Source organism: Serpentinicella sp. ANB-PHB4, assembly GCF_031432315.1.
Taxonomy (GTDB): Bacteria; Bacillota; Clostridia; order Peptostreptococcales; family Natronincolaceae; genus Serpentinicella.
In genome coordinates this window covers 1-57,671 of the sequence record NZ_JAVKGO010000003.1, presented here as the reverse complement: position 1 = coordinate 57,671, position 57,671 = coordinate 1, and the positions used below count along the sequence as shown (strand labels likewise).

Below are 57,671 nucleotides of genomic sequence, written 5' to 3'. Positions count from 1 at the left end.
GCTTTTTTTCTCTCTACCCACTTCGGTATGTACGCCGGTTTTTGATCATCGAACAACTGATGAAATCCGCAATATTTTTCCTTGTAAGATGCTTTGTCATTGTACTTTATCCCTTGAGACATAATCTTTTTTAAGTCATTTATGGCTGCAATATGATAAACACACCCTGTTTTAGTAAAGTCTTCAAAAAACATAGAATCTCCTTTCTAAAGTAGTAATAACTGTAATGTATTGATTAATCTATTATGATAGAAAATAGATATGTGAAGAAATTGCATAACTACTTATTAAAAGCTCTAATTTCCTCATATAACAAGAAGGAGGTGGCGAACTTTGATTATGATTAATTGTATTTATCCTTGTTTATTTGAAAACGAAGGCTATTGCACACTAACTCATGCAACCGCCGTTTCCAGTACAACAAATAAGTCTTGTGCATATTTTAAAGAAAAAAAGTCTATGAGAAAACCTCATAGACAATAGTATCATCAACTTTATATTAATTTATCCAATTTCAAATTTATTAATTTTATCTACTGAACACATTGTATTTAGTCACATTACGAGCTAAATAATGTGTTCTATTTCTTTTTTTCATCATTAAGAATGTCCTTAAAAACAAAGGAGACATTAGCTAAATATGTTACAACATAAGTGTAGCAATAATAAGCACTAGTCTTTAAACAACTCTTTGCATTTCTAATTCATTTGCTTTTCCTATCTTTTCTACTAAGCAAGTTACTCGCTTGCTTAAACAAGCATTATTTTGCTGAGCCTTTATTTCCTGATCTTTCAGCAAAGTACATCTTAGATGGTTCTTTGAACAAGAGAAAATCGTTCTTAGTTCTTTTACATTGCTTCTCATCAAAATTTTCGTTCCATTATTTACTTTAGATAATAGGCTATCTAAAATATCTTTTTGAGGTTGGGCTTGAAAAGCAACATGTATAATTGAAAAATCTCTTACTTCTAATTCTTGTCCCTTTGCACATTTTATGCTTATTTGTTTGTCTAAGTTCATTTTATTAATTAATTTTTTTGCTTTTTTTACTGCAAGGGGGTCATAATCAATTACTTCTATTTGGGCCCCAGTTTTTTTTGCAATCTCCATTGCAGTGCAAGGGAAAGGTCCTCCTCCTATGCATAACACTCTGTCTTCATCTGTAATACCACAAAGGCTTATTTCTTTTTTTACCATACCCTTATAATAAAGTCGATATAAATTGTTTAGTATAGGAAAAGGTGAAGACACCATTTCAAGTTTTTTTGTAAAAAAAGATATAAAAAGCACAATAAACCCTCCCTTTTACAGTATTAAAGCAGAAAAATTGACTGACATAATTAATTAACATTTATGCATTATGATAATAATTATCATTAATAGTATGTTAAAATAGTATCATAGAAAACCAATATTATCAAGATTAAAAGCTGTTAGTTCTGGGTAGCAAAACAAATTAACGCTTTCGCGTGTTTGAAAAATATTGCAAATAATTACTTTATTTTATATTATACTAATATAGAGGATAAAGGAGGTTTTATATCTTGAACTTAAAAGGTACGCAAACAGAGAAAAATTTATGGCTTGCTTTTTCTGGTGAAAGTCAGGCTAGAAACAAATATGCTTTTTTTGCTGATTTTGCTAGAAAAGAAGGTTACGATGAAATTGCCAAGGTTTTTGAACAAAACGCTAATCAAGAAAAAGAACATGCACGACTTATTTTTGATTTCTTACATAACCAAAAAAGTACAAAAGAGAATCTAAAAATAGCTGCACAAGGTGAAAATTATGAAGCCTTTACGATGTATAAAGAATATGAGAGAGTAGCTCGCTCTGAAGGATTTGAAGAGATTGCTAAGTTTTTTGAGGAAATAGGAAAAATTGAAGCAGAGCATGAGAAAAAATATTTGGCGCTACTTCAGTCTTTTACTGAAAAGTAAATACTTTGAGATTAAATCTTGCAAATGTATAAAAAAAGTGGCTAACGCCACTTTTTTTATACATTTATTCTTTTCAAATTTTAAATGACTTAATTTTGCTTATCATAGATATTAACCACATCACTACTAATAAAGCAAAGTAAATCAACCCAATTTTAACAGCCGTAGCATAGAAAAAAGCTTCCGGTAATATTTGTACCAATATCTCTTTGTTTGGGTTTAGGATCCAAAGGTCGTTTGTAAAAAAGATATAATGAAAATAATTAAAGTACTTTGTAAAATCAATTCGCATGGCAATGGCTAGTAGTCCAAATAGGATTATGTTTGCCAATAAGGTATACCCTAAAGTATTAGATAAACGCTTTTTCCACTTTTGATCATATTTGATAACGTAGACCAATAGTATCACGAGCAATACTACGCTTGTATTTCGCACAAATCTACCTAGATTAAAGAGGAATAAAACATCTTCCATATGTTTTATTTCTCTTTGACTAAATACAACCCGTCTTTCGTTATTTACCTTTGTCTCAATATTTAAGTCTTCATATTCATTATTCAAATAACCTAATAACCGATGGACGATATCATCTAGATTAGTTTCTTCTATATTGATGTATTGCTCTATATATTTTTGGTTTTTTTCAAATTGTTCCTCGTAATGATTATAATCAAAAGTGACATACTCTACTACACTCAGTAACAGTGCGATAGATAATGCACACCCTATTATTATATATACTACTTTTTTCATCCCACACCCCTTACCTTTGTTAAAGAAATTGCTTAAGTGCATTATAAAGGTTTTTATTGCTAGCAATGTGCTAAAGCATATTTTCAAAGGCCTCTTCACTAAGTAGTTTTAGATTTGTTTCTACACCGGAGTCTAAAATTTCTTGTGCCTTTTCCAATTTGGACCCTGCATCGGTACCGAAAATAACGTAATCCGTCTTCTTGCTAACACTACCCGAGACTTTTGCGCCTAAGCTTTCTAACTTTTCTTTTATCTCTTTTCTTGAAAAACGTTCTAACGTGCCAGTAACCACAACGGTCTTGTCTTTAAACTGGCTCTCTTTTTCAACTTCAATTTTTTCAAAGTATGGCTGTAGCCCTTGTTGTAAAAGTTTTTGGGTGCTAGCAACAATCCGCTCATCTCCAAAAAAATCTAAAATGCTTTTTGCTACAATGTCTCCTATATCAGGCAAAGCTATTAATTCATCGTAATTAGATGCCATAACATTTTCTAAAGACTTAAAGTGGTTCGCTAGGTCTAAGGCAGTTTTTCGGCCTACATTTGGAATGCCTAAAGCATAAATAAAAGCATCTAGTGGACATTTCTTGCTATTTTCAATTGCTTCTAGTAAATTTTTTGCTTTTTTATCTCCAAACCGTTCAAGATGGATTAAGTCATTATAAGTAATGTCATAAAGCTGTGCAATTTCTTTTAATCCCAATGCTTCGAAAAGTTGTTCCGCAGTCTTTTCACTAAAACCTTCTATATCCATTGCATCTCTACTAGCAAAATGTACAATAGACGACACAAGCTGAGGCTTACAGGATAGAGCATTTGGACAAAAGAGATGGGCACCTTTTTCTATTACTTCGCTTCCACAGGCAGGACAATCTGACGGCTTTTTAATTTCTTCACTTTCCTTACATTCCGTTTCTACTGCCCCAAGTATTTCCGGTATAACATCGTTGGAACGCCTTAACCAAACTTGACAACCAATTTTAACTTTCTTTCTCTGAATATCTTCCCAATTGTTTAGTGTTGCTCGTCCAACCGTAACCCCACCTATATCCACTGGCGTTAATTCAGCTGATGGTGTTAATTTCCCTGTTCTACCAACCTGCCAAATAACATTTTCTAATTGTGTTGTTACTTCTTGTGCTTCAAATTTATAGGCCATTGCCCATCTAGGAAACTTTTGGGTATATCCTAAAGCGCTTCTTAATTCCATATCATTAACTTTAATGACAAGCCCATCGGTTAAATAATCTAGTTCCTTAACTGTATCTTTTCGCTTTGTAACTTCCTCTACTACTTCTTCTATACCTTTTAACACTTTTATATATGGATTCACTGGAAAACGATTTTCTTTTAGAAACTCGATCATTTCCATGTGGGTATTAAAGTAATCATTTTCGTCATAACCAACATTGTAGCAAAAAGCGCTAAGATTTCTTTTTGCAGTAGTTTTAGGATTTAAATTTCTTAATGCGCCAGCAGCTGCATTTCTGGCATTCTTTAGTGGTTCATCATTATTACGATTATATTTTTCAAGTTCAGATAAGGGCATAATCCCCTCACCTTGCACCTCAATTTTTCCTTTGTATTTTATTTCTAATGGTATAGATTTAATGGTTTTAACCTGTTCTAATATTCCTTCTCCTATGGTCCCATTCCCTCTTGTAGCTGCTTGTATCAAATAACCATTATCGTAGGTTAAGTTTAATGTTAATCCATCAAACTTATATTCCATTACATATTCAATTGGTTCCATTTTATTTAAAGCTTTTTTGTTACGTACATCCCAGGCATATAATTCTTGTTCACTCTTTGATTTGTTCAAACTCCAAAGAGGTGCCAGATGCTTATGTTGCTTAAATTTCTTTAAAGGCTCCCCACCAACCCGCAGTGTCGGTGAATTTTTATGTACAATACCTATTTCTTTTTCTAGAGCTACAAGCTCATCATATAAGTTGTCATATTCTTGATCACTAATTTTAGGTGCATCCAAAACATAATAATAATAGTTATGATCATTAAGTACCTCTACTAACTCAAGTATCCTTTTTTTCTTATCCAATATGCCAACCTCCTTTTTAAGGAAAATAGCCTTAATATGTATTTAAAGAAATTGCATAATAATATTAACCAAAATTCATGCGTCATAGAATAAATATAAGAATTATACCTAAGGTCACGCTCATTTGTTGACTTATATCTTTGTATTTATTTACATCATAAAACAAGTCGACAAATTCGAAGCAGGAAAGGCATATTCTTTATATCCCTTTGACAAAATTTAATTATGCAATTTCCTGATTTAAAAGCATTATTAACTACTCTATTGTAGTTAATGGAATAAAGGCTGTGTCAATCTTTTTAACCCCAGCTCCATCAAAAGCGATGGTCACGATGCTACCATTGGTTGCTACAACGGTACCTATTCCAAAACTCGGATGTTTTACCTTTGAACCACTTAAAACTTTGGTTTTATCTTTTTGTACAGGTTTATCATTATGCACCATTTGTCCTTTAAACACAGGAGATAATTTCATAGCTTGTACCTGTTTTTTTCTATTATATAACTCCGGTCTATCTATAAGATCATTAGGTATCTCATTAACAAATCTAGATAAACTATTATACTGTGTTCTTCCATATAGTGTTCTCATTTTTGTATGGGTCATGTATAGTCTTTGCATTGCTCTAGTTATCCCAACATAACATAATCTACGTTCTTCTTCTTCATTATTCTCTTTTAATGACATTGGGGATGGGAAAATGTTTTCCTCCATTCCTGGTATAAAGACTACAGGGAACTCTAGACCCTTTGCACTATGTAGGGTCATAAGAACGACTGCGTTATCTTCATCATCCATTGAATCCGTAGCAGACTCTAGTGCATTTTTAGCTAGAAAGGCATCTAAGGTCTTTTCTTCTGAATTTTTATCAAACTCTAGAGTAAGAGATTTAAACTCTTCTAAGTTTTCTACTCTACTTTGGGATTCTACTGTGCCATCTTGCAATAAAGATTCTATATATCCGCTTTTTTCATAAATATAATCTGTTATTTCTGTAATCGTTAACTCGTCCTTTTGATCTTGTAATTCAAGTATCATTTGGGTAAACCCTTTAATATTTTTTCGTTGTGATGCACTTAAACCTGGTACTTCATCAGCGTTAACTAGTGCATGAAAAAAGCTTTCACCTGTCGATTCTGCATAAGCTTCTAATCGCTCTATTGCCTTCGCTCCTATTCCTCTTTTAGGAACGTTAATAACCCTTCTAACACTTAAATCATCCACAGAGTTTTCTATTACAATTAAGTATGCAATAATATCTTTTATTTCTTTTCTTTCGAAGAATCGTGTTCCCCCATACATTCTATAAGGAATACCAGATTTCATTAATCCATCCTCTAGTACTCGGGATTGGGCATTGGTCCTATATAGTATAGCGAAATCTTTATAGGATCGATTTTCTTGCCTCATAAGTTTTTCTAGTGTATAGGCAATAAATCTAGACTCATCATACTCGTTATCTGCACAATAATATCCTATAATTTCTCCTTCATCATTTCCAGTCCATAGGTTTTTGTCTTTTCTTCCTTCATTTCTAGCTACAACATGATTCGCTGCATCTAGAATCTTTTTTGTAGAACGATAATTTTCTTCTAATTTAATAACCTCTGCTTTTGGAAAATCCTTTTCAAATCCTAGGATATTAGATATATCTGCACCTCTCCACCCATAAATGGATTGATCGTCATCTCCAACAACACATAGATTTTGATGGGATTTAGACAGTAAGCTAACTAATGTGTACTGAGCCATATTGGTATCTTGAAACTCATCTACTAAAATATACTTAAATTTATTGTGGTAGTACTCTAACACTAAAGGAAATTGCTCAAACAATTGTACTGTTTTCATAATAAGATCATCAAAATCTAAAGCATTATTACTTTTTAGTTCTTTTTGATACATACCGTATATTTCTGCAATTTTTTCCGTCCAAAAATCTTCTACATAGGATTTTTTATATTCCTCTGGAGTTATTAATTGATCTTTTGCTTTACCTATTGCAGATAATACTCCTCTTGGATCGAAAGTTTTTTCATTTATATTAAGCTTTTTTAAACACGCTTTTATTACCACTTGTTGATCTGAAGCATCGTAAATTACAAAGTTTTTATTGTATCCTAATTTTTCGATCTCCATTCTAAGTATTCTTACACAGGTTGAGTGGAAGGTGCTCACCCACAGTGATCTATCCTCAAATCCCAACAATGCATCTATTCTTTCCTTCATTTCTCTAGCAGCTTTATTTGTAAAAGTAATAGCAAGTATATTATAAGGAGAGATCCCTTTTTCTTTTATTAAATAAGCAATTCTATGGGTTAAAACTCTTGTTTTTCCGGACCCTGCCCCTGCTAAAACTAACAATGGTCCCTCTGTATGAAGAACTGCTTCTTTTTGGCAACCATTTAAATGATTTAAATTCATATCGTTCGCTCCTAACCGTTTTTATTTCCTTTTGCAAATTGAGAATTATATGATTATATTCTTAAAAGTATTTTTGTCTATATTATATGTTACCCTATTTCATAGGCTGAATCAATGAAGGATGTTACAAATAAATAAAGAGATGTGACTGCTGTATCTAAAGTACTTTTAGACATTAGCTTGTCACACCTCTTTTTCAATCTGATTAATAGTTATATTTTAAATACACTAATACTTTCTTTAAGTTCTTTTGCAATTTCTTTCAACTCTAATGATTTTTGTCTTATTTCTTCTATCGTTGCGGATTGTTCTTCTACAGATGCAGACACTTGTTGCGTTGATGCTGAAGATTGCTCAGTTACCATGGCAATACTTTGTATAGAAGTTGTAACAGCATCTTTATACTTGCTTACGCTATCAATGTGATTAATAAGGTTTTCAATTTGATCTGCTATTTTTGATATTACTTCTGTATTCTCAGTAAAAGCAGCGGAAACATCCCCTGTTGCTCTGTCTGCTCGTTCCATTGCTATTTTTGAGTCTTCAATACTGTTTGTCGTTATCTGAATTTCATTTTGAATTTCTGACGTAATTTTCTCAATTTCCTGTGTTGATGAAGAAGTCTGCTCTGCAAGCTGTCTAACTTCCTCTGCTACAACAGCAAATCCTTTACCCGCATCTCCTGCTCTTGCGGCTTCAATTGCTGCGTTTAGTGCTAACAGGTTTGTCTGCTCCGCGATAGAGTGGATTACACCAACGATTTGTCCAATTGACTGTGACTTTGTTGATAAGTTGTTTATATTTTGGGCTACTCTTGCTGAAACTTCATTGTTCGTTTGGAAATTTTCTTGTAAATCTCTCATTGTTGATGTAGACTTTTCATTGACCTTTTTTGAGTCCTCTGCTAATTGATTCATTGTGTTTACATTATCAACTAACTCATTAATTTTGTTGTTTAACGCCCCAAGTTTATTTGTACTTTCATTTGCTTCCTTTGCTTGATCTGAGGCACCACTTGCCAAATCTTCTATGGCTTTTGAAATTTCTTCAATAGATGCAGCAGTTTCTTCCATGCTATTTGAAAGCATATCAGAATTTCCTTGTAAAACGCCACTTTGATCTACAATATTTTCTGCCATCCCTTTAAAAGATTTTCTTAACCCTTTTATTCCTACAGCCATTTGCCCTATTTCATTTTTATATCCTAGTAATTGTTCATCTACATAGTCTTCTCTGAAATCTAGGGTAGCTGTTTTATCAATTAAATCATTTAGTTTATGAATAGGTTTTAAAATGTAATTTGCAAAAAATGTCGATACGATAATAGCAAAAATAACACTCATTCCGAAAACTAACAATTTGTTATTGTCCGTATTAGCTTCTAAAACTAAGCTTAATCCAATTAATAAAGCATTTGAAATGATAAAAAACACAGTTATCCCTAGTCTCATGCTATTTGTAAACTTCTTCATACGTATCCCCCCAGAATTTAACATAAATGTATTTATGTAATTATATCATTGTTTTTGAGAATTTGGTATAAAAATTGTCAGATAACTTGTTCTTTATAAAAGTTCCTCTAGCATTTCTTGGCATATTTCATCAATGCTCTTACAATCAGTGTTTATTGTAATATCTGCTGATTGTCTATAATATGCCTTTCTATCGTCCAACTTTTTTTGTATTTCTTCTAAATTTGGGGATTCACTTAATAAAGGTCTATCATTATTTTTATCTACTCGGGCTTTAATCGTATCTGCTGTTGCCTCTAGTAAAATTATTCTTCCTTTTTCTTTTAATATTTCAACGTTCTCTTGGTCGATCACTACGCCACCACCGCAGGATATTACTTTGTTTTTATCTTGGCTTACATCTTTTATAACCATTTTTTCTAACCTTCTAAAATAAGCTTCTCCATGGGTATTAAAAATTTCTTTTATAGACATGTTTTCTCTTTCTTCTATTAATCTATCTGTATCTATAAAATCCAAAGATAATAACTTAGCGATATGTTGTCCAACAGAGGATTTACCTGTACCCATAAATCCAACTAGCACGATGTTATATGGAAATAATTTTTCTCCTTGCAGGGCTCTACTTTTCGTAAATATCTCATTGAAAATTGCCTGAATAAGTCCAGATAATTTTTTATCTGCTAACTGATCTGTTGCCAATTTCATTACTTCTTTTTCTCTATTTGGGTGATAAATAGGCAACTTATTTTCCTTTTTAATTTCCGCTACGCCAATTGCTAAGTGCATTCTTTTTTCTATTAAATTAACTAGCTGGGAATCTATTTGTGAAATTTCTTTTCTTATTTCATCTAACGCCTTCAATATTACACCTCATCCCATTCTATCTCTTCTTTTGAGAGTAACAATTCTTTTACTTTTCCTTTATCACAAGGTAAAATAAAGGATATTTTATCCTTTAGATTTTTTTTATCGTGGGCCATAATTTCTATCAGCTTCTCCTTACTATACTCAGATATATCCAAGTTAATATTGGTTTTATTTATAGCAGTGGTTATATCAATAAAATAGCTTTTATCAATTAAATTCATGTTTAGTGCCATCTTCGCTTCATAAAACATACCTATTAATACAGCTTCACCATGGGTATATTTTTTATAATTTGTTATGGCTTCTAGTGCATGTCCTATGGTATGTCCAAAGTTGAGTATTTTTCTTAAACCTTCTTCTCTTTCATCCTTTGATATAATATAGGCTTTGATTTCACAACATTTTTTAATAACATACCTCATGGTATCATGATCTAGCTTCATTATCTTATCGTAATTTTCTACAATATAATTAAGGAAGGGGTGATCATATATTACGCCATATTTAATGACCTCACCAATCCCACTAATTAACTCTTTTCTATCTAAAGTATTCAGTACGTTTAATTCAATGATCACACTTTTAGGCTGGCTATAGGTTCCGACAATATTTTTTGCTTGGGGCATATTTACGCCAGTTTTTCCACCCACACTACTATCTATTTGTGCTAATAGGGTAGTCGGAATTTGTACCCATTCCATACCTCGCATATATATAGATGCACAAAAGCCGGCGATATCTCCTACTACACCGCCACCTAAGGCAATTAACTTTGACTTTCTTGTCATTTTATTCTCAAGCATATAAGAAATAATTTCAGTAACTGTACTAATGGTTTTAGATGCTTCACCGGGCTTGATCACATACTTTTGTACTGTTTTTCCCTTTAGCGCATCCATCACTGATCTGCCATAAAGTTTATCCACATTTTCATCTGTTATAATGATCCATCTATCACCGTGGCCTATATTTTTAACAATTCCATCTATTAAATTGTCGGTTATATTTATCCAATAACTTTTTCTTCCTAAATTGATGTACAGTCTATCCATCTTTTCTTAATCTCCTTTATGTGATCTCCACCAAATTTTTCAAGAAACGTTTGGGCAATAACTGTCATAGCAACCATTTCTCCTACTATAGATGCTGCTGGTACAGCACAAGTGTCACTTCTTTCTATTGATGCAGTTACGGATTCTTTCGTCTCTATATCAACTGTGTTCAAAGGCTGATAAAGGGTTGGTATTGGCTTCATAGCACATCTGATAATAATGTTTTCACCATTTGACATGCCCCCTTCTATCCCTCCTGCTCTATTCGTCTCCCTATAATAGCCTCTTTCACTATTGTAGAACACCTCATCATGAACATCTGAACCTGACAAACAGGCATTTTCAAACCCATATCCTATCTCAACACCTTTTATGCCCTGTATGCTCATTAATGCATAGCTTAGTTTAGCATCTAATTTTCTATCCCAATGGACATAGCTTCCTAAACCAACAGGTACACCTGTAATATGTATTTCAAAAATTCCACCAAGGGAATTACCCTTTTCTTTTGCGAGGTTAATTTCATGAATCATTTCCTTTTCAATATCTTTATCTATGCATCTTACTTCTGATCGGTCTGCATTTTTTATTGTGTCGACATCATAAACAGGGTCATCTAAATTAGCCCTACCTAAAGCAACAACGTGACTATATACTTTAATATTAAATACTTCCATCAACTGTTTTGCAATACTTCCTACAGCCACTCTTGTTGCAGTTTCTCTAGCACTACTACGTTCTAAAACGTTCCTTACATCAGTAAAATTGTATTTTACAGATCCGCTAATGTCTGCATGACCTGGTCTACCCTGGGTTACTTTTTTAGTTATCTCATCCACGTCTACTGGATTCATAAAACTTTCCCAGTTTTCATAGTCCTTATTTTTAATTGTAAAGGCAATAGGACTTCCTAGGGTTTTTCCACCTCTAATACCAGATAGTATTTCTATTTTATCTTTTTCTATCTTCATTCGTCCGCCTCTACCATAACCTTTTTGTCTTCGGGCTAAGTCCATATTAATTTTTTCAATGTCAATTTCAAAATTTGATGGACACCCTTCTATAATCCCTGTTAAACACTTCCCGTGGGATTCACCTGCAGTTAACAGCCTTAACATATATATCACCTGCTTATCATTTTATTTTATAAATTTGGTCCAATTGGATAAGAACCGAGTATTTTAAAAGTTTTTGTTTTGTCTTGAATGCTATTAAATATAGAAGCAATTTCCGTTTCTGATGCATGTCCTAATAAATCAATATAAAATAAATATTTTCCAATCTCCATTTTTGCAGGGCGAGACTCTATTCTCGTTAAATTTATATTTTTATCTGCAAATAACTTCAGAATTTCAAATAGGCCCCCGGGACGATCATCATATAGCGAAAAAATAATGGATGTTTTATCCTGCCCTGTTGGTAATTTTTCTTCTTTTCCCAGTACAATAAAACGAGTCTGATTCAGTGCATTGTCCTGTAAATTTATTTGTATCTGATTTAATTGATAAATTTCTCCTGCAAATTGATTAGCAATAGCGCTATAATCAGCACCATTTTCTTTTGCAAGCAAACAAGCTTTTGATGTACTCTCACATGGGATCAGCTTTGCATATGGTACCTTAGTTTTTAGAAACTCTCTACACTGCTCTAGAGCTTGAGGGTGGGATAATACATATTTTATATTCTTAATATTTTCCGCTGTACTTAACAATGTGTGTTTAATAGATATGGTCATTTCACTAATAATCTTACAATCTTTCATATTAATTAAGGCATCCATTACGGGTGTAACGGCCCCTTCTGTTGAGTTTTCAATTGGTAGCACGCCTATATCTATTTTCTCTGTCTCAAGGGCTTCAAAAATTTCGTAAAAGGAAGCTAAACCTATTAATTCTGTTTTATGATCTAAATGCTTAGCTACCAGATGGCTATATGATCCCGATGGTCCTAAGTATCCTACTTTCTTCAAAATTTTCACCCTCTACTTTACAATTTCCTTTAATATTTTTTCAAAATTAGGGAAAGATACATTTATACACTCACTCCCGTTAATTGTTACAGTATCCTCTGAAAAAAGACCTGCAATTGCCATTGACATAGCTATACGATGATCTCCATAGCTTTCAACAGTGGCACCGGTAATTTTGTTGTTTCCTTTTATTTCCATTCCATCTTCTAATTCTTTAACTTCTATTCCTAATTTCTTCATCTCCGTTACCATTGTCGAAATACGATTTGATTCCTTCACTTTTAATTCCTCAGCTCCCGTAATGGTTGTAATCCCATCTGCAACTGCAGCAATTACAGCTAAGATTGGTATTTCATCAATTAATCTTGGAATAATATCTGCTGTTATAGTAGTACCATGTAGTTTACTTCCGATTATTCTTATGTTTCCAACTGTTTCCCCACCATTATCCTTAATATCTTCAATATCAATTTTAGCTCCCATATCTTTCAGCACTGCGATAATACCATCTCTAGTAGGATTTATACCTACGTTTTCAATAATAAGTTCAGAACCTGGCATTGCTGCAGCAGCAGCTATAAAAAATGCTGCGGAAGAAATATCCCCTGGAATATGTACATTCTGTCCAGTTAAATCCGAAGGTTTAACCGTTACAAATTCCGATGTTTCTTCCAGGTTTCCGCCAAAGTATTTTAGCATTCGCTCCGTATGATCTCTTGATTTTATACTTTCGTAAACAGTCGTTTCTCCTTGGGCGTAAAGTCCTGCCAGTAGTACAGCTGATTTTACCTGTGCACTCGATACTGGAGATATATATTTAATACCATTTAGGTCCACTCCTTTAATGATTAAGGGAGCTAACCTACCTCCTTGACGCCCTTCTATTTGTGCACCCATTTTTCTTAAAGGGATTGCAATACGGTCCATGGGCCTTTTTCTCAGTGATGCGTCACCGGTTATAACTGATGTAAAAGACTGACCAGATAATATACCACTCATTAGTCTCATTGTCGTTCCAGAATTTCCTGCATCTAATATATCCTCTGGTTCTTTTAAACCGTAGTGTCCTCTACCATTGACTTCTACAATGTTTTCTTTTATATCAATGGTTATACCCATTTTTCTAAAACAATTAATCGTACTTAAACAGTCATCACCCATTAAGAAATTTTGAATTTTACTTTTCCCTTTACTTATACTACCAATCATAATTGCTCTATGAGATATTGATTTATCACCGGGAACAGATATCTTTCCATTGACCTTATCTACTTTTGTTGTTCTAAGCATTTTCATTATCCTCTCTCATATAAGTTAATTTGTAGTTGGATTCCTTTAACACCCTATGGGCCTTTTGCAGTTGATGTAATCCTTCAAAGCTTACTTTTATGGCTCCTTGTGTATCTGCTCTTGCATGAACAATCTCAATATCCTTTATATTTATATTATGTTGGCCAAGTAATTTAGTAAGTTCTCCAAGAACACCGGGCTTGTCTTCTACGCCTATGTGCATCTCATATAATGGAGGTATGTAATCTTTTCTATATTTAGGGATACAATCCCGAATAAACTTTGCCCGTTCTAATAGATCACTAATTTTTTCTTCTTCCCCATCTAACAACAACTGTTTCACTTCAGTTAATTGATTCATACAGTCATCTATCCCTTTCATTAATTCTTGCTTGTTTCCCATAAAAATTGCTTTCCACATTTCTGGATTCCCTGCAGCAATTCTTGTCGTATCTCTAAATCCTCCTCCAACAAAGGGTAAACATGACATCCCTTTATCCATATCTATAAGATTAGATAAAATAACAGCAAGTAAATGGGGTGTATGGCTAATGCGGGCAACAATTTTATCGTGTTTTTCTGCATCAGTAATTACTGGATACGCACCCAGCTTTGAAATGAGTTCTTTCATAGTAGAAAGTGTTTTTTCTGATATATCATCTGCTGGCGTTAAAAAGTAATAAGCATTTTCAAAAAGAAATGGATTTCCTGCATTGAACCCGGATCTTTCTGATCCTGCCATTGGATGGCCACCTATAAATTGTGTACTTTTAGGTAAAAATGTTTGGGCTAATTGCTGTACATAGCCTTTTACGCTGCCTACATCAGTAATAATTATATGCTTATCCTTTTCAATAAGTGGACCTAGTTCAAGAAATAAAGGCTTATAATGATTAATTGGTGTTGCAATAAATAATAAGTCTGATTTATCAACTAAATCTTGCATGCTGGTTACTGCCTCATCTATTATTTCCATCTCTTTTGCAGTCTTTATATAATCATTATTTACATCCATTCCTATTATGTCGCCACAAAAATCTGAATTTTTTAATGCCATAGCTATGGATCCACCTATTAAACCCATACCTACTATACCGATCGCTTTTATATTTTTCATAAATAGTTCTCCTTACTTGCCATTGTATTTCCGCTTTTTTACATACTTTAACCGATGCATTTTTATATGTCAAGCATATATACTTTATTTTATTTGAATTTACTAAAATTTCTGAAAATATCATTGACATACACACTCTTTTAATATATACTTTATAAAAATCTTATCTTACAAAAAGGTGATCTACATGTTAAAGAATCTTGGAAAAAACATTCAAATAAATAGCTATTATTTTAACTTTTACTGGGGCTTTTTTAGCGCTGGTTACTTTACATTGAAAAATAATAGTTCTTTCTTTCTAAGAAACTTAACGCCTATACTTCATTCCTATTAACTTAATTTATATTTTAGGATAAAAGAGGACTCTTAGAAAAAAGAGTCCTCTTTTTTTATTTTAAATTATTTAAGGAAATTATCACTTTCCTTATTTATAAATTTTCAAAAATTATATAAAATACTTTAAGGAGGTAATATTATGGTAATTGTAATGAAAGCAAATGCACCAAATGAAGTAATCGAGAGGATAGAGAAAAAAATGACTGATTTAGGGTGTCAAGTACATAGGTCAGAGGGGGCTAATTACTGTCTTTTAGGCTTGGTCGGTGATACTAGCCGTTTTACTGAAAGTCAAATATTAGCAAACGAATTTGTTGATCGTGTTATTCGGGTACAACAGCCCTTTAAATTAGCGGGAAGAATGTTCCATCCAGAGGATACAATAATAAAGATAGGAAATGTAGAAGTCGGCCAGAACACACCTTGTGTTATAGCAGGACCTTGTTCCGTTGAAAATGAAGAACAACTATTGACGATTGCAAAGGCTGTAAAATCTAGTGGTGCAACCATGTTAAGGGGAGGCGCATTTAAACCTAGAACTTCTCCATATAGTTTCCAAGGTCTAGGTGAGGAAGGCTTAAAATTATTACAAAAAGCAAAGGAGGAAACTGGATTACCAATTGTCACTGAGGTGATGGATACAGATACTTTTGATCTAGTAGAATCTTATGCTGATGTGCTACAAATAGGCGCTAGAAATATGCAAAATTTCCCATTGTTAAAGCGGGCTGGACGAAGTAAAAAGCCAATTATACTTAAAAGAGGATTAAGTGCAACAATCGAAGAGTTTTTAATGTCTGCGGAGTATATTATGTCTGAAGGGAATAGTCAAGTTATTTTATGCGAAAGGGGTATTCGAACCTTTGAAACCCATACTCGTAATACATTAGATTTAAGTGCAGTGCCTGCCATTAAAGAGTTAAGTCATTTGCCTATTATCGTTGACCCAAGTCATGCTTGTGGTAAATGGGCACTGGTAGAACCCCTTGCAAAGGCAGCTATAGCTGTTGGGGCACACGGTCTTATGATTGAAGTTCATCATGAACCTGAGCAAGCATTATCCGATGGATCTCAATCTTTAAAACCTAAACGTTTTGACCACATGATGAAAGCAATAAATGAAATTTCAAAGGTAGTAAACTAATATTAGTAGGGCGATCATATTCGCCCTACTAGTAAAATGCATTATTCATTTTTATCTTCTATTCCATAACTTTTTAATTTTCTATATAATGTCATCCTCGGTATCCCGAGTTTGTTGGCTGTTTTTGCTTTATTATATTTACAAGATTTAAGTGTATCTAAAATAATGTTTTTTTCAACATTATACAACGTCTCCTTCAAACTCCCAACTTCGTCTTGGGCGTAATCTTTCTTATTATTTAAGTTAGATACGCTTTTATGCGCCATAACATACTTAGGGACATCGGATCTACTTACTTCATTATTTTCCGCGTTTACAGTCATTCTCTCGACGATATTTTTTAGTTCACGTACATTACCCGGCCATTCATAAGCTTGCAGCAATTCTACAACTTTTTTAGGGAATTTTTTGTACAATCCAAACTCTTGAAACATAAGGGTAGTAAAGTGGTTAATTAGTAAGGGAATATCTTCAGGTGTTTCTCTTAATCCTGGTATCTCTAAATTTAAGACATTCAGACGATAATATAAGTCTGATCTGAATTTTCCTTCTGTAATCGCATTTTCTAATTTGGCATTTGTGGCAGCAATAACTCTAATATCTAAAGGTATGTTTTTGCTATCACCAATTCTTCTAACTTCCTTTTCTTGTAAAACTCTTAATATTTTCGCTTGGGTATTTAAAGGCATTTCACCAATCTCATCTAGAAATATAGTTCCTCCATTTGCAAGTTCAAATTTACCTTGTTGCCCAGTTTTTTTTGCCCCTGTAAATGCCCCTTGGGAATAGCCAAAAAGTTCTGACTCCAATAAAGATTCTGGGATCGCAGCACAGTTAACAGTAATAAAAGGTCCTTGGTTTCGTTTGCTTTCTTGATGAATAGAATGAGCAAATAATTCTTTTCCGACACCACTTTCTCCAGTGATTAGTACTGTCATATCTGTAGCACTATAATTTTTTGCACGACGTTTACACTGCTTTTTTAATTCTGAAGCAGTTAAAATGTGATCAAAATTATATTTAGCTTTATAAATATCTTTCGCTCTACTAATTTTGATTGTTTCTAACTCTTTAAGTTTGTCTGTTTCAATTGCTTGTTTATAAAAATAACTTAGATCATCAATTAATATAATCCCAACGCCACCAATTATTTTATCTTCATAAAATATTGGTATTCTATGAACAATCACTTCTCTGCCATCTTTAAACTTATGCCGTTGTCCCAGTTCTGCTTTTCCTGTTTTTATAACAACTGGAAGGCGAACAGTCGGGTCAATATCAGCAATACGTTTTTGATGTATATCTTCTAAATCTATATTAAGAAACTCAAGAAAAGCTTTATTTATAGCGATAACTCGTCCGTCTGCGTCAACAAAGTTGATTGGAACAGGTAGCTGATCAAATAGAAGTCTTGTCATTGACGCAAATATTGAAGATATATTTTCTTCATTGAGTTGTGTTTTATCAAGAACCATTTGGAAGACCTCCTTTCACAATATAGAATTACATTATCATAGTATTGTATTCAAGTAAACTTTAATATATTTTAAAACACCTACTGCACATTCCTTATAAAAGGCTACTTTTTCTTCTACAGCAATGTCCTTTCGTTTTATATGCAGTAAAAAAACTTTCTTACTATATAAAAAACACCTAATAACAATGTTATTAGGTGCCTTTATAAAATACGCTAATTATTTATTGGCTTGAGATTTTTTAAGTTTACGCATCGCTTGTAATTTATACACTCCACCCATAATACCGGATGGCATAAACATTACGATTGCTACGTAAATTGATCCAATAAAAATCATTGGGAATCTTAAAAGTCTGAAATCTGAGTACTCTCTTGCTAAGTTTAGTAATAGGTTTTGTAAATATGTTACAAGCCCACTACCAATTATAGCACCGTATAATGTTCCTGTTCCTCCAACTAATGTCATTAGTAGGGCATCTAAGGTAGTTTGAATACTTAGATAGTCAGTTCCTGCAAAACGTACTACAATTGAGAAGAATACACCTGCAAGTCCTGATGCTACTGCTGATACTAAGAATGCAATTGTTTTATAATGGTCTGTGTTATAACCTAAGAACTTTGCTCTTTGATCATTTTCACGAATTGCCATTAAAACTCTTCCAGTTGGTGACATAACGAATTGTCTTAACACTAGTGTCATCACAATTAAGAATACAAAGGTAAATAGGTATAGCCCTATTAATTTATCTCTTCCACCAAGTCTTATTGACGCGGAGGTAAAGTTTATTGCTAAGCTTGATGCTCTTAAACTAAGTCCATCTTGTCCACCAGTAACAGTATACCATCTTTCAGCTAAGTTTCTTACAATCTCAGCTAAAGCAAGGGTAATCATGGCACCTGGTACAACGCCACCGGTAAGCAATACAATCTTACTGTATAAGAATCCGACTAAAAGACAAAATACAGTTGCGCCAAGTAGTGCTACAATAAAGTGTAGCATATCCGCTTCTCTTCTTAAAGCAAGTACACCAATGTATACTCCTGACCCGAAGAAAGAAGCCTGGCCTAAGTTAATAATCCCTGTATAACCCCTTAGGATATCATAACTCATACCGTATACACCAAGAATAAATATACGACAAACTAATACTATCGTTGTGTTTCCTATAAAGAATGGAAGTGCAACAAAAGTTGCAATTAAAGCTAATAATGCTCCTATTTGAACAGGCGACATTTTTTTACTTCCGATCATATCTGCTGCGTTTACTTTAACTTTTGCTTTCCCCATTAGTTATTCACCGCCATTCCGAATAAACCATTAGGTTTAAATACTAATACTAATGCCATAACTAAAACGTTTGCAACAACCGATAGTGCAGGCACAAATAATGAAATAACTACTGTCATTAGTCCAATAAACACACTACCAAAAGCTGAACCTAAGAAGCTTCCCAGTCCGCCTACAACGATAACGATAAAGGCAAGAATCTGATTGTTCATTCCAGCAGTTGAAGTAACAGCACCAACGAATGGCATGTATAATGCTCCACCTAGTGCAGCAAGTCCTGCTCCAACAGCAAAGATATACGTAAAGTATCTTCTTATGTTAATACCGATAGCCTTAACATGTTCTGGACTTTGAAGACCAGCACGGATAACCATACCAATTCTTGATTTTGTAATAATTCTATGAATTATTAAAGCGACAGCTAATCCAACAAGTATTACAAAAATGTTGTAATGCACAATGGTTCCACCCCATAGTCTTGTTGTTCCGTTTAAGAAGTTAGGAGGTACAATTTGAATCCCCTCTGTACCAAAGAAAAATCTTGCAACATCTGTGAAAATAACTTGTAGCCCTAATGTAACAAGAATTTGTGCAGGAGCATTATTATAAACTTTGTTTATAAATAATTTCTCAAAAATCATACCTATAAAAAATACAATTGCTACAGCAATGATAAGCGCTGCTAAAAATATTAATAAATCTAAGTGAAATGGTAGAGCTTGACCGCTCGGAAGAGCTATTCTATCAACCCTTACAACAGATCCGCCCCATTGTCCTATTGCATATGCATCTGGAAATCTGGCTTGTGCAACCCTGTTCCATATTACATAGTAGGCCCATACATAGGAGTATCCACCCCAAAGGAACAGTGTTCCATGGGCAAAGTTAATAACTCCCATCATACCAAGGATAATGGATAGTCCAGAGGCCATTAGGAAAATAAGCGCCCCTTGTGCAAGTCCATTAATTAATAATGTTAATATAGCACCCATAAAATCCTCCTTTATATCTATCTAGAGATTCTATATTTAAAAACTAAACGAATTTAATAAATTAAATTCCAAGATGTGCTGCTTGTAATTCTTTGTCTTTTACTAAATCTTCTACTTGTCCATTTGCAACGGTTTGTCCTTCACTTACAATATAGTATCGCTCCCCCACCGCACTTGCTAATGCAAAGTTCTGCTCTACTAATACAACCGTTGTATGCTTTTTGATTTCTTGTAAAGCTAGTGCAACTCTTTCGATAACTACAGGTGCAAGTCCCTTACTCGGCTCATCTATAAGAATAGCTTTGTTTTCGTTAACTAAAGATCTTCCAATTGATAACATCTGACGTTGTCCACCACTTAGGGTCTTAGACAATCTTTTGTATGCTATCTTTAAGTCAGGAAATAGGTCTAATACATAATCTAGTCTATCTTTACTTTCACCGTCTTCTTTAAGCATGGCTAATCGTAAGTTCTCTTCTACTGTTAGCATGTTAAATGTACCATAATCCTCTGGTACTAAGGCAATACCTTCTTTTATAATATCATAGGTTGGCATACCTACGATTGACTTGCCATCAAAAGTAATTGATCCGCTACGGGTATTTACTAGTCCTACAATCGTTTTTAATAGTGTTGTTTTACCAGCACCGTTTCTCCCTAATATAACAACTGCTTCACCTTGCTTAATATCAACTGATGCACCGTGTAGAATGGTGTATGGTCCGATATATGATACTACGTCCTCAACCTTTAGAAGCGAATGTGGCTTCTGCATCGATTACGCCTCCTCCCAAGTAAGCTGCTAGAACCTCTGGATTTTTAGAAACTGTGTCTGGGTCTCCATCAGCAATTAGCGCGCCATTAACTAATATTGATAACCTATCTGATAGCATTTTAACCATGTCCATCTTATGCTCAATTAGAACAATAGTTGTCCCAGCTGTATGGGTTTTCTTTAAAATGTCTATCATTGCTGGTACTTCCTCGATAGCCATACCTGCAGTAGGCTCATCTAATAGTAGTACTTCAGGATCTAGTGCTAATACCATACCTAACTCAAGTTTTCTTTGCTCACCATGAGTAAGGTTTGATGCTAACTCATCTTTTTTATTGTGTAAAAGCACACGTTCTAGAATTTCTTCCGTTTTCTCGTTTACTTTAGAGAATTTATTGTGGTTTGTAAATATTTTAAAACCAACTTTTTCGTATGACTGCGCTGCTAGTCTAACATTTTCATAAGCTGTTAGTGTTGGAAATACATTTGTAAGTTGGAAGGATCTACCCATACCTAAGGATACTCTTTCAATAGGGGACAGACTTGTTACGTCTGTCCCCTTGAAAAAGATCTTTCCTGTAGTTGGGGTAAGGAGTCCACTTACTAAATTAAAGAATGTTGTTTTCCCAGCACCGTTAGGCCCAAGTATCGTTGTAAACTTGCCTTTTTCGATTCCAATAGTAACATCGTTTACTGCTTTATGGGCACCAAAAGCGATGCCTAGGTTTTCAGTCCTTAAAATTATCTCTGACATTTCTTACATCCTCTCCCCTAGAGTTTGTGTTAACCCTTAGTCATGAGTTACTCTTACTGGTGGCTCTAATTCTTCAGCTGGAATAACTCTTCTTAGTGTTGGAACGATATGATCGTATCCTTCACGTTGCTCTAAATCAACCTCAAATAATGGTTGCATTGCTTGATGATCTTCTGCTCTGAAGTATCTCATTCCTGTTGGAGAATCAAATTCCATTCCTCTCATTTCTTGGATTAAGTCTTCAGCATCCACAGAACCATTCGTGTTTTCAATAGCAGTTACGATAGCCATTGCTGCTGCCATACCACCTGAAGTAAAGATATCTGGCACTGATCCATGTTCTTCTTTATGTCTTTCAACTAACCATTCATTTACTGGATTTTCTGCAACTTCGTTGTAGTATACTGTAAATCCTTGCATTCCATCTAAATCTAACATGTTTCTTAAAGCGTCAAGTTGTGGCGCTCCTGTAACAAGTTGTGTATGCTCATTTAACCCTTGTTGTGTAAATTGTCTCCAAGGATCATTTTCTCCAGCCCAGATAACGAATGTGTAATCTGCACCTGAGTTTCTGATTCTTGTAATAAACGGTGTAAAGTCTGTTGCATCTGCTGGTGCATATTCTTCAGCAACCATTTCAGCTCCTGTTTCTGAAGCTTCAATTGCTTCTATAAAAGGCTCAACCCCTTGTCTACCAAACTGAGTATCTGGTGCAAATGTTGCAATTTTTCCGTCTGGCGCATTGTGAAGAACCACTGCTGCCATTGCTAAAGCATCTTGAGTAGAGTTTCTACCAGTTCTAAATACGAATCTGTTTGAGTCTGGTCCAGTAATATCATCTGCAACCGCTGGCTCAACAACTAATACTCTTTCATACTCTTCTGCTAATTGCATAATTGCTAAACCACTACCTGAAGCAGTTGGTCCAACTAAAATATCAACATCGTCATCTTCTAAAAGTTTTCTTGCTCTATCTGTAGCAACCTCTGGGTTTGTTTGTGTATCTTCCCAGATTACTTGAATTTCTCTTCCTGCTACTTCGTTAGTTCCATCAGTCATGTACTCTAATCCTAATTCAAAACCTCTTTGCATTTGCTCACCGTAATCTTGTAACACTCCACTTAGAGCTGTTAATCCACCAATTTTAATTGGCTCTGTACTTACCTCTCCATTGTCTGGTGCTGGTGCATCAGTTGTATCTCCTCCACAACCAACAAGGAATAAGCTAGCTACTAGTACTAATACTAGTGCTAATGAAAATACTTTTCTTTTCAAAATAAAAACCTCCCCATTTTTTTGTTTTTTTATATTTTATAACCCTTTGGGTTATAATACATTGTAAGTCGGTCTACTCAATAATTGATTATGTGCAAAATTTTACACTGTGTCAATTTTCCGTACGTTTTTATTACGTATGTGAGACACAGTAAAAAATCTTTTATTATAATCAATAATTTTATAACCCGCTTACAAAAGAAATAAGTATATTGCTTAATCTTATTTCTTTTGTAATCATTGTAATCTATATCAAACAAAATTTCAACTATATTTTTTAGACATGTTCTATTTTGTTGTAAAGTTGGTCACTTATTCGACATTCAAATTGTTGGAATTTTCTAATTTGGCGTTATTTAACAAAAGTGCTTTGTCGAAAAAAATCTAACACTTTTTGATTTTTAATGGAAATAATTCCTTTTTAAACTTCTATTCCATACTTTTCAATTTTATCATACAAGCTAGAACGGGATATATTTAATAGTTTAGATGTTTTTAGTTTATTTCCTTTTGTATACTCTAGACACCTTAGAATTGCATCTTTTTCAGCATCTGCTACAATGTCATTTAATTCACGAATTGGCTCTTCAATGGTCTTAGGTGCTTTTTTTGTAATGTTATATGGCAGATGATCTACAGTAATTGTATCTCCGTCAGTTAAGTTAATTGCCCTCTCTAGGGTATTTTCTAATTCACGTACATTTCCAGGCCAATTATATCGCTTAAGTATTGACATAGCTTCGTGGGAAATTTTAATCACATACTTTCCAAGTCTTTGTGATATCTTTTCTAATAGATTTTTCGATAACGCTTCTATATCATCAAGACGATCCCTTAATGCAGGTACTTCAATAACCATTACATTAATTCTATAGTATAGATCTTCTCTAAATTCTCCTTTTTTAACTAATTCCTCCAGGTTTTTGTTAGTGGCAGCGATTACTCTAACGTCCACATTAATTTGTTTATTCCCACCAACTCTTTCAATTTCTTTATCTTGTAGTACCCTTAGTAGCTTTGCTTGCATATTTAATGGCATGTCCCCAATTTCATCTAAGAAAATGGTCCCTTTATTAGCCAATTCAAATTTACCAACTTTACCACCTTTTTTAGCACCTGTAAAAGCGCCTTCATCGTATCCAAAAAGTTCTGACTCTAATAAATCCGTGGGGATTGCAGCACAGTTTAATTTAACAAAAGGATAGGGGCTTCTTTTACTATCATTATGAATTGAATGAGCAAACAGTTCTTTCCCTGTACCACTTTCTCCCATTAAAAGTACGGTTGATTCCGTTTGAGATGCTTTTCTTCCAATATATTTTACTTGGTTTAAGTTTTTGCTCTCTCCAACTATATTTTCCCATTTATAGTTGGCTCCTTGTATTTTGATCAACTGTTTTTTATAGTGATGTAATTCCGACTCTAATATCTTATTTTTTTCTACCATACTTCTTACTTCTTCCATATCTTGGAATAGTATCATTCCAAATGCATACAGTACGTTTCCATCATTATTTAATACAGGTATTCTATGTACAATTGCAGTTTGGCCACCTTGAAAGGTATGTTTCCAGGCAATCTCTTCTTTTTTGTTTTGTAACACATAAGGGAATCTCGATGCTTTATCTACTTCAATAACATCTTTTCCAATGGCATCTTCTTTTTCAACTTTTAAATACGCCAAAAAAGCTTTATTTATTAATAAGATTTTTGTATCTTTATCTAACATGATAATCGGTACAGGAATAGGGTCAAATATTTTTTCAAGTACTGTTATAACTTGTTGATCCATAACTAATTCCTGTTTGCTGTCATTGTTTATTTTTTTATCATTTTTCATCAGACCACACCTCTCTTCTAAATTTATAAAGTTATAAATTTTCTAATAGTATTAGTATATCATATATTGTCCACAAATAACACAATTCAAAAAATAAAAATGGGGCATATAAATTGCCCCATTCAACTTGAATTTATATGGTCCAAAGTCGCTTTCCACCAAATAAAAGTATTAGTAACAAGAAGAAGAATAATAAACTATCTCCTGAATCAGCAAATAGACCACAGTTGCAGAAAATTATAACTAAAATTAAGAAAAAGAATAGTAAACTACTATCGTATCCATGAAAAATACTTTTTAATGCGTCAGTCATAATTTCTCTCCTTTCTTGATCTTTGTTAGCTTTTTCAACTTATTTAATTAAATCCATAACCCTCTTCCACTAAATAGTACCACTAATAACAACAAGAAGAATAACAAGCTGTCACCAGAGCCTCTGAATATGCCACAGTTACAGAAAATTATAACTAACAACAAGAAAAAGAATAATAAACTGCTTTTTCCACCAAACAATCCACCCAAAGTATCTTTTTTCACTAAATCACTCATAAAATTTACCCTCCTTAAATTAATTTCTATCTTTTCTCACTATATACTATGATAATTGCAATTAAATGGTGAATTTAGTTAAGCTATCACTATTTTAATTTTAAATCATATGCTAATATACACAGACTATTATTTAAATGGTGGTGGTATTATGAGTATTATTGTGCAAAAGTTTGGAGGTACATCAGTTTCTACTACTGAAAAAAGACAGCTGGCTATAGATAAAGTATTAGCGTGTTATAACAAGGGCAACCAAGTTGTAGTTGTTGTATCTGCAATGGGAAGGAAAGGTGCGCCTTATGCAACGGATACACTTAGAAGTTTGATTCTTGATCATTATCCAAACTGTAGTCTGGAACTATTAGATTTTTTAATGTCTTGTGGGGAAATGATCTCCGCCGTCACTTTTGCAGCGGAATTAGAGTCTAAGGGTTATAACGCTGTACCGCTTATGGGATTTCAAGCAGGAATTAAGACTGACAATAATTATAGCAATGCAGATATTCTTTCAATTGATACAGAATACATTAATGAGTATCTTGAAAAAAACTATATAGTTGTGGTTACAGGCTTTCAAGGAATATGTACGGATAAAAAAATCACCACCTTAGGAAGAGGAGGTAGTGATACTACTGCTACAGCCCTAGGCATGGCACTAAAAGCTAATGTAGTTGAAATTTATACGGATGTAGATGGTATTATGACAGCTGATCCTAATGTTGTCTCCAAGGCAAAAACAATTAGTACTATTAATTATGACGAGATTTTTCAAATGGCTGACAAAGGTGCAAAAGTAATTCATCCCCGGGCTGTAGAGTTTGCACAAAAAGGCAATATTCCACTCAAAATAAAAAATGCCCAGACAAACCATCCTGGCACTTTGATCCATTCAAAAGAAAAGGAAATTTATCTAAAACAGGATAGGTTGCTTACTGCTATTACTCAAAAGGATGATATATCACAAATAACTGTTTTATGTAATGATACACTTTCTGAAGATGTCGCTTTATTCTCGGCTATTAGCAATAATCATATTAGTATCGATATGATTAATTTATTACAAGATAAAAAAATATTTACGATAGATTGTAAACAAGAATTTTCTTTAATTGAAATTTTAGATAACCTTCAATTAAACTATAAAATTTCTAAAGCGTTTAGTAAAGTCACCATTATTGGTAATCGAATGATGGGTATACCTGGCGTTATGGCAAAAGTAGTATCTGCACTAGGTAAAAATAATATTAAAATATACCAGACTTCCGATTCTCATTTAACAATCTCTTGTCTGGTTAAAACAGAACACGCTCAAAAAGCTGTTAATATCCTTCATGATGCATTTGATCTATGTAAGTAAAGTGATTGTAGATAGATATAAAAAGAAGGTGCTAAAGACAGCCCTTATTTGTCCTTAGTACCTTCTTTTTTTTCTTCTAAACGTTCTAAGATTAAATTGTATCCATCTGCACCATAGTGTAAGCAACGACTGACCCGGCTAATTGTAGCCGCACTCGCCCCTGTATCTTCTTCAATCTCTGTGTAGGTTTTTCCTAGCTTTAGCAGCTTTGCAACCTCAAGCCGTTGAGAAATAGATTGTATTTCTTTAATCGTACATACATCATCAAAAAAACGATAACATTCTTCTATTGTGCTAAGTTGTAAAATTGCTTCAAATAAAGATTCAGTAAATTTATCTTTAATTTTTGATTCGTAAGCCATGCATTTCACCTCTAAATTTCTTGTTCATTTTAATCAAAAACTACCTAATAATTACTTATTCGTCATCGCTTTTACTTTTCCTCTTTCATACTTTAATTAGTTAAATTGTTTGTATTATTTCCTAATTTATTTTTCTTATTTATTGCTAATACTATACTATATATTAAATATGTTTAAGGAGGTTTTATTTTGAGTAAAACATCTAGAAATGGTCAAGATATTATTGATGAAAGTTATAATGCAAGGGACTATAACATCGTTGAAAAAAATATGATGAATGCATATCTTATGCCTTTAGATATGATTAGAGATAAAGACGCTTTAGATTCAAGTCATTTTAACAGTGAAGAACTTAAGTCGCTATTTAGTAATCTTTCTTCAAAAAACATTTTTAAAAGTGACTAATGCCACTTTTGCTTTATATAGTAGAAAAGGGTGATCTATAGATCACCCTTTTCATTTCAATTTTATACGGTTGCAATGTCTTTTCTATATTGTTTTCCATCAAAAGAAATTTTTTCTACATTATAATAGGCTTTTTCTTTAGCTGAATTTATGGAATCTGCAATAGCAGTGACACCCATTACACGACCACCATTTGTCGTCAAATCACCATCTATTGTTTTTGTCCCTGAATGGAATGCAATAATGTCTTGATCCATTTGTTCCATACCTGCAATTTTTTTACCCTTTTCATAACTTCCAGGATACCCTCCAGAAGCTAGTACAACACAAACTGCAGCCTTGTCGTTCCATTTAATATCGATATTTGAAAGCTCATTTTTTATCATTGCTTGAAAAATCTCTACAAGATCCGTTTCTAGTCTTGGAAGTACTACTTGTGTCTCAGGATCACCAAATCTAACATTGTACTCTAATACCTTTGGTCCTTCCTTCGTAATCATAAGACCAATGAATAAGATTCCAACATAATCCATAGCTTCATCTTGTATTCCTTTTAGTGTAGGTTGTAAGATCGTTTCATCTACTTTTCTTGCAATAGCATCAGTATAGACATAGTTTGGCGAGTAGGTGCCCATCCCTCCGGTGTTTGGCCCCTTATCTCCATCAAAAATTCTTTTGTGATCTTGACTACTTACCATTGGTACGATTTTACCTTTGTCCACAAAACAAAGTATTGATGTTTCAATTCCTTCTAAAAATTCTTCGATTACCACTTTGTTTCCAGCATCTCCAAAAACTTTATCCAGTAAGATATCTTTTAAACCGGCTTCCGCTTCTTTTCTGTTTTCACAAATAAGCACACCTTTTCCTGCTGCTAGTCCATCTGCTTTAATTACAACTGGATAGCTATATTGATCCAATGCGAGGCATGCCTCTTCATAAGTTACTACTTCATCGTAACGCGCAGAAGGGATATTATATTTTTCCATAAAGTTTTTCGAAAAAGCTTTACTTCCTTCTAACTGCGCAGCCTTTTTTGAAGGTCCTATAATAGATAATCCTTCTTTTTTGAATGCATCGACAATTCCAGCCACTAAAGGTACTTCTGGTCCAACAATCGTCAAATCTATGTTTATTTCCCGGGAAAATTCTACAAGCTTTTCTATATTTCCCACATCTATTTCTACACATTTTGCTATCTCTTCAATTCCAGGATTTCCTGGCGCACAAAAAATTTCTGTTACTAGAGGACTTTTACTAACCTTCCATGCAATGGCGTGTTCTCTTCCCCCACTACCGACAATTAATACTTTCAATACTTACACCCCCAAAAATGTATTTTATAACGTGAAGGTATTATTTTAGTGTTTGAAGTGTCTCATACCTGTAAAGACCATTGACACTCCCGCCTCATTACAAGCATTAATTGATTCTTCATCCCTTACAGATCCACCAGGTTGAATAATTGCCTTTACCCCAGCTTTGATTGCTTCATCAACTGCATCTCTAAATGGAAAAAATGCATCGGAAGCAAGGACACTTCCCTCTAGATCATGCTCCGAGTTTTTAATTGCATTTTGTAGTGCCCAAACTCTACTTGTTTGTCCTGGCCCTACAGCTAAAGTTTGTTTATTTCTAACTATTACAATAGCATTTGATTTAACATGCTTAACAATTTTGTATGCAAATAGTAAATCTTCCATTTCTTTTTCACTCGGTGCTTTTTCTGTAGCTACATTTGTTTCATTCATTAGTTGATCATTAGACTTTTGGATTAATAGTCCCCCAGCAACTTTTTTCAGATCCATTGTTTGCGCACTTTTAGCTTTTATATCCTCTAATTTAATTAACCTTAAATTAGGCTTTGAACTTAACACTTCTAGCGCTTCTTTTGTAAAATCTGGCGCTATAATTACTTCTAAGAAAATTTGTTTCATTGCCTCAGCTGCTCTTCCATCCACAACATCATTAGCTGCAACGATGCCACCAAAAATTGAAAGTGGATCTGCAACATAAGCTTTTTGATATGCATCATAGATATTTAATCCTGAAGCAACTCCACAAGGATTTGTGTGCTTAACAGCTACTACTGTAGGTTCGTCGAATTCCTTAAGTAATTCTAAAGCCCCATTTGTATCATTAATATTATTAAAGGATAATTCTTTTCCTTGTAACTGCACACCGTCTACTAAAGTACCTTTTTGATTTCCAACTTCTTTATAAAATACCGCATCTTGATGTGGATTTTCACCGTATCTTAAATCTTGTGCTTTTTCATAAGTTAATGAAAGCATATCAGGAAATACTTCTTTATCTTTACCTAAATAATTTGCAATCAATGTATCGTACTGACTTGTATGTTGAAATACTTTTAATGCTAGGTCGTATCGAGTACTATACAAGGTATCCCCATTATCTTTTATTTCATCTATAACCGTCGTGTAATCTTTAGGATCAGTGACTACAGTGACAAATTTATAATTTTTAGCTGAGGACCTTAGCATCGTTGGTCCACCTATATCAATGTTTTCTATGGCTTCTTCTAGCATAACATTTGGTTTTAAAACCGTTTCTTTAAAAGGATATAAATTAATAACCACTAAGTCAATTGTATCTATATTTAAGTCCTTTAATGTTTTCATATGGGCTTCATTATCCCTAATTGCCAATATTCCACCATGTACTACCGGGTGTAATGTCTTGACTCTACCGTCTAAGCACTCAGGAAACCCTGTTACATCAGAAACATCTATAGCATCTATCCCCGAATCTCTTAATAATTTTGCAGTTCCACCGGTCGATAAAATCTCCACACCTAAATCCGATAATTTTTTTGCAAAATCTACAATACCTGTTTTATCTGAAACACTAATTAGTGCTCTTTTAATCATTTTTTCACCTCATTTTAAAATTTATCGAATATCTTCATTTGTTTCTACCTTAACCTTATTGCCTATTACCCGTATCTTATCTTGTATAAATAGCTTTACTACATATGGCAGTAGCCTGTGTTCTATTTCTAATACTTTTTTTTGTAATGTCTCTGGTGTATCATCAAAATCTACAGCAACGGTCTCTTGCAAGATGATTGGGCCTCCATCGGTTTCTTCATTTACAAAATGTACTGTAGCACCAGTAATTTTAACCCCTCGCTCAATCGCCCCTTTATGTACATTTAATCCATAGTAGCCCATGCCACTAAAACTAGGGATCAGAGAAGGATGAATGTTTATAATTTTATTTCTATACTTTTCAATAACCTGATCAGGTACCATGGCCAAATAACCAGCTAGAACGATTAAATCAATTTTTTCATTCTCTAATACGTTAATTAACTGTTGTGTTCGATCCTTTGCATCAGGAAAAAGCGCTTTATTAATAATAGCTGTTTTTATCTCATGGCCTTTTGCCCGCACTAAACCATAAGCATCTTCTTTATTCGAAACAACAAGTTTAACCTCACCATTAACCTTTTCTATTCGTAAATAATCCATAAGGGACTGAAGATTTGATCCACTTCCGGAAATTAATACAGCAATATTTACGCCTGACATAATTTCACCTGTCTTTTTCCTTCAATAATTTCTCCTATAATATACCCTTGTTCACCTTCTGATTTTAAAATCTCTAAGGTACCATCAACATCATCAGCATCAACAATTAACATCATGCCAATACCCATATTAAAGGTTTTGTACATTTCTTCTAATTCAACATTCCCCTTGTTTTGTATCAAATTAAATATAGGAGGCATATCCCATGTGCCTAAATCAATTTTTGCGTCTACATTATCTGGTAACACCCTAGGTATATTTTCAAAAAAACCACCACCAGTAATATGAACAATACCATCTATATTAATTGATTTTAGTGCTTCTAACACTGGTTTTACGTATATTTTTGTTGGTTCTATTAATGCTTCACCAAGGGTTTTTCCCAATTCATCAACCCAGTCTTCTAAGCCCATATTTGCTACGTCAAAAAATAACTTTCTTACTAAAGAATATCCATTACTATGGATCCCACTTGAACTTAGTCCAATTATTTTATTTCCAGGCTTAATATTTTGTCCAGTAATTACTTTCGATTTATCTACTATACCAACAGTAAATCCTGCCATATCATATTCTCCATCAGCATAGAAACTTGGCATTTCTGCAGTTTCCCCTCCGATTAAGGCACAGCCAGACTTTCTACAGCCTAAGGCTACACCCTTTACAATATCCGCAACCTTTTCTGCTTTCAGTTGACCTGTAGCTACATAGTCTAAGAAGAATAAAGGCTTTGCACCTTGGCACAATATATCATTTACACACATTGCGACACAATCCTGACCAATTGTATCGTGTTTATCCATCATAAATGCAAGTTTAAGTTTTGTCCCCACTCCGTCAGTTCCGGAAACTAGGACAGGTTCTTTTATTCCTTCTAAATCTAAAGAAAATAACCCACCAAACCCACCAATGTCATCTAAAACGTTTTTGTTAAATGTACTTTTTACATGATGTTTCATTAATTGAACGGCTTTTTGCCCTTCTTCTACGTCTACACCTGCACTTTTATATGTGATATTTTCTCCCACTGAATATCCCCTCCTATGTCACAACTTATTTTGAATCTTTTCCTGGTACCTCCATCGGATAGTTACCATCAAAGCAGCCTAAACAAAATGCATCATTAGGTAAGCCTGTAGACTCCACTAACCCTTTTGTACTTATATAAGCCAAACTATCCGCATCAATAAAACGCCTTATTTGCTCAACTGTTTTAGTTGCACCTAATAGCTGTTTACGGTCAGGGGTATCTATTCCAAAATGACAGCTGTAAGCAACAGGAGGTGAACTGATCCTTACGTGAACTTCTTTTGCTCCGGCTTCTTTTAAGCTTTTCACAGTTCTTTTACTTGTTGTTCCTCTGACAATAGAATCGTCTATTAAAATTAGACGCTTCCCCTGTATATTTTCTTTAAGGGGCGATAACTTAAGTCTAACAGCCAACTCCCTTAATTCTTGGGTAGGTTGAATAAAAGTTCTGCCTATATAACGATTTTTTATCAAACCTTCACCAAAAGGGATTCCTGAAGCTTCTGCATATCCGATTGCAGCTGGTATTGAAGAATCTGGTGCTGCTATAACCATATCTGCTTCCGTCGGATGTTCCCCTGCTAATACCTTTCCTGCATTTTTTCTAGCATTGTAAATACTCATGTTCTCCATTATACTATCCGGTCTAGCAAAATAAATATATTCAAATATGCAAACGCTTTTCTGTTTATTTTTACTAAAGAAGCTAGACTGAACACCATCTTTATCGATCTTGATTATTTCTCCAGGTTCAATGTCTCGTACTAAAGTTGCGCCAATTATTTCAAGGGCACAGCTCTCTGATGCAAGTACATACCCATCATCTAATTTTCCTAAACAAAGCGGCCTTACCCCATATGGATCCCTTATACCGTATAAACATTTTTCTGTCATCATCACCATTGCATAGGCACCTTTAACCATATCCAGGGTTCTTACTATTGCCTCATCTATGCCGTCTGTACTGTAGCGAGCAACTAAGTTTGCTACGACCTCTATATCATTTGATGTTTGAAAAACAACCCCATCATCTACAAGTCTCTCTTTTAAACCTGGTGCATTTACCAAACTACCGTTATGGGCAAGTGAAATGCTTCCACCACGGTAGCGTACTACCAATGGCTGAGCATTCTCTATATAATTTTCTTCTGATGACCCATAACGCACATGACCAATACCTATATTTCCATCAAGTTTTTCTATATTATCATCATTAAAAACTTCAGGAACTAAACCCATCCCTTTATGATAAAAATTCTTTGATCCATCACTTGTTGATATTCCAGCACTTTGTTGTCCTCTATGTTGTAGGCTATATAAACCGTAATATAATTGTCTTGAAACCTTTTTCGTATTAGATTGAAATATCCCTAGCACACCGCATTCTTCTCTTAATTTATCCGAATTTATGCCATTATGCATTGGATTGCTCCTCTCCAAGCGTCCTCCATCTCGACTATTGGTAGACAAGTATTTTTGTCTCCGTTTACATTTATCTCTAAAGTATCTCCACCTACTTCACCTAAAATAGTATAAGGACTTTCTGATTGGCTTATTTTTTCTTTTATTTTCGTTAAGTTTTCTTTTTTTACTGTAATCAAGAATCTAGATTGACTTTCTGCGTATAATGCAATATCCGCTCTAAGTTCTGTTTCTAAACTTACTTTTGCTCCAACATTGCCGCTTATTGCACTTTCAGCTAATGCAATTGCCAGTCCACCCTCACTCAAGTCGTGGGCCGACTGAACTAAACCTTCTTCTATCGTCTCTAAAACTAATTTTTGTAGACGTTTTTCTAATGCCATATTAAGAAAAGGTACTTGTCCTGTTTCTAACCCATGTATTCTCGATAAATACTCACTACCACCTAATTCATCCTTTGTCTCACCAACAAGAAGAATTACGTCACCCTCATCTTTAAAATCGGAAGTACAAGCTTTTTCTACATCATCTAGTACCCCAACCATTCCTATAATCGGTGTTGGATAGATTGCTTTCGTTTCTGTTTCGTTGTAAAAACTAACATTACCACTAATAACAGGGGTGTCTAACTCTCTACAAGCTTCACTAATACCAATTACACTCTCTCTAAATTGCCAAAAACGATCTGGCTTTTCTGGACTTCCAAAGTTTAGTCCATCCGTTATAGCTAAAGGTTTTGCACCACTACATACTAAGTTTCTTGCTGCTTCTACAACAGCAATCTTACTTCCTTCTCTAGGATCTAAGTAACACAGTCTACTGTTACAATCCGTAGTTAATGCAATTCCTTTTTGTGTTCCTTTTACCCTTAATACCGCAGCATCTGACCCAGGTTTTACAACCGTATTTGTTCTTACCATGTGATCATACTGCTTATAAACCCATTCTCGACTACATATATTTGGGGCTTTAAGCATTTCTAATAATGTTTCCTGATAATTATCTGGTTCTTGTACATCCTGTGATTTAAATTGCTTTGCTTCGTTATAGTAAGCTGGTACTTCATAATCTTTATAGTACTTTGGCGCTCCAGAAGAATCTAGACTTTCTGCCGGCATTTCACCAACAACCTGATCTCCTTCCATAACCCTGAGCATATTATCATTAGTAACTTTTCCAATGATTACTGAATAAAGTCCCCATTTTTTAACAATCTTGTTTACTTCTTCTTCTCTTCCTTTTTCAACAATTAGAAGCATTCTCTCTTGAGATTCTGAGATCATCACCTCAACAGGTATCATCCCTTCTTCCCGTCGTGGTACTTTTAATACATCAATTTCCATACCACCTTCACCTCTTGTTGCAGTCTCACAACATGCAGAGGTTAATCCCGCAGCACCTAAATCCTGTATTCCTACAACACATCCGGTTTCAAGTAGTTCTAAACATGCTTCTAATAGCAATTTTTCCATAAATGGATCTCCAACTTGAACCGCTGAGCGTTTTTCTTCTGATTCTTCCGTTAACTCTACAGAAGCAAAACTTGCTCCCCCTATACCATCTCGTCCTGTAGCAGCACCTACATACATAATTGAGTTGCCAAGGCCTTTTGCAGTTCCTCTATGGATCTTATCATGTTCTATAATCCCGACACACATGGCATTTACTAGTGGATTTCCTTGGTATGATTGGTTAAAGTGTATTTCTCCACCAACTGTTGGGATCCCCATGCAGTTTCCGTAACCCGCTATCCCTTCTACAACTCCTTCAAATAACTGCTTTACTCTTTGGTCTTCATCTATTTCACCAAATCTTAAAGAATTTAGTAATGCAACTGGTCTTGCCCCCATTGCAAAAATATCTCTGATAATCCCACCAACACCAGTAGCTGCTCCTTGATATGGTTCAACTGCTGAAGGATGGTTGTGACTTTCAATTTTCATTGCTACAGCAAGGTTGTCTCCTATGTCAACAATTCCTGCATTTTCTCCTGGTCCTTGCAATACTTTTTCATTTGATGTTGGGAAATGTTTAAATAAGGACCTAGAATGTTTATAACTACAGTGCTCTGACCACATAACGCCGTACATATTTAATTCTAATTCATTCGGTTCTCTACCTAGAACGTCTAATATTTTTTTATACTCTACTTCTTTCAGGCCAACTAATTCATATGGTTTAGTCATTTTTTTGTCCTCCTTCGAAAAAAGCTATGATGGATTTAAATATTCCAATTCCATCACCATTACCTAAAATAGCCTCGCTGGCTCTTTCAGGATGAGGCATCATACCTAAAACATTTTTACTTTCATTACATACACCTGCAATATTATATATAGATCCGTTAGGATTTTCTTGATAGGTAAATAAAATTTGTCCATTTTCTTTCATTTTTTCTAAGGTTTCTTCATCAACAACATAATTGCCTTCACCATGGGCAATTGGTATGTTTATAACCTCTCCATCTTTTAATTGATTTGTAAAAGGTGTCGCGTTATTTTCAGCTTTTACCTCTACAGTGTCACAAATAAACTTTAGATTTTTGTTTCTCACTAAAGCTCCAGGTAATAATCCTGATTCAGTTAGTATTTGAAAACCATTACAAATACCTATTAGTAATTTTCCTTCTTCAGCATGTTTTTTCACTTTATCCATCGCTTTTGAAAATTGGGCTACAGCGCCACATCTTAAATAATCACCATAAGAAAAACCACCAGGAAGGACAATGCAATCATAATCCTCTATATCTTCACTATCGTGCCATATATAATTTACTTCCTGATTAAGTACATCTTTTAAAACATGGTAACAATCTATATCACAGTTTGAACCAGGAAAAACAACAATTCCGAATTTCATCCTATACACTCCCTTTAAAAGATCAGTAATTTTATTCCCTGTATTTACTACTCTACAAGTTCAAAGCGGTATTTTTCGATTACCGTATTTGCTAATAATTTTTCACACATTACATTAAGTTGCTTTTCTGCTTCTTCTTTTGTAACATTACCTAACTCAACCTCTATTAATTTTCCGATTCTTACATCTTCCACACTCTCGTACCCCATTTTATTTAGGGCCCCTTTAATCGCAAATCCTTGTGGGTCTGCAATACTGTTTTTTAAAGTAACATATACATTCGCTTTCATTTTTTCATCCTCCTAGTTTGTTTTTATTTGATGTTTTTAATAAATTCATGATCGTAAATCTTACTTTTTCAAGTATGCTTCATAGCCAAGTGATTCTAGGTTAGTTGCCTTTTCTTCAACCATTGATTTTAAATCTTTTTTGTATTTTTTTAATGCTAGCTTCACTTTTTCATTTTCTAGTCCAACAATTTGTGCTGCTAAAATCCCCGCATTCTTAGCTCCATTAATCGCAACTGTTGCTACAGGAATCCCAGGTGGCATCTGAACAATTGAGTATAAGGAATCTACCCCATTTAATGTTTTGCTTTTTACCGGTACACCGATTACTGGAAGATCCGTTAAGGATGCTACCATGCCTGGTAAGTGTGCCGCACCTCCTGCTCCCGCAATAATCACTTTAATCCCTCTGCCTTCGGCTTCTTTAGCATGACTGTACATTTTATCTGGTGTTCTATGGGCTGACACCACAGTACACTCAAAAGGAACCCCCAGTTCCTCTAGAATACTTGCTGCATCTTTCATAACAGGCAAGTCGGAATCGCTACCCATAATAATACTAACAAGTTTTTTTGTCATTTACTCACCTCATTCATTTATTACTTTTAATACCTTGCTTATGACTTCACTTTGTTTTATTGCTTTGTTTATATCTATATCAACAACTGTTACATGACCCATTTTACGTTTTGGCTGCACCTCTTGTTTCCCGTATAAATGTACATATGTGTTATCCATCTCAAGTACAGTATGTAGCCCTTTTACTTTTGCTTTTCCAGTACAACCATCTTCTCCTAAAATATTTAGCATTACTGCCGGATTAATTAGATCTGTATTTCCAAGCGGTTGTTCTAATATAGCACGTAAATGTTGCATAAATTGTGAAGTTCTACATGCTTCTATTGTGTAATGTCCCGAGTTATGGGTTCGTGGGGCAATTTCATTAACGAGTACTTCGCCAGCCTTTGTTACAAACATTTCTACACAAAATATTCCTATGCCTTCAAAGTTTTCAATTGTTTTTTTAGCTAACAGCTCTGCTTTTTTTTCCGTTTCTTTGTCGACTCTAGCCGGAACAATCGTTGTAATTAATATATTATCATTATGAATATTCTCTGATAGAGGGTATATAGCAACTTGACCATTACTCCCCCTTGCTACAATAGCTGATATTTCTTTATCAAAAGGTACAAAAGCCTCTACCATCAGCTCTGCTGATGAACCGCCAAGTATATCATAAGCTTGTTCAATATCTTGAAGGGTTTTTATACAGGCATTGCCTTTACCGTCGTATCCGCCTTTTCTACTTTTAAGTAAAACCGGTAGTCCATACTCCTCGACAGCTAGGTTTATATCCCCTAAACTATCTACTTTTCTAAATGGTGCTGATTGAATATTTCGTCTTTTCAGAAAAGACTTCTGCTCATATTTATCCTGAATTACCTTCAATACACTAGGAGAAGGATAAATTTTTTTGCCAGCCTGTTCAAGTCGAATTAAGTAGTCTGCATTTATATGTTCGAACTCATAGGTCAATACATCTACTTTTTCTGCTAATTGTTTAATTTTTTCTTCATTATAAAAGTCCTCTACTATGTGTTCATCCGCAATAGATGATGCCGGACAATCTTTTGATGGGTCTAATATTACAAATTGTATCCCCATCTTTTTTCCTTCAAGGATCATCATTTTTCCTAATTGTCCCCCACCAATTATGCCTACTTTTTTCTCCATTCTACACCTCCTAAAACTAATTATTTAGAAAAAAAGCAGCTAAGAAAACTTAGCTGCTCTATAATTAACTAGGTAAGAATGCTAGTTTTGCAATGAAAATTACTGCTAACAAATAAACTAATGGATGAACATCCTTTGCTTTGCCAGCTGCTACTTTTGTAATTGGGTAGAAAATCAATCCAGCTCCAATACCGTTTGCAATACTAAATGAGAATGGCATCACTGCTAATGTAAAGAATGCAGGAACTGCCTCTTCGAAATCTTCGAAGTTAATATTTTTAATTGTAGTCATCATCAGAACCCCTACAATAATTAGTGCTGGAGCTGTTGCCTGCTGAGGCACCATTAAAGCAAAAGGTGCTAATAAAATAGCTAGGATAAACATAACCCCTGTTGTCACTGCTGTTAAACCAGTCTTTCCACCTTCAGCAACTCCTGCAGTTGACTCAACATAAGTTGTTACCGTTGAAGTTCCAAGTAAGGCACCTGCTGATGTTGCTACAGCATCCGCCATTAATGCTTTATTCATATTAGGTAATTTACCTTTTTCATCAAGCATGTTAGCCTTAGCTCCAGTTCCGATTAGTGTTCCAATCGTATCGAATAAGTCTACTAATGTAAAAGATATAACTACTGTAAATATACTTGAAGCTACTGCAACAAAACCACCACCTACACTTAGCAAGTCGCTTATCCCTGGGTTAAAAGCCCTTCCTAAAGTAGGCATTATATTAAATGAAAACTCAGCCATTGTAGTATCGGTTATTCCTAATGGAATACCAATTAAAGTTGTACCAACAATACCGATTAGTAATCCGCCTCTTACTTTTCTAGCCATTAATACAGTTGTAAGCACAAGCCCAATAACCGCTAAAAACACTGCTGGGTTAGTAAAGTCACCAAAAGAAACTAAAGTTGCCTCATATGGAACTACAATTCCTGCATTTTTAAAACCTAGTAATGCAATAAATAAACCGATACCTGCACCAATTGCATGCTTTAAAGAATTAGGTATTGCTTCAACAATCATTTCTCTAACACCAGTAATTGTTAAAATAATGAAGAATATACCTGAAATAAATACGGCCATTAACGCTGCTTCCCATGAATATCCTAGAAAGCCTACAACATAGAATGCGAAAAAGGCATTCAATCCCATACCCGGTGCTTGGGCAAAGGGTAAATTAGCATATAGCCCCATAATTAGCGTACCAATAGCAGCTGATATACACGTTGCCATGAAAACCGCATTGTAATCCATGCCTGCTGCCTCTAGAATATCTGGATTTACGAATAAGATATACGCCATTGTTACAAAAGTTGTGATCCCTGCAATAATCTCTGTTTTTACCGTGGTGTTCTTTTCTTTTAGTTTAAAAAACTTCTCCATTTTGTAGCCTCCTAATCCTGTCATTTTTCTTCCTTTTAAATTAATAGTAAGTATAATTCCATCATTTCTAGAAAATATAACCCAAAGGAAGTTATAGAAGCATATATTTTCCAGTAAATAAAAATAAAGCCCGGATGGATAGGTTATTTATAAGTGAAACCTATCCGTCCGGGCTTTTATCCCATCGGTGTGACATCTACTGATGCCTGTATCGCTTGGACCAGCTTCTTATAAAGAACGGAACCCTAGATACACTTTCACTCATAGAAGAATGATTTACGGTCATTCTGTAGAGACTGTCGATCCATATTATCGACAATATATGAGTTGAATATACAATTTTTAATTACACATTTATAATAACAAAGGAATTTGAAAAGGTCAATTGTTTTATTATTTTATTTTTCAAAAGAATTAAGTAAATTATTATAACTTCTCGAAATCATGTATTTCTTTCACTATGCTATAGATATAGTATTTTATAATACTGTCTATAAATCCTTAGATCGCTAACTCCCCAAAGTTTTTAGAATTAAAGAAGGACTGGCTCAACCAGTCCTTCTTTATTACTCCCACTCTACTGTTGCAGGTGGTTTTGATGTAATGTCGTATACAATACGGTTAACATCTTTTACTTCGTTAACGATCCTGGTTGATATTCTTTCTAAGACTTCATGGGGAATTCGCGCCCAATCTGCGGTCATAGCATCGGTACTTGTGATTGCACGAATTGCAATTGTATGGGCATAGGTCCTTTCATCACCCATCACTCCAACACTTTTTATACCAGGTAATACTGCAAAGTATTGCCATATATCACGATCTAGCCCTGCTTTTTTTATTTCGTCACGAACTACTGCATCGGCTTCTCGTACAATTTCTAACTTTTCTTCTGTAATTTCACCAAGCACTCTTACAGCTAGTCCTGGACCTGGGAACGGTTGTCTCCATACAACCTCGTCAGGAATACCTAACTCTGTTCCCACTGCTCTTACTTCATCTTTAAACAAACATCTAAATGGCTCAATTAGTTCAAATTGCATATCTTCAGGCAATCCACCAACATTGTGATGACTTTTTATAACCGAAGCTGTGTCCGTACCACTTTCAATTACATCTGAGTAAAGGGTTCCTTGCACTAGAAAATCATGTTGCCCTAGTTTATTTGCTTCTTCTTCAAATAGTCTAATAAATTCTTCGCCAATTATTTTACGTTTTAACTCTGGCTCTTCAACCTTTGAGAGTTTCCCTAAAAAACGTTCCTCGGCATTCACTCGAATAAAATTCATCTTAAATTTGTTTTTAAATAAGTCTTCAACTTGGTCCCCTTCATCTTTACGTAGCATACCATGATCTACAAAAACACAGGTTAAGTTATCACCAATTGCTTTATGCACTAACACCGCAGCCACAGAAGAATCTACACCACCGGAGAGTGCACATAATACTTTTTTGTTACCAACTTTTTTTCGTATCGTATCTATTTCTTCATTTATGTAATTTTCTGTTGTCCAAGTACCTTCACATCCACATACTTCATAAACGAAGTTCCTAATAATTTCACGGCCATATTGTGTATGTTCCACTTCTGGATGGAATTGTACAGCGTAAAGCTTACGTTCTTCATCTTCCATTGCTGCAACAGGACAATCATCTGTAAAAGCTGTTATCTCAAACCCTTCAGGTGATTTTTCAATAAAATCCGTATGACTCATCCAACAAATTAGTTCCTCTGGTAAATCTTTAAATATTGGTGAATTTTGCTTCATTTTCAGTGCTGTTTTACCATACTCTTTCTTATGAGCAGCATTGACTTTACCACCTAAAACTTCTGCCATAAGCTGTCCGCCGTAACATATACCTAATATAGGTATTTCTAATTCAAAAAGTCCTAACTCGCACTTTGGAGACTTTTCTCCATATACACTAGCAGGTCCTCCACTTAAAATAATTCCCTTTGGTTTTTTATTCACAATTTCTTGAAGTGGCGTTCTAAAGGAAACAACCTCACAGTAAACATTTTTTTCTCTTACTCTTCTAGCAATCAACTGGCTATATTGTCCACCAAAATCAACTATTAATATCATTTCACTTTCCAAATTGATCTTCCTTCCATTGATTTTTTGTTAGATAAAAGCCAAGTTAATACTTGGCTTTTATCTTGTATTCACTACAAATTTATAAATTTTGATTACTCATTTACGCTATAATTTGGAGATTCCTTTGTAATAGCAATATCATGAGGGTGACTTTCTTTTAAACTTGCATTTGTTATTTTGATAAATTTACCTTTTTCTTGTAAATCTACTATTGTTTCTGTTCCACAGTACCCCATTCCAGACTTTATGCCACCTAGTAACTGGAATACAGTATCTTTTAAGTATCCTTTGTATGGCACCTTGCCTTCTACCCCTTCAGGTACAAGTTTTTTATCATCTTCTTGGAAATAGCGGTCCTTACTCCCTTGCTGCATTGCTGCTATAGATCCCATTCCTCTATATGTTTTAAAGCTTCTTCCTTTGTATATAATTGTTTCTCCTGGACTTTCATCAGTTCCAGCAAATAGGGATCCAACCATCGCCACATTAGCGCCAGCAGCCAAAGCTTTTACGATATCACCAGAGTATTTAATACCACCATCAGCAATAACTGGTACATTATACGCTTTCGCAGCCTTTGCACAATCATATACAGCAGTAATTTGTGGTACCCCTATACCCGCAATTACTCTAGTTGTACAAATAGATCCCGGTCCTATACCAACTTTCACTGCATCTGCTCCAGCTTCAATAAGTTCCACTGTAGCTTCTCCTGTAGCAACATTACCTGCAACGATTTCTAGATCCGGATATGTTCCTTTTACTTTTCTTACAGCATCAATAACTCCTTTTGAATGTCCATGAGCTGTATCTAATACGATTACATCTACCCTAGCTTTATAAAGAGCTTCTATTCTCTCCATCATATCCTTTGTTATTCCAACCGCAGCTCCTGCTAGCAAACGGCCTTTACTATCTTTTGCAGAATTCGGGTATTTTATTGCTTTCTCAATATCTTTTATTGTAATTAGGCCTTTCAAAATTCCATTTTTATCTACAATCGGCAACTTTTCAATCTTGTTTTCCATTAAAATCTGTAGTGCTTCGTCCATATCTAAACCTTCTTGGGCAGTTATTAACTTTTCTCTTGTCATTACTTCAGATATAGGTCTATCATAGTTTTTTTCAAACCGGATATCTCGATTCGTAATAATACCTACTAATTTATCTCCCTTTGTAATTGGTACGCCAGATATTCTATATCTCTCCATTAGCTCTAATGCATCAGCCACCGCATTTTCAGGAGAAAGAAAAAATGGATCAACGATCACACCATGCTCACTTCTTTTTACCTTGTCAACTTCTAAGGCCTGTTCTTCTATAGACATATTTTTGTGTATTATTCCGATTCCACCTTCTCTTGCCATAGAAATTGCCATTTTTCCTTCAGTAACGGTATCCATTCCAGCACTCATAAGAGGAATATTTAATTTGATTTTCTTAGTCAAGTTAGTAGAAAGTTGAACTTGGCTAGGAAGTATTTCCGACTTTGCCGGAATCAATAATACATCATCAAAAGTTAATCCTTCTTTTACAATCTTATCTTCCATAATAAACCTCCTTAGTTTTAAATTATCACTTATTATACTGCTCAATTTTTTGTTTTGCAAGCTAAAATTTAAATCAAAATTAATCAAGAATATTCTGATTATTTTGAGTATAAATAAAACGTATAATCATACTACTTTGATAAAAGTAATATAATTATACGTTCTGACGGGATACATTATTGGGCTATACAGTAGCAAAACAGCACAGGACCATTCACTGCACCACTCCGCCAGGCCAAAAATATATCATTATAATTGCACACTACAAATGATGGATTCGATTGTCCATCATTTGTAGTAAATTAACATTAAATATAATTTATCAGATTGTTAAATATTCGTCAACATTTTTTTGTTTTTTTGTCGTAAAAAGTTGTTTATGGCTTTTTAACTTTTAGCTTTATTTTCTGTTTTTTCCATGAACTTCTCTAAATTTATTATAAATCTTCCGTGTAACCCTTCACCGATCTTGTCTTTTTCATCATAGGCAATAACTTTAAATAGTAGTTTTTTACCTTCTATTTTTACAAGTTCAGCTTCAGCATAAGCATTCATTCCCATTGGTGTCGCAGTAAAGTGTTTAATGTCTACATCCGTCCCAACCGTTGTATACCCCTCCGGTAAATAATCCTCAACGGCTTGTAATGCAGCATTTTCCATTATACCAACCATTCTTGGAGTTGCTAAAACCTTAACACCACCACTTCCAAAAGCAACTGCTGTATCTTCTGCTCCAACTGTAATTTCCACTCTTGCTTTCATTCCCATTTTCAAATCAAAGGCCATAACCATCACCTCTCTTAAGTATTTGAGGAAAGTGCATAATTAAATCATAACTAGCTTTTATAGAATAAATATAAAATTCAACCTGTTTCGAATTTGTCGACTTGTTTGTTTTTAGAATACAATGATACATCGCAACAAATGAGGAGCGACCTCTTTTATATTTATTCGTGTAAATTAATTATGCAATTTTCTCATTTAAACAAAATGCTGTATTACTATATTAATAGTTATTACTTTATCGTTATGTGAAAAAAAATTAAAAATTCATTTCACTTATTTCTTGTAGCCGTTTCACTATAGGGATTTTTTGCGTACATAAAATTTCACATTTACCACAGGAGATACAATCTTTCGCTCCAACACTTTCACTTTTTAAAGCCCCCTCTGTTTTAAGAAATGTTAAATGTTTTTTCATTTCATCTGCATCTTTAAGGAGGGTCATATTATAAGCTTCAAGGTAGCGATTTATTTTTATTTTTTTAGGGCACTTTAAACAATAGCCACATGTTGTACATAGTGTGTCCATTTTCTTTGTAATCTTACTTTGAATTTCTATTTTTTTCTCATCACTAACGGTTACAGGATAATCAAGGGTTTTAACATTCTCATACAACTCTTCTAATGTTGAAATTCCAGCTAAAGTTACAGTTACACCAGGCTGAGCAATATTAAATCTCAAAGCCGCTTGACTAACTGTTTCGTCATCCCTTTCTTTAAGAAAATCAAAATATTCATGACTATTTGGTATTAACCCACCACCTAAGGGATTCATTGTTACAACAGCCATATCCTGCTCGATAGCTGCATTTATTCCCTCTTGCCTAAAGGGATGATTAATAACATTATAGCCTAATAACACACCTTCGAAAACTTTATCTTCTATAATCTTGCGTATATCTTCCCCTTTACAATGGGTTGAGAAAACTAAATGATCAATTAATCCTTCATTCTTTGCTTTCAATGCGCCTTCATAAGGTCCATTAGGTGCCATTACATTATCATATTGGGCTAAATCCATAATACACCACATATGATAAAAGTCAATTTTATCTATGCCTAATCTTTTTAATGATTTATCAATACGCCTTCTAACATCGTCAGCTGTCGGTTCATTGAAAATACCGCTTTTGGTTGCTGTATAAAAATTGTCTTTTATTTGTTCAAATGCTTTTCCGTATATATATTCACTTCTATCTCCACAATAATAAGGCGCAGTATCAAAGTAATTGATTCCCAATTCATGAGCTTTTTTTATAATCTCTACAGCATAGTCCTCATCTTCGCCAAATCGCATTCCACCAAGACCAATTACGGACACATTTTTTCCAGTTTGTCCATATTGTCTATAAATCACAAAATCCCTCCTTTTTATACTTTTTCTTCATTATACAACATAAAATGCATTATTTCTATTTTGAATTTGTATAATTATTTTACCCTTTCTGTTTCATAATAATAGTGCGACTTGTAATTTTAAAAAACAAGGAGGGTAATTATGGCTGATGAGAATGGTCGTCGAAAGAAACAAGCTGATAATAACAACTTACAGTCTGTTTCCTTAGTAAATGCTTTAAATTCTGCTACTAGATCTGAGTATCCACTGAGCAATTTAATCAATGAGCATATGGTCTACGATCATGCTTCCAATGGTTTTGAAAACAATAATATGGCCAATCCAGCTGAGGAGAACCAAAATATTGAAGATGAAGCGATAATTGACGAAGATGATAATTTTCCAATGGGTTAAGTCTAAATTAATTTAAAGGAGGTAATATGTTATGTTTAGTGTAAACGACAATAAAAACAATCAGAATATGAATGTCCAATCTGCACAAAAAATTGATGCTAATAACCTAAAGGTTGTAGAAGATCAACTAAACTATGAAGCGCTGATGAATAAAAAGTTTTCTAATTATGCAGATTATTGCACAGATGCAGAACTTAAAAATTTATGTCAACAGTCAGCACAAAAACACAAGCAACATTACGACAACTTATTAAACTATTTAAATTCACATCAATAGTAGCTTTTAAAAATAATTTACAGGAGGTTTTTTTATGAATAACAATCATCCTAATTTTTCAGAAAAAGAGTTGATGAATGATTTACTTGCTTCTGAAAAGCAAGTAACCTCTGCATACAACACAGGTATTACTGAGTCCTCTTGCACTAACTTAAGACAACAATTAACCCAGTGTTTAAACGAGACACAGGAGATTCAATACCAATTATTCAATGCCATGCAACAAAGAGGTTGGTATGCAACTAAGCAAGCCCAATCCCAGGATGTACAAAGTGCAAAAACAAAATATCAACAAATGAAGAACGAATTAAAATAAGCACTCTACTGTTATAATCGAGTGGGATTAAATATAATCTCCCCCCAACTATTCACAAAGAGCCATAAAAAAAAACGGGTATTCATTTTGAATACCCGTTTATATAAGCTTTTTTGCTTACATCATTGGCATGCCGCCCATGCCACCCATTCCTGCCATTCCGCCACCCATTGGTGCAGCAGGTTCTTCTTCTTTAACATCAACAACTGCTGACTCTGTTGTTAATAGCATAGCTGATATAGAAGCTGCGTTTTGTAATGCTGATCTTGTAACTTTTGTAGGATCAACAATACCTGAATCTATCATATTTACATAATTTTCGTTGTATGCATCAAATCCAATGCCAGTTTCAGAATTAAGTACTTTTTCTACGACAACTGAACCTTCTAATCCTGCGTTCTCAACAATTTGTCTTAGTGGTTCTTCAAGAGCTCTTCTAATAATTTTAACCCCTGTTTTTTCGTCACCTTCAACAGTATCAATAATTGATTCTACTGCTGAAACTGTGTTGATCAGTGCTGTACCACCACCGGATACAATTCCTTCCTCAACAGCTGCTCTTGTAGCGTTAAGTGCATCTTCGATTCTTAGTTTTCTTTCTTTAAGCTCTGTTTCAGTAGCAGCTCCTACTTGTATAACAGCTACGCCTCCTGAAAGCTTCGCTAATCTTTCTTGTAACTTTTCTTTATCAAATTCAGAAGTTGTCTCAACAATTTGTGCTTTTAACTGATTTACACGATCAGTAATCGCTTTTTGATCTCCATTTCCTTCAATGATTGTTGTATTTTCTTTATCCACTTTAATGCTTCTCGCTGTTCCAAGCATATCAACTGTTGTTGATTTTAAATCATAACCTAATTCTTCAGAAATAACAGTTCCACCAGTTAAAATTGCAATATCTTCTAACATTGCTTTTCTTCTATCTCCAAATCCTGGTGCTTTAACTGCAACACATTCAAATGTTCCTCTTAGTTTATTTACAACTAATGTTGCTAAAGCTTCTCCTTCAACATCTTCCGCTACGATTAATAGCTTTTTACCTTGCTGAACAATTTGCTCAAGTAATGGTAATATATCTTGTATGTTAGTAACTTTTTTATCCGTAATTAAAATATATGCATCATTGTATACAGCTTCCATTTTTTCAGAATCTGTAACCATATATGGTGATAAGTATCCTCTATCAAATTGCATACCTTCAACAACGTCTAATGTTGTTCCCATTGATTTAGACTCTTCTACAGTAATAACACCATCTTTACCTACTTTTTCCATGGCATCTGCAATTAGTTTTCCTATTTCTTCGTCAGCAGCTGAAATAGCCCCAACTTGTGCAATTGCTTCTTTGCTGTCTATTGATTTTGATATGCTTTGTAATTCTTTAACAGCTGCATCTACTGCTTTTTGAATTCCTTTTTTCATAATCATTGGATTTGCACCAGCAGCAACATTTTTAATTCCTTCTCTTATAATTGCTTGAGCTAATAAAGTTGCAGTAGTTGTTCCATCACCAGCTACATCGTTTGTTTTTGTCGCAACTTCTTTAACAAGTTGTGCACCCATATTTTCATATGCATCACTTAATTCAATTTCTTTTGCAATCGTTACACCATCATTAGTTATTAGAGGTGATCCAAATTTTTTATCAATTACTACATTTCTTCCTTTAGGTCCTAAAGTAACCTTTACAGTATCAGCTAATTTATTTACACCAGCTTCTAGGGCTTTACGTGCTTCTTCACTAAATTTTAGTTCCTTTGCCATATCTATAAACCTCCTAATTTTTAATCTATACTATGTATTTATACTTATGTTATTCTACAATTGCTAAAACATCGTTTTGCTTTAATATTGTGTACTCAGTTCCTTCGAACTTTACTTCTGTTCCTGCGTATTTAGAAAATATTACTTTATCTCCAACTTTAAGTTCCATCGTTACTTCTTTACCTTCTACAACCCCACCTGGGCCTACAGCAATAACTTCAGCCATTTGTGGTTGTTCTTTAGCCGTTGTTGGGATAAAGATACCACTTTGGGTTTTTTCTTCAGCTTCTAGTTTTTTAATTACAACTCTGTCACCTAATGGTTTAATACTCATAAAGTAACCTCCTTATATTTTAAATATTATTTTTTATTTTTTTATTAGCACTCACTAGAAGTGAGTGCTAATTACATTTATCATGTTATATAATTTTTTTTTGCGTAGCAAATTTCATTTAGTGCTATTATTGACCGTTTTTATAGGTTATTAAACGTTTTTCTTTTGTTTTTGAACTTTTTTTTAGATTTTCACTATTTTACGCATATTAGGTAAAATTTACATGTATTTTAGTTAATGAGCTACATTTAAAATACAGACTATATCCTAGAAAATTCGATTAACTAAATTAGAAAAGTACGGTTCTAGTATAAAAAATAGAATAGGCATAAATACAGCTGGTAACATATTTGCCACATTAACTTTTTTTATACCAAGTATACTAAGACCAATTCCTAATATTAAAAGTCCTCCTATAGCAGACATTAGTTCTATAACATACTCTGTTAACAAGGGTTCTACAACCGAAGCGGATATAACTATAAACCCTTGATAAATAAATACCGCTCCAGCAGATAAAACAACGCCGATCCCTAAGGTGGATGAAAATATAATGGACGAGATCCCGTCTAGTACTGATTTAGCGTAGAGTGTGCTGTGATCTCCCTTTAAACCACTATCTAATGCTCCAACAATCGCCATTGCTCCCACACAATAAATTAAACTAGCAGTTACAAAACCTTTTGCTACTCCACCTTCGCTTTTACCAAATAGTTTTTCTATACTATTACCAAACTGATTTAACCTTTTTTCAATTTTCAAGGCTTCTCCAATTATACTACCTATAACAATACTAAAGATCACAATTAATATATTATCCGCTTTCAAAGCCCCCATTAGTCCGATCATAACCACACACAATCCCAACCCCTGCATAATCGTTTCCTTATAATTATTTGGAATGCCCTTCCTAAGTAAAACCCCTAGTAACCCCCCTATAATGATCGCTACTGTATTTACCAATGTTCCTTGCATGCATGCTCCCCCTTGTTTATTTCCCTATATTCATTTCTCTACCATAATAAAATAGGTATTGTTGTGCGTAACCTGCCCATAATCCAAATTTATTATCTGCAAATTCCTGTATCTTTTTAGTAGATGTTGGCGTATTAAAGTATAAATGCTCCATAATACGCTTAATCCAAACGTCTACTGGAAAAGCTTCTCTCTTTTCTAAACTAAATACATTAATACAATGAGCAACTTTTGGTCCAACTCCTGGCAATGCTATAAGTTTTTTTTGACTTTCTTCTGCACTTACATGATTTAATTTTTGGGTTAATCTTCCATTATCAAAATAACTTGCTGCACCAATTATATAAGAAGCTCTGTATCCCACATTGCATGCTTTTAAGTCTGCTTCACTTAACTGTTTTATAATATGTGGATCCGGAAACCCATACCGTTTTTTCCCATTGTATGTGCCAATATAATCACCATATCGTTCACAGATCATTTCGATACTTTTTTTAATTCTTGGTATATTGTTATTTGCAGATATAATAAAAGATACTATTGTCTCCCATAGTTCTTGATTTAGTATTCTTATTCCTTCTCCAAAATCAATTGCCTGGCACATAACTTTATCATTTTTCCTTAAATCATCCTGTATTTCTTGATAATCTCTGCGTAGGTCAAAATAATTAAACCATATTGTATCAAAATCATTTTTATCTACATTCTCAAATATAGTATTCTCTTCACTTTTTATAACACTTATCACTTTTTTATGGGCGATACCAGTATATATACCATTGTCCTCTTTATTCCAACGAAAACATTGTCCACATTCAAAAATGTGTACAGGATTAAATTGTTTTAACCCTTTAACAGTAATCTTCTCTGGTTTATATATTATGTTATATTTCACTTTTTTCTCCTTTCATAACATACAGAAAACCCCAGTGGATTCAATCCATTCTGGGGCAATACTTTTTCAGAATTACAACTCTAGTTCTTCGTAAATATAAAACAATTCATGAACAAGACGACCTGTTTTTACATCAAAATATAGATTTAGATTTTGTTCATTTTCAGTTACTCGGAAACTATAAGTTAAAGTCGGTTTATACCTTGTTTCAAAAGTTCTTATTGCTGCTAGTCCTCTATACTCTGGACTGTTTAAGTTTCTACTTATTTTATTAAGAGATGCTAAGGATGAGAAATCTTCTGGCACGTTCACTCTGGTATTACTAAAATTATTGCTATATCTCAACACACGTCCCGATATGGCACAAACATTTATTAAATGGGCATCACTAACCATTTCAACGTCACCATCTACGGGTGTAAAACGAAATGCATAAATCGATTGAGCTTCATCGTTGATAAGAAAAACTTCATCTATTATTTCTTCATCAAAAAATCTACGTAAAAATGTTTTTGCAATACCTATGGCATCACTCTTTTCAAGCATACCTTCCCCACTAAGTGCTTGCCTGTTCTCATAATTTCTTATTTGACCATTTTCAGCATCTACCCATATGACATATGCAATGCTTTCGGAATCAAGAAACTCTAATTCGTAGTAATGCGTCCCTTCCCTTATTTTAACAACTTCTTCTCCACTTAACCTGAAATTCTCAAGATCAGAAAATTGTTCTTTCGCCTTCCTTACAGCAGTGTTGTAACCTATATAAGTTGGATGTTCGTTTGGAATCCTACTATGCCTGTAAAGGCGACTTATTTCTTCTAAATTGTTTGCAGTTTCTACTAACCCACTATCATCAGAAAAAGGATTACTCATATCCCCCACTCGTTCTTCTATATTGTGGTAAACTGATAGCAAACGCTCCATATTTTCTTTAACCTTTTCTAGCATTTCTACTTCAAATTCTGTTAATTTGTTATTGTTTAATTTAAACTGTCTATCTAATTGATGGAGTATCATATTCCTGGTTCCTTCAATACCACTTAAACCTTTTTGCATTTGTACGTTTGGTCTTGTCTCCGTTTGATTAATAGATAGCCACTGCTCAAAGGAAAGGGCTAAATCATCTATTGTTCTTTGTAAAAGGAGTAAATTTTCCTCTGACTCATTTTCAATTAGTTCGTTTGTTGACCTTATACTTTGACGCAGGTTTCTTTCTACATTCAATCCGATTGTCCTATTTATTTCCAAGACTTTATTATCGACAAATTGCAATCTAGAGTTCAATGCAAAATTAAAACCAATGCTTATTAATAACACACCTATTAATATAGATATAATATATTTTTTCATATGCGCCTCCTAATTTAGGATACCCCTTCTCTATATTAACATAAAAATAAAAAGAGTCCAATAGACTCTTTTTATGGCAAACTTGAACAATATATTTTATTTTAGTATGCTATAATTAATAAGATTAAAAAATTTTAATTTAGGAGACTTTTATGCCTAAACCACAAGTTAATTGTTTAAAATGCAAACACTTCTTTATTACTTGGGATCAAAATGCCCCTAGAGGATGTACTTTTTTTAATTTTAAAACAAAAAAAATGCCCTCCGTTGTTGTTTTACAAGCTTCCGGAAAATCATGTCTTAATTTTACGCCTAAACCAAATCAACCCTAGTAAGTCATATGCCAAATTTCATCGGTATTCAAATGAATTTCAATGGTATTATCTTCATCTTTTATCATTATATTATCTATATTTTTATACTTTAGTGGAAGGATATCAAATTCATTTGTTCCTTTCAGATGCAATTCTAAACTAAATTCAAAATAAAAAATGACTAATGCCTCTGTTATATATATCTTTTTATCGATCGTTTTATTATATATATCTATCTTGCAATACCCATTTTCAAAATGAGCAAAAAAAGATTCAAAAGTCCGTTTATTCTTTTTCTTTAGAACCTTACGAGATAATGCTAATAATTTTTTTTGATTTACCTTTTTTTCTGCACCCACATTGATCACCCCACATAAATATATGCTTTAACTTTTATATATATATTATGCTTTTAAATTTGGATACATTAAGTCTTGGTATTATAGAATCTACTTATAAGTAATTCGGACTCCACTGCTGATAAAAAAATTTTAAAACCTCTACTTAACAGGCACATCGTAATTCATCTGTAAAGTTAGAGGTTTATTAATGATTTATCCCTTATTCTTTTATATTAATTATTTTTCCAATCTGAAGCTAATTCTTCTAATGCTTTGGAATTGATGGTAATATCTTCTACCGCACTAGAAAGCTGCTCAAGACTAGATGCTTGATCAGCAAAAGCCATATTATTATCTTCCACCTTAGATTCTATACTCTCTATGGATTTTTTAATGTCTTCTAATATATCTCTGATTTTATCAGTAGACTCCTTACTTGATAAAGAAAGTTTTCTTATTTCTGTTGCAACCACACTAAAACCACGTCCTGCTTCCCCTGCTTTTGCAGCTTCTATAGATGCATTTAAACCCAATAGATTCGTATTTCCAGCAATACTATTTATAAACTGTAAAATATCATCCGTGTTCGCTGCTAAATTAACCGTTTCTTTTAATGCACCTACAATGTCATCATTTACTTTTACTGCTTCTCTTGTACCTGAAGCGATACTTGTAACTACTTGCGAGGCTTCCTGCAGGCTACTAGAAAGATTGTTGGTTAACTCTTCTATATCGCTACTATTTTTAACATCCACACGTACGCCAAAGGACCCAATTACATTGTCGTCTTCCAATATGGGAATACCAATTGCCTTGTATGTTAAATTGTGTTCTTCTAGATTTACTATCTTTTTTACTGTCTCTTTGTTATGTATACACTCGTAAGCGGCAGACTTCTTATCTAGGGGGAAGTCTGACATATCATGAAATTTTTTCCCGTCATAAAATTCTAAAGCCTGCTCTAAATCGTTAATTCCTATCATAGCTCCACTCATCATTTCGGAAAAAAATGGTACTAATAACTTAAATGATTCTCTGTATTCGTTAATTTTATTCACTTCCGAAGCCCCCTTATCACTAGGTTAATTCACAATAGATTTTAGTACACATTATATCAGAGATTTCATATTAATATCAAATGGTAAATATGTGTATTATAAAAGCCATAGATAACCTATTAAGTGATGCCTATGACTTTTTAATTAAATTATTTAAGAATCAGTCGGTCTACAACACCAACTAAATCTGCAATTTCAGGTTTTGTTATTTGTGCATTTGCCCCTAAGCTTTCTCCCTTTAACTTCATTGCTTCGTTTATTAAGGATGAAAAGATAATCACTGGCAGTTTTGAAAGTTCTTCATCTTCTTTTATTTTCTTTGTAAGATGGTGTCCATCCATTTGAGGCATTTCGATATCCGTAATTACACATGCAACTTGATCCTTTAAAGGTACAGATTTATTATTCTTATATTTTTGTAATAGGTCCCAAGCTTCTCTTCCATTAGCTGTCACAACAATATTTTCGTATCCAGCTTCCACTAAAGACTCCTTTACCATTTTCATCAATAGCTCTGAATCTTCAGCAATTAGGATAGGTCTATCGCTTCTATCCCTTGGTCCTAAATTTTTAATTGCATCCTTCTGTATTCCTGTTCTTGGACTAATATCCGTCAAGATTTTTTCAAAATCTAATATTAAAATTAAGCGATCATCATACTTAACAATTCCTGTTGCAATACCTTCATGTCCACCGTAAATAGTTGCATCTGGTTTTTCAATATGCTCCCAGGATATTCTATGTATACCAACAACTTGATGCACTTCAAATCCTACAGACATTTTGTTAAAATGAGCAATAATAAAGAAGCTATCTTTCTCATGATTTGTATTAATGTTTAAATAGCTAGGTAGGTTTACTGCAGTAATGACTGAGTCTCTTATTTTAAAAATTCCTTTTACACATGGATGTGCATTAGGGATTTGAGTAACTGGAGTGTAAGGAATAATTTCTCTTACTTTTGCAACATTTATACCAAAATAATTATCACCAATCTTAAATTCCACAATTTCCAATTCATTTGTTCCACTTTCTAATAGAATTCCTTGGTTATTTGTCATAACAACTCCCCCTTATTTTAAATATTCCGCTTACTTAAATTAAAGTATGTAATATTTAAATTATACCATAAATTTAACTTATTCAATCTTTTATTTTCTTTAGAGAATTACATATGACAAACAAAGTTTAAAACTAAACCTTTATCCTACGAATTTGTTGATTTTTTTGTTGCAAATGTTATTGTTTTTTTAGATTTTTATTTGTTTTCTTACTTACCCCCTCTTGTTTAAACAATATTAAAAATATACAGGAAGTAAACGTACAAAACCCGAGTCTTTAGACTCGGGTTCATTTAGTTTAATACCACCCTCTTAGCTTCATGCCGTCTGCTATTCTCTTGATTGACATCATATATGCAGCGGTTCTCATATCTACGTTATGTTGATTCATAAGTTGCCATATTTCTTCAAAAGCACTCACCATAAGCTTTTCTTGTTTTTCCTGAACTTCATCAAAAGACCAGCTGTATCGCATTAGATTTTGTACCCATTCAAAGTATGATACAGTTACACCACCGGCATTGGCAAGAATATCAGGAACAACCACAACACCTTTTTGCTTTAATATTTCATCGGCTTCAGGAGTCGTTGGTCCATTAGCTCCTTCACTTATAATCTTTGCTTTTATATCATTTGCATTTTTAGACGTAATCTGATTTTCTAAAGCACAAGGCATTAGTATATCAACTTCCATCGTCATTAATGCACTTCTATCATGTTCTTCGTCAGCACCATCATACCCTTTTAATTCTCCGTTATTATTCTGAACATAGTCAATTAAACTTTGTACATGGAAACCATTTTTATTAACGATACAAGTTGAAGAATCGGAAACAGCAACCACTTTTGATCCCATTTTACTCATGTAAAGTGCGGCATAGCTTCCAACATTCCCAAAACCTTGGACTGCTATTGTAGCACCTTCCACAGGTAGATTCATTTTCTTTGCCGCATCTCTTGCCATAATTGCAACACCGTAACCAGTGGCTTCGGTTCTACCTAAAGAACCATAGAAATTAACAGGCTTTCCTGTAAATACGCCAGGTTCAAAACGCCCAGTAGCTTTTTCGTACTCATCTACCATCCAAGCCATGACCTGTCCATTTGTATTTACATCCGGTGCAGGAATGTCTTTCTTTTCTCCTATAATTGGTGAAATTGCTCTGGCATAACCTCTGGCTAATCTTTCTAACTCAGCTTCAGAAAGGGTTTTAACATCGACAATAACGCCACCTTTACCCCCACCATATGGTACGCCAACAACACCACATTTAAAAGTCATCCATGTTGATAATGCCTTTACTTCATCCATATTAACATCCGGGTGAAAACGAACGCCACCCTTAAAAGGCCCTATGGCATCATTATGTTGAGACCTATACCCTATAAAAGTTTTAATGCTTCCATCGTCCATCTTTACAGGTATAGATACCTCCACTACTCTAACTGGATTTTTTAAAATTTCATATACGTTTGGATCTGTTCCTAACTTATCACAAGCTGATTTAACCTGTTGTTGCGCAATCTTAAAAGGATTTAGCGTTTTCTCTGACATAAACATAAGCCTCCTTTAAATTATGTATACGATTATTGTTTGCAAAGTCATCCTCTTTATTCTTTCGTAACCTTCTTACTGACACTTTAACTATATAACAATATTTATATATCTGTAAACACCTTAACTATTATACAGAATTAATAGAAAAAGCATACTATTGTAACTTTAGAGGCATATTAAACTTTTTACAAAAACATTTACAGCTATTACATTTAAGGATGTCATTTCCTCTATTTCAATTCGAAGTCGCTCTTGTACCAGCTCTACTATCGGTCTTATTGGGTTGCCATATACAATTTGTAAATCCATTTCTACAATAATTCCTATTTCAGAGCTTTTTAATTGAATATTATCAATTTTGTAAATGCCAATTATTTTATTTGATGTATAATAAATTAATTCTCTAATCACCCGATCAGATATGGTATAACGGCCAAGATAACTGAATGTTGGTCGAACTACTGATCGCTGTGCAACCTCTTGTACCTGATCCTTATTTCTTCTAAAGATTTCTAACGGGTTTAAAAAATACCCAGAAAAATGTTTTTTAATTTCAAATGTCGGTACTGGGATAACATGCTTTCCTTCTTTTTTTCTTACCCTGTTCGCTAACTGCATGTCCTCCTTTGTTACAATATCATGTATATAAACTTTTTTACTTATTTCTCCAAGTTTTAAATTATTTACAATTATATTAACCATTTTATCCGACGTCCCGATAATTAAAATCCCCACTGGGTTTTCACGTCTGATAATACTTCTAATTTCCCTACAATGTTTTTCTGAAGAAAATAGCGCCCTTCTAACAGCAGCTAATTTGGTTTTTTCTTTTTTTGCTGAAATTCCACCAAGCACTTTATTACCTCTAATTAGCAACCCATCATCTATAATGTATGCTATTCCCTCTTTACTTGCGACATGCATAGCTTGATAACTTTTTCCCGTGCCACTTGGGCCCACAAGTACAATAACTTTCACAAACCCTCACCCCTTTTCTTCATTATTCTTCTCTTAATTCTTTAAATATTATCTTTATTTTATCATAATTTACTTATTTATTTTTTTAGTAAAAAAATTGTCTATATTATTGCTTATAATCTTTCTTTATTGTTATAATACTATTAATGTAGTTTTTACATAATTTTATAAAAGGAGGAAATATTATGGCTTATAAAATACTTGATACTTGTATTAACTGTGGTGCCTGTGAACCTGAGTGTCCAGTTGATGTAATCTCAGCAGGGGATGACATTTATGTAATCGAAGAAGAAGGATGTATCGATTGTGGTGCCTGTGCTAACGTTTGTCCAGTAGATGCACCAGTTCCTGCAGAATAAGTTTACATGATTGAAATAATAAAAAAGAAAGGCTTTTAAAATCCTTATAGGATATGGTTCTATAATAAATGTTGGGGTGGTTAACACTCCAGCATTTTTTATTCAAAAAATAATGCACTTATTGAAAATAC

56 protein-coding genes and 1 riboswitch (1 of these 57 running past the window's edge) are annotated in these 57,671 nt (G+C 33.9%); of the genes, 9 read left to right on the top strand and 47 right to left on the bottom strand.

Annotated features, from left to right (window positions below):
* Positions 1-194: the start of a hypothetical protein gene (locus tag RH915_RS03880; protein ID WP_310478020.1), read on the bottom strand. It extends 388 nt beyond the left edge of the window; 194 of the gene's 582 nt are visible here — the first part of the coding sequence; the start codon lies at positions 192-194; the stop codon falls past the left edge of the window.
* Positions 195-333: 139 nt separating this feature from the next.
* On the opposite strand from RH915_RS03880, the gene RH915_RS03875 reads away from it, so the two are divergent.
* Entirely contained in the window at positions 334-483 is a 150-nt protein-coding gene (locus RH915_RS03875; RefSeq protein WP_310478018.1) for a hypothetical protein, read from the top strand.
* Between the two features lie 196 nt (positions 484-679).
* On the opposite strand, the gene RH915_RS03870 is transcribed toward RH915_RS03875, so the two are convergent.
* A complete protein-coding gene (locus tag RH915_RS03870; RefSeq protein WP_310478015.1) occupies positions 680-1,291 on the bottom strand; it encodes a nicotianamine synthase family protein in 612 nt (203 codons plus the stop codon).
* Positions 1,292-1,545: 254 nt separating this feature from the next.
* Between RH915_RS03870 and RH915_RS03865 the strand changes: the two genes are divergently transcribed.
* Positions 1,546-1,941, top strand: a complete 396-nt coding sequence (locus RH915_RS03865) for a rubrerythrin family protein (RefSeq protein WP_310478013.1) — start codon at positions 1,546-1,548, stop codon at positions 1,939-1,941.
* A gap of 73 nt (positions 1,942-2,014) precedes the next feature.
* Here RH915_RS03865 and RH915_RS03860 read toward each other — a convergent pair whose 3' ends face one another.
* The 10 genes from RH915_RS03860 to RH915_RS03815 all read right to left on the bottom strand — a co-directional run bounded on the left by RH915_RS03860 (position 2,015) and on the right by RH915_RS03815 (position 14,946).
* Entirely contained in the window at positions 2,015-2,695 is a 681-nt protein-coding gene (locus RH915_RS03860; RefSeq protein WP_310478012.1) for a TIGR01906 family membrane protein, read from the bottom strand.
* A 70-nt stretch (positions 2,696-2,765) separates the two neighbouring features.
* Entirely contained in the window at positions 2,766-4,751 is a 1,986-nt protein-coding gene (ligA, locus tag RH915_RS03855; RefSeq protein WP_331618292.1) for an NAD-dependent DNA ligase LigA, read from the bottom strand.
* A 256-nt stretch (positions 4,752-5,007) separates the two neighbouring features.
* Positions 5,008-7,176: a DNA helicase PcrA gene (gene pcrA / locus RH915_RS03850; RefSeq protein WP_310478010.1), complete on the bottom strand. Its 2,169-nt coding sequence runs from the start codon at positions 7,174-7,176 to the stop codon at positions 5,008-5,010.
* Between the two features lie 212 nt (positions 7,177-7,388).
* Complete coding sequence (locus tag RH915_RS03845; protein ID WP_310478008.1) at positions 7,389-8,648, bottom strand: methyl-accepting chemotaxis protein; 1,260 nt, start codon at positions 8,646-8,648, stop codon at positions 7,389-7,391.
* 93 nt (positions 8,649-8,741) lie between these two features.
* Positions 8,742-9,512 (bottom strand): chorismate mutase, encoded by a 771-nt coding sequence (locus tag RH915_RS03840; protein WP_310478005.1) that lies wholly within the window; start codon positions 9,510-9,512, stop codon positions 8,742-8,744.
* 2 nt (positions 9,513-9,514) lie between these two features.
* Complete coding sequence (gene aroB, locus RH915_RS03835; RefSeq protein WP_310478003.1) at positions 9,515-10,570, bottom strand: 3-dehydroquinate synthase; 1,056 nt, start codon at positions 10,568-10,570, stop codon at positions 9,515-9,517.
* On the bottom strand, positions 10,546-11,688 hold the full coding sequence (aroC, locus tag RH915_RS03830; RefSeq protein ID WP_310478000.1) for a chorismate synthase: 1,143 nt from the start codon (positions 11,686-11,688) through the stop codon (positions 10,546-10,548). Before aroC ends, aroB begins: the two co-directional genes overlap by 25 nt.
* Positions 11,689-11,714: 26 nt before the next feature.
* Positions 11,715-12,539, bottom strand: a complete 825-nt coding sequence (gene pheA, locus RH915_RS03825) for a prephenate dehydratase (RefSeq protein ID WP_310477999.1) — start codon at positions 12,537-12,539, stop codon at positions 11,715-11,717.
* Positions 12,540-12,551: 12 nt separating this feature from the next.
* A complete protein-coding gene (aroA, locus tag RH915_RS03820) occupies positions 12,552-13,829 on the bottom strand; it encodes a 3-phosphoshikimate 1-carboxyvinyltransferase (protein ID WP_310477998.1) in 1,278 nt (425 codons plus the stop codon).
* The gene (locus tag RH915_RS03815; protein ID WP_310477997.1) at positions 13,822-14,946 is read right to left on the bottom strand and encodes a prephenate dehydrogenase; all 1,125 of its coding nucleotides are present in this window, start codon (positions 14,944-14,946) and stop codon (positions 13,822-13,824) included. Before RH915_RS03815 ends, aroA begins: the two co-directional genes overlap by 8 nt.
* Positions 14,947-15,421: 475 nt before the next feature.
* Here RH915_RS03815 and aroF point away from each other — a divergent pair, with 475 nt between their 5' ends.
* On the top strand, positions 15,422-16,426 hold the full coding sequence (gene aroF, locus RH915_RS03810) for a 3-deoxy-7-phosphoheptulonate synthase (protein ID WP_310477996.1): 1,005 nt from the start codon (positions 15,422-15,424) through the stop codon (positions 16,424-16,426).
* Positions 16,427-16,467: 41 nt separating this feature from the next.
* On the opposite strand, the gene RH915_RS03805 is transcribed toward aroF, so the two are convergent.
* The 9 genes from RH915_RS03805 to RH915_RS03765 all read right to left on the bottom strand — a co-directional run bounded on the left by RH915_RS03805 (position 16,468) and on the right by RH915_RS03765 (position 25,376).
* Positions 16,468-17,901: a sigma-54 interaction domain-containing protein gene (locus tag RH915_RS03805; RefSeq protein WP_310477993.1), complete on the bottom strand. Its 1,434-nt coding sequence runs from the start codon at positions 17,899-17,901 to the stop codon at positions 16,468-16,470.
* Between the two features lie 219 nt (positions 17,902-18,120).
* The gene (locus tag RH915_RS03800; protein WP_310477991.1) at positions 18,121-19,191 is read right to left on the bottom strand and encodes a branched-chain amino acid ABC transporter permease; all 1,071 of its coding nucleotides are present in this window, start codon (positions 19,189-19,191) and stop codon (positions 18,121-18,123) included.
* On the bottom strand, positions 19,191-20,183 hold the full coding sequence (locus RH915_RS03795; protein WP_310477989.1) for a branched-chain amino acid ABC transporter permease: 993 nt from the start codon (positions 20,181-20,183) through the stop codon (positions 19,191-19,193). Before RH915_RS03795 ends, RH915_RS03800 begins: the two co-directional genes overlap by 1 nt.
* Before the next feature lie 61 nt (positions 20,184-20,244).
* A complete protein-coding gene (locus RH915_RS03790) occupies positions 20,245-20,958 on the bottom strand; it encodes an ABC transporter ATP-binding protein (protein WP_310477988.1) in 714 nt (237 codons plus the stop codon).
* Positions 20,927-21,712 (bottom strand): ABC transporter ATP-binding protein, encoded by a 786-nt coding sequence (locus RH915_RS03785; protein WP_310477987.1) that lies wholly within the window; start codon positions 21,710-21,712, stop codon positions 20,927-20,929. Before RH915_RS03785 ends, RH915_RS03790 begins: the two co-directional genes overlap by 32 nt.
* A gap of 36 nt (positions 21,713-21,748) precedes the next feature.
* Positions 21,749-22,987, bottom strand: a complete 1,239-nt coding sequence (locus RH915_RS03780) for a substrate-binding domain-containing protein (protein WP_310477986.1) — start codon at positions 22,985-22,987, stop codon at positions 21,749-21,751.
* A gap of 421 nt (positions 22,988-23,408) precedes the next feature.
* Entirely contained in the window at positions 23,409-24,827 is a 1,419-nt protein-coding gene (locus RH915_RS03775) for a sigma-54 interaction domain-containing protein (protein ID WP_310477985.1), read from the bottom strand.
* A 133-nt stretch (positions 24,828-24,960) separates the two neighbouring features.
* Entirely contained in the window at positions 24,961-25,140 is a 180-nt protein-coding gene (locus tag RH915_RS03770; RefSeq protein ID WP_310477984.1) for a hypothetical protein, read from the bottom strand.
* A gap of 47 nt (positions 25,141-25,187) precedes the next feature.
* Positions 25,188-25,376, bottom strand: coding sequence for a hypothetical protein (locus RH915_RS03765; protein WP_310477983.1), 189 nt, complete (start codon positions 25,374-25,376; stop codon positions 25,188-25,190).
* 151 nt (positions 25,377-25,527) lie between these two features.
* Between RH915_RS03765 and dapG the strand changes: the two genes are divergently transcribed.
* Positions 25,528-26,733 carry an aspartate kinase gene (dapG, locus tag RH915_RS03760; RefSeq protein WP_310477982.1) on the top strand — a complete coding sequence of 402 codons (1,206 nt, stop codon included), beginning with the start codon at positions 25,528-25,530 and terminating at the stop codon, positions 26,731-26,733.
* A 44-nt stretch (positions 26,734-26,777) separates the two neighbouring features.
* On the opposite strand, the gene RH915_RS03755 is transcribed toward dapG, so the two are convergent.
* Positions 26,778-27,095 carry a YerC/YecD family TrpR-related protein gene (locus tag RH915_RS03755; protein ID WP_310477981.1) on the bottom strand — a complete coding sequence of 106 codons (318 nt, stop codon included), beginning with the start codon at positions 27,093-27,095 and terminating at the stop codon, positions 26,778-26,780.
* A 189-nt stretch (positions 27,096-27,284) separates the two neighbouring features.
* Here RH915_RS03755 and RH915_RS03750 point away from each other — a divergent pair, with 189 nt between their 5' ends.
* Entirely contained in the window at positions 27,285-27,500 is a 216-nt protein-coding gene (locus tag RH915_RS03750) for a hypothetical protein (protein WP_310477980.1), read from the top strand.
* A gap of 62 nt (positions 27,501-27,562) precedes the next feature.
* Here RH915_RS03750 and purD read toward each other — a convergent pair whose 3' ends face one another.
* The 15 genes from purD to RH915_RS03675 form a co-directional block, all read right to left on the bottom strand.
* Complete coding sequence (gene purD, locus RH915_RS03745; RefSeq protein WP_310477979.1) at positions 27,563-28,816, bottom strand: phosphoribosylamine--glycine ligase; 1,254 nt, start codon at positions 28,814-28,816, stop codon at positions 27,563-27,565.
* Between the two features lie 45 nt (positions 28,817-28,861).
* The gene (gene purH / locus RH915_RS03740) at positions 28,862-30,391 is read right to left on the bottom strand and encodes a bifunctional phosphoribosylaminoimidazolecarboxamide formyltransferase/IMP cyclohydrolase (protein ID WP_310477978.1); all 1,530 of its coding nucleotides are present in this window, start codon (positions 30,389-30,391) and stop codon (positions 28,862-28,864) included.
* 21 nt (positions 30,392-30,412) lie between these two features.
* A complete protein-coding gene (gene purN, locus RH915_RS03735; RefSeq protein ID WP_310477977.1) occupies positions 30,413-31,054 on the bottom strand; it encodes a phosphoribosylglycinamide formyltransferase in 642 nt (213 codons plus the stop codon).
* Complete coding sequence (gene purM, locus RH915_RS03730) at positions 31,042-32,082, bottom strand: phosphoribosylformylglycinamidine cyclo-ligase (protein ID WP_310477976.1); 1,041 nt, start codon at positions 32,080-32,082, stop codon at positions 31,042-31,044. The genes purN and purM overlap by 13 nt, the downstream gene beginning before the upstream one ends.
* Before the next feature lie 25 nt (positions 32,083-32,107).
* Complete coding sequence (purF, locus tag RH915_RS03725; protein WP_310477975.1) at positions 32,108-33,505, bottom strand: amidophosphoribosyltransferase; 1,398 nt, start codon at positions 33,503-33,505, stop codon at positions 32,108-32,110.
* Complete coding sequence (gene purL / locus RH915_RS03720; RefSeq protein ID WP_310477974.1) at positions 33,490-35,691, bottom strand: phosphoribosylformylglycinamidine synthase subunit PurL; 2,202 nt, start codon at positions 35,689-35,691, stop codon at positions 33,490-33,492. Before purL ends, purF begins: the two co-directional genes overlap by 16 nt.
* A complete protein-coding gene (purQ, locus tag RH915_RS03715) occupies positions 35,684-36,364 on the bottom strand; it encodes a phosphoribosylformylglycinamidine synthase subunit PurQ (protein ID WP_310477973.1) in 681 nt (226 codons plus the stop codon). The genes purL and purQ overlap by 8 nt, the downstream gene beginning before the upstream one ends.
* A 47-nt stretch (positions 36,365-36,411) precedes the next feature.
* The gene (gene purS, locus RH915_RS03710; protein WP_310477972.1) at positions 36,412-36,654 is read right to left on the bottom strand and encodes a phosphoribosylformylglycinamidine synthase subunit PurS; all 243 of its coding nucleotides are present in this window, start codon (positions 36,652-36,654) and stop codon (positions 36,412-36,414) included.
* 60 nt (positions 36,655-36,714) lie between these two features.
* Positions 36,715-37,230, bottom strand: coding sequence for a 5-(carboxyamino)imidazole ribonucleotide mutase (gene purE / locus RH915_RS03705; RefSeq protein ID WP_310477971.1), 516 nt, complete (start codon positions 37,228-37,230; stop codon positions 36,715-36,717).
* 9 nt (positions 37,231-37,239) lie between these two features.
* Positions 37,240-38,385 carry a 5-(carboxyamino)imidazole ribonucleotide synthase gene (locus RH915_RS03700; RefSeq protein WP_310477970.1) on the bottom strand — a complete coding sequence of 382 codons (1,146 nt, stop codon included), beginning with the start codon at positions 38,383-38,385 and terminating at the stop codon, positions 37,240-37,242.
* Positions 38,386-38,449: 64 nt separating this feature from the next.
* Positions 38,450-39,775, bottom strand: coding sequence for an NCS2 family permease (locus RH915_RS03695; RefSeq protein WP_310477969.1), 1,326 nt, complete (start codon positions 39,773-39,775; stop codon positions 38,450-38,452).
* Between the two features lie 244 nt (positions 39,776-40,019).
* A riboswitch (purine riboswitch) is annotated at positions 40,020-40,121 on the bottom strand.
* Between the two features lie 220 nt (positions 40,122-40,341).
* Positions 40,342-41,874 (bottom strand): glutamine-hydrolyzing GMP synthase, encoded by a 1,533-nt coding sequence (guaA, locus tag RH915_RS03690; RefSeq protein WP_310477968.1) that lies wholly within the window; start codon positions 41,872-41,874, stop codon positions 40,342-40,344.
* Between the two features lie 92 nt (positions 41,875-41,966).
* Positions 41,967-43,424: an IMP dehydrogenase gene (gene guaB / locus RH915_RS03685; protein ID WP_310477967.1), complete on the bottom strand. Its 1,458-nt coding sequence runs from the start codon at positions 43,422-43,424 to the stop codon at positions 41,967-41,969.
* A 387-nt stretch (positions 43,425-43,811) separates the two neighbouring features.
* Positions 43,812-44,210 (bottom strand): thioesterase family protein, encoded by a 399-nt coding sequence (locus RH915_RS03680; protein ID WP_310477966.1) that lies wholly within the window; start codon positions 44,208-44,210, stop codon positions 43,812-43,814.
* A 256-nt stretch (positions 44,211-44,466) separates the two neighbouring features.
* Complete coding sequence (locus RH915_RS03675; protein WP_310477965.1) at positions 44,467-45,564, bottom strand: aldo/keto reductase; 1,098 nt, start codon at positions 45,562-45,564, stop codon at positions 44,467-44,469.
* 141 nt (positions 45,565-45,705) lie between these two features.
* On the opposite strand from RH915_RS03675, the gene RH915_RS03670 reads away from it, so the two are divergent.
* From RH915_RS03670 to RH915_RS03660, 3 genes are read left to right on the top strand one after another with little or no spacing between them, the layout of a single operon-like run.
* Entirely contained in the window at positions 45,706-45,957 is a 252-nt protein-coding gene (locus RH915_RS03670) for a hypothetical protein (RefSeq protein ID WP_310477964.1), read from the top strand.
* Positions 45,958-45,988: 31 nt separating this feature from the next.
* Entirely contained in the window at positions 45,989-46,234 is a 246-nt protein-coding gene (locus tag RH915_RS03665) for a hypothetical protein (RefSeq protein ID WP_310477963.1), read from the top strand.
* Positions 46,235-46,268: 34 nt separating this feature from the next.
* Positions 46,269-46,550, top strand: a complete 282-nt coding sequence (locus tag RH915_RS03660; RefSeq protein WP_310477962.1) for a spore coat protein — start codon at positions 46,269-46,271, stop codon at positions 46,548-46,550.
* Between the two features lie 117 nt (positions 46,551-46,667).
* Here the strand turns inward: RH915_RS03660 and groL are convergent, their stop codons facing one another.
* The 10 genes from groL to RH915_RS03610 all read right to left on the bottom strand — a co-directional run bounded on the left by groL (position 46,668) and on the right by RH915_RS03610 (position 57,181).
* Complete coding sequence (gene groL / locus RH915_RS03655; protein WP_310477961.1) at positions 46,668-48,314, bottom strand: chaperonin GroEL; 1,647 nt, start codon at positions 48,312-48,314, stop codon at positions 46,668-46,670.
* Between the two features lie 49 nt (positions 48,315-48,363).
* Positions 48,364-48,648 carry a co-chaperone GroES gene (groES, locus tag RH915_RS03650; protein WP_310477960.1) on the bottom strand — a complete coding sequence of 95 codons (285 nt, stop codon included), beginning with the start codon at positions 48,646-48,648 and terminating at the stop codon, positions 48,364-48,366.
* Positions 48,649-48,915: 267 nt separating this feature from the next.
* Positions 48,916-49,623, bottom strand: a complete 708-nt coding sequence (locus RH915_RS03645) for a DUF554 domain-containing protein (protein WP_310477959.1) — start codon at positions 49,621-49,623, stop codon at positions 48,916-48,918.
* 16 nt (positions 49,624-49,639) lie between these two features.
* Positions 49,640-50,518 carry a DNA-3-methyladenine glycosylase family protein gene (locus RH915_RS03640; protein WP_310477958.1) on the bottom strand — a complete coding sequence of 293 codons (879 nt, stop codon included), beginning with the start codon at positions 50,516-50,518 and terminating at the stop codon, positions 49,640-49,642.
* Between the two features lie 72 nt (positions 50,519-50,590).
* Positions 50,591-51,871 (bottom strand): PepSY domain-containing protein, encoded by a 1,281-nt coding sequence (locus tag RH915_RS03635; RefSeq protein WP_310477957.1) that lies wholly within the window; start codon positions 51,869-51,871, stop codon positions 50,591-50,593.
* Positions 51,872-52,199: 328 nt separating this feature from the next.
* Entirely contained in the window at positions 52,200-52,544 is a 345-nt protein-coding gene (locus RH915_RS03630; protein ID WP_310477956.1) for a hypothetical protein, read from the bottom strand.
* A 215-nt stretch (positions 52,545-52,759) separates the two neighbouring features.
* A complete protein-coding gene (locus RH915_RS03625) occupies positions 52,760-53,584 on the bottom strand; it encodes a methyl-accepting chemotaxis protein (RefSeq protein WP_310477955.1) in 825 nt (274 codons plus the stop codon).
* Positions 53,585-53,733: 149 nt separating this feature from the next.
* Complete coding sequence (locus RH915_RS03620) at positions 53,734-54,645, bottom strand: chemotaxis protein (RefSeq protein ID WP_310477954.1); 912 nt, start codon at positions 54,643-54,645, stop codon at positions 53,734-53,736.
* Positions 54,646-54,943: 298 nt separating this feature from the next.
* Positions 54,944-56,200: a Glu/Leu/Phe/Val family dehydrogenase gene (locus RH915_RS03615; RefSeq protein ID WP_310477953.1), complete on the bottom strand. Its 1,257-nt coding sequence runs from the start codon at positions 56,198-56,200 to the stop codon at positions 54,944-54,946.
* 168 nt (positions 56,201-56,368) lie between these two features.
* Positions 56,369-57,181, bottom strand: coding sequence for an Asp23/Gls24 family envelope stress response protein (locus RH915_RS03610; RefSeq protein ID WP_310477952.1), 813 nt, complete (start codon positions 57,179-57,181; stop codon positions 56,369-56,371).
* Positions 57,182-57,366: 185 nt separating this feature from the next.
* On the opposite strand from RH915_RS03610, the gene RH915_RS03605 reads away from it, so the two are divergent.
* Positions 57,367-57,540 carry a 4Fe-4S binding protein gene (locus RH915_RS03605; protein WP_310477951.1) on the top strand — a complete coding sequence of 58 codons (174 nt, stop codon included), beginning with the start codon at positions 57,367-57,369 and terminating at the stop codon, positions 57,538-57,540.
* Positions 57,541-57,671: the final 131 nt, after the last annotated feature.

What these genes read in the sequence shown, in the direction of transcription:
- RH915_RS03815 (WP_310477997.1), bottom strand. Translation starts at nt 14,946, where the DNA reads ATGAAAAATATAAAAGCGATCGGTATAGTAGGTATGGGTTTAATAGGT.
- purS (WP_310477972.1), bottom strand. Translation starts at nt 36,654, where the DNA reads ATGAAAGCGAATGTATATGTTACTTTAAAAAACAGTATTGCAGACCCA.
- RH915_RS03860 (WP_310478012.1), bottom strand. Translation starts at nt 2,695, where the DNA reads ATGAAAAAAGTAGTATATATAATAATAGGGTGTGCATTATCTATCGCA.
- RH915_RS03615 (WP_310477953.1), bottom strand. Translation starts at nt 56,200, where the DNA reads ATGTCAGAGAAAACGCTAAATCCTTTTAAGATTGCGCAACAACAGGTT.
- RH915_RS03680 (WP_310477966.1), bottom strand. Translation starts at nt 44,210, where the DNA reads ATGGCCTTTGATTTGAAAATGGGAATGAAAGCAAGAGTGGAAATTACA.
- RH915_RS03620 (WP_310477954.1), bottom strand. Translation starts at nt 54,645, where the DNA reads ATGACAAATAACCAAGGAATTCTATTAGAAAGTGGAACAAATGAATTG.
- aroF (WP_310477996.1), top strand. Translation starts at nt 15,422, where the DNA reads ATGGTAATTGTAATGAAAGCAAATGCACCAAATGAAGTAATCGAGAGG.
- RH915_RS03765 (WP_310477983.1), bottom strand. Translation starts at nt 25,376, where the DNA reads ATGAGTGATTTAGTGAAAAAAGATACTTTGGGTGGATTGTTTGGTGGA.
- RH915_RS03785 (WP_310477987.1), bottom strand. Translation starts at nt 21,712, where the DNA reads ATGTCAGAGATAATTTTAAGGACTGAAAACCTAGGCATCGCTTTTGGT.
- RH915_RS03660 (WP_310477962.1), top strand. Translation starts at nt 46,269, where the DNA reads ATGAATAACAATCATCCTAATTTTTCAGAAAAAGAGTTGATGAATGAT.
- RH915_RS03670 (WP_310477964.1), top strand. Translation starts at nt 45,706, where the DNA reads ATGGCTGATGAGAATGGTCGTCGAAAGAAACAAGCTGATAATAACAAC.
- pcrA (WP_310478010.1), bottom strand. Translation starts at nt 7,176, where the DNA reads ATGAATTTAAATCATTTAAATGGTTGCCAAAAAGAAGCAGTTCTTCAT.
- RH915_RS03635 (WP_310477957.1), bottom strand. Translation starts at nt 51,871, where the DNA reads ATGAAAAAATATATTATATCTATATTAATAGGTGTGTTATTAATAAGC.
- purQ (WP_310477973.1), bottom strand. Translation starts at nt 36,364, where the DNA reads ATGAAATTCGGAATTGTTGTTTTTCCTGGTTCAAACTGTGATATAGAT.
- RH915_RS03605 (WP_310477951.1), top strand. Translation starts at nt 57,367, where the DNA reads ATGGCTTATAAAATACTTGATACTTGTATTAACTGTGGTGCCTGTGAA.
- guaB (WP_310477967.1), bottom strand. Translation starts at nt 43,424, where the DNA reads ATGGAAGATAAGATTGTAAAAGAAGGATTAACTTTTGATGATGTATTA.
- RH915_RS03845 (WP_310478008.1), bottom strand. Translation starts at nt 8,648, where the DNA reads ATGAAGAAGTTTACAAATAGCATGAGACTAGGGATAACTGTGTTTTTT.
- aroB (WP_310478003.1), bottom strand. Translation starts at nt 10,570, where the DNA reads ATGGATAGACTGTACATCAATTTAGGAAGAAAAAGTTATTGGATAAAT.
- RH915_RS03805 (WP_310477993.1), bottom strand. Translation starts at nt 17,901, where the DNA reads ATGGTTCTTGATAAAACACAACTCAATGAAGAAAATATATCTTCAATA.
- RH915_RS03770 (WP_310477984.1), bottom strand. Translation starts at nt 25,140, where the DNA reads ATGACTGACGCATTAAAAAGTATTTTTCATGGATACGATAGTAGTTTA.
- groL (WP_310477961.1), bottom strand. Translation starts at nt 48,314, where the DNA reads ATGGCAAAGGAACTAAAATTTAGTGAAGAAGCACGTAAAGCCCTAGAA.
- groES (WP_310477960.1), bottom strand. Translation starts at nt 48,648, where the DNA reads ATGAGTATTAAACCATTAGGTGACAGAGTTGTAATTAAAAAACTAGAA.
- purH (WP_310477978.1), bottom strand. Translation starts at nt 30,391, where the DNA reads ATGATTAAAAGAGCACTAATTAGTGTTTCAGATAAAACAGGTATTGTA.
- RH915_RS03795 (WP_310477989.1), bottom strand. Translation starts at nt 20,183, where the DNA reads ATGGGTGCTATATTAACATTATTAATTAATGGACTTGCACAAGGGGCG.
- purL (WP_310477974.1), bottom strand. Translation starts at nt 35,691, where the DNA reads ATGACTAAACCATATGAATTAGTTGGCCTGAAAGAAGTAGAGTATAAA.
- dapG (WP_310477982.1), top strand. Translation starts at nt 25,528, where the DNA reads ATGAGTATTATTGTGCAAAAGTTTGGAGGTACATCAGTTTCTACTACT.
- purE (WP_310477971.1), bottom strand. Translation starts at nt 37,230, where the DNA reads ATGACAAAAAAACTTGTTAGTATTATTATGGGTAGCGATTCCGACTTG.
- RH915_RS03775 (WP_310477985.1), bottom strand. Translation starts at nt 24,827, where the DNA reads ATGAAAAATGATAAAAAAATAAACAATGACAGCAAACAGGAATTAGTT.
- RH915_RS03665 (WP_310477963.1), top strand. Translation starts at nt 45,989, where the DNA reads ATGTTTAGTGTAAACGACAATAAAAACAATCAGAATATGAATGTCCAA.
- RH915_RS03700 (WP_310477970.1), bottom strand. Translation starts at nt 38,385, where the DNA reads ATGGAGAAAAAAGTAGGCATAATTGGTGGGGGACAATTAGGAAAAATG.
- RH915_RS03790 (WP_310477988.1), bottom strand. Translation starts at nt 20,958, where the DNA reads ATGCAGAAGCCACATTCGCTTCTAAAGGTTGAGGACGTAGTATCATAT.
- RH915_RS03800 (WP_310477991.1), bottom strand. Translation starts at nt 19,191, where the DNA reads ATGGGGAAAGCAAAAGTTAAAGTAAACGCAGCAGATATGATCGGAAGT.
- purN (WP_310477977.1), bottom strand. Translation starts at nt 31,054, where the DNA reads ATGTCAGGCGTAAATATTGCTGTATTAATTTCCGGAAGTGGATCAAAT.
- purF (WP_310477975.1), bottom strand. Translation starts at nt 33,505, where the DNA reads ATGCATAATGGCATAAATTCGGATAAATTAAGAGAAGAATGCGGTGTG.
- aroA (WP_310477998.1), bottom strand. Translation starts at nt 13,829, where the DNA reads ATGCTTAGAACAACAAAAGTAGATAAGGTCAATGGAAAGATATCTGTT.
- RH915_RS03755 (WP_310477981.1), bottom strand. Translation starts at nt 27,095, where the DNA reads ATGGCTTACGAATCAAAAATTAAAGATAAATTTACTGAATCTTTATTT.
- aroC (WP_310478000.1), bottom strand. Translation starts at nt 11,688, where the DNA reads ATGTTAAGGCTGTTAACTGCAGGTGAATCCCACGGGAAGTGTTTAACA.
- RH915_RS03695 (WP_310477969.1), bottom strand. Translation starts at nt 39,775, where the DNA reads ATGGAGAAGTTTTTTAAACTAAAAGAAAAGAACACCACGGTAAAAACA.
- RH915_RS03645 (WP_310477959.1), bottom strand. Translation starts at nt 49,623, where the DNA reads ATGCAAGGAACATTGGTAAATACAGTAGCGATCATTATAGGGGGGTTA.